Here is a 57437-nt window from a genome sequence, read left to right as displayed (position 1 = left end):
GTCGGACAAGATGTCCGCCTACTTCAAACACTAGTCGCTGCATAGCCGGACACGTATACCCATATTTATGCTCCGCGGAATGCCGGGATAACCGGCTTCTGCTGTATTGGCCCCGCTGCGAGAGAAATAAAATCAGCCAGAACGGTACTGATAAAAGCCATGATTTCCAGCTTTTACCAGTACCATTCTGGCTGTGTTTTTTATTGCAGCAGAATAGCCAGGAAAACAGAAGCAGGCCGGGGTGGTATCCTGCGTAGCATAAATAGAAGTGCAACGTGTCCGGCTATGTGGCGACTGACGTTTTCGGGAGGCGGACATTTTGTCCGACTATCCGCAAACGGCTGTCAGCCACATCGTCCGAACACGGCACTTCTATTTTGCGCAGCGGGATACCACCCCCGCCTGCTTCGGACCTTTCATGAACATGATTTAAATTTTTATTTCCTGAGTTTCCGAATCTCTTCCCCCAGCTCCTTCGCGCTCTCTATCATTCCATCAAACGCCCCGTACTGGTACAGATTCATCACAAAGATTCCGAGCGGCACCGCGATGATCATGCCGGATATTCCATGAATCTTAAAGCCAAGATACAGAAACACCAGTGTCCACAGCGGCGGCAGACCCATGGAATCTCCTACGATTTTGGGCTGGATGACCTGGCGAATGACCTGGGTCAGGACATAGAGCAAAGCCAGGCCGGCTGCAAGCGGATAATCCGCCGACAAAAGCTTGAACAGTGCCCAGGGAATCAGCACGGTTCCGGTTCCGAACAGTGGCAGGAAATCAAGGATTGCCACCAGTACACCAATCAGAAACGCGTACTTGATTCCAAGCACCAGAAATCCAACCACCAGAATGACCGCTACCACAAACATAATGCGGAACTGAGCCAGAAAATATCCGCCAATCAGCTTTTTAACATCATTTTTCAGATAACGACCATAGCCTTTGACACTCTCCGGCAAATGTTTTTTCCAGAATTCCACGATTTTATCCTGCTCCGCAATAAAGAAATAGGAAGAAAGGATCGTCACAATCACATTGACCAGCGCGTTTGGAATTCCTTTTGCAACATTCCCGGCAACTTCTACAGTCGGAGAGGCGATTTTCTGCACAACCAGACTGGCCGCATGGCTGATGCTTCCAGCCAGCTCCTGCCAGTTTGTCTGCACCTGCTCCGGCAGTCTGGAAAACAGGCTGGCAAACCGGACGGAAATCTCCTGAAGGTCTGCCGACAGCGCATCATACAATACCGGAAGATCTTTTGCCAGCTCCACTGCCTGCAGAATCAGTCTGGAGACGAGAAAATAGCTTAATCCGATAATCAGGGCCAGCACAGCCACCACGATCAGCACGGAACTGTGTTTCCGCACTATTTTTACCCGGCTTTCCAGAAAGCGTACCAGCGGATTGGCAATCATGGCTATGATCCATCCGATCACAAAGGGCATGAAAAATTTCAGAAGCTTTGCTCCAAGCAGGCAGACCAGCAAAATCTCCACTGCCGGAATCACAATATTCAAAATCAAACGGGCATAACGTCTGTCCATACAATCACCTTCTTATTTCAGTCGCGGCTGTGCAACGTTTTCACAGTCACGAACAAAAATCCATTTCCGATTGACACCGTCGATGAACTGGTTGATCGCTTTCATACTTTTCCCCGATATTCCCATTTTCATACCCATATATATGATTTACTGCGCCAGATACTTCTCCAGGAACGCAAACAATGCTTCCATCTCCTCCCGCGTACCAATGCTGATGCGCAGATAATTAGAAAGTCTTGGCTGGTCAAAATACCTCACGTAGATCTGCTGCTTTTTCAGCGCTTCAAACAGCTCCTTTGCCGGTACCCGGTTGTGGGAAGCAAAGATGAAGTTTGACATAGAATCCGGGAAGGTAAAGCCAAGCTCTGTCAGACGGGTCTTGGACCACTCTCTGGTATCGATGATCTTCTGCACAGTCTCCTTAAAATACGCATCATCCTTTACCGTCTCCGTTCCCAGGATCAGAGATGGCATATTCATGGTGTAGGAGTTGTAGGAATATTTTACATCGTTCAACGCCTTGATGAGATCCGGATGACCAATAGCAAAACCAATACGCATGCCTGCCATGGAACGGGATTTGCTGAAGGTCTGCACCACCAGCAGGTTCTCATACTTTTTAATCAGTTCCAGAGCGGATTTGCCGCCAAAATCAATATATGCTTCGTCTACGATCACCACTACATCCTGGTTATGACGGATCATATCCTCCACAGCTTCTAAGGATAACAGAAGACCGGTCGGCGCATTCGGATTTGGAAAGATCACGCCGCCGTTTTCCCGGTAGTAATCCTCCGGGTGAATACAGAAATTCGCATCCAGGGCCGGAGTCTCATATGGAATGGCAAACAGATCTGCCCATACTTTATAAAAAGAATAGCTCACATCCGGGAATAACACCGGTTTTTCCGAGTTAAAGAAGGTCAGAAAGCTCATGGCAATGACATCGTCGGAACCAACCCCCACAAAGACCTGGTCCTCACCCACACCGTAATATTCTGCCAGTGCATGCACCAGATCAGACGCGGTTGGATCCGGATATTTGCGGAAACGGTCAATGTCCATATGTTTCAGTGCCTCAGCCACTCCAGGCGCTGGCGGATATGGATTTTCATTGGTATTTAATTTGATCAGCCGGTCCCCCTTCGGCTGCTCCCCCGGTGTATAAGGAACTACTTTACGAATATTACTCTCCCATGCTCTCATTTTCGTGTCCTCCTGTCTGTCGTTTTGCTGTGAAGCCGGATCATTTCAGCGATTATTTCTTCAGTCCATATTCCTTTGCCACTGCCTCAAAAGCCGGCAGGGAACGCTCGATCTGCTCATAAGATACGCAGTAAGCAATCCGCACATACCCCGGGCATGCAAAAGAGCTTCCCGGTACCAGCAGCAGATTGTGTTTCTGGGCCTGTGCGCAGAATGCTTTGTCATCCGCAATCGGAGCTTTCACGAACAAATAAAAAGCACCCTCCGGTTTGATACATTCAAATCCGAATTCCTTTAAGCTGTTGTATAACAGATTCCGGTTCTTATCGTAAGCACTCAGATTCACAGCAGCACCCTTTTCGATGCAGCGCTTGATCACTCTCTGAATCAGAGACGGCGCATTGACACAGCCAATGACGCGGTTTGCAATGGTTGCAGCCGTAAAAACCTCTTTGCTGTCGGTCAGTTCATCCGGAATTACCAGATAGCCGATACGCTCACCCGGCAGAGACAAGGACTTACTGTAGGAGTAGCACACCACGGTATTTGCGTAATACTTTGTCACATACGGAACCACTGCGCCATCGTATGCCAGTTCCCGGTAAGGCTCATCGGAAATCAGCACGATCTCGGTTCCAAACTCTGCGCTCTTTGCACGGAGAATATCTGTCAGACGGGTCAGAGTCTCATCAGAATAGATGACACCGGTCGGGTTATTCGGAGTATTGATGATGACCGCCTTGGTGCGCGCGGTAATCTTCTCTGCAAACTCCTCCAGATTCGGCTGGAAATCTACGGTATTCGGAGATACCACAACCAGCCTGCCATCGTAATTACGCACATAATTTCCATACTCTACGAAATATGGCGCAAAGGTCATGATCTCATCCTCCGGATCCAGAATGGTCTTTAAAATGATGTTTAAGCCACTGGCTGCGCCTACCGTCATCAGGATGTTCCCCTGACCAAATTTTGTGCCGAAACGGCGGTTCAAATCCTGCGCGATGGTCTCCCGCACATCTTCATAGCCGGAATTGCTCATATATCCGTGAATGAAAGTGGAATCCTCCTCCTTTAAAGTTTCCAGGATGGAATCCTCCACCTCCTGTGGAGCCGGTACATTCGGGTTTCCAAGGCTGAAATCGTAAACATTTTCCGCACCATAAATAGCTGCAAGGCGTTTTCCCTCTTCAAACATTACCCGGATCACAGAATTATTCTGGACCAGCGGATTCATTTTTTTCGAAATCATTTCCATATCCTCCTCATCGCAGTATTTCGTAGTTCATATTCCATTTATTTACCAGCGGCTTGCCCGCAGATGGTAAAACAAAGCCATGATCCCGGTCAGGATCAGATAAAACCAGGTGGTTGTATTGGAAAACCAGGTGGTAAAGAAGGACAGCATCAGATACGCCGCAAACTGCGCATACAGAAGATATCCCAGCGGATTACGCATTTCCCTGAGTTTCACCACCAGAATATAGGCAATAGCTCCCAGAATGCAGGAAAAAAGAAGTACTCCGATCCATCCAAAATCATAATAGGAATCGTAGAACAGCGTCAGGGTCGTCAGCTCGGTCTTGTCCACATAAATCGGAAAATTGATCAGCTGAGGAAAGAAAAACTTCAGCCCCGACAGCGCCCACAGTGGAAACAGCCCCTTAAGGCCAAAGCTGTGCCCCGGAAGCGCGCCTACCAGGAAGTTGAAATTATCGTAGTTATTCGCAATATAGATATATGGCTGGCTGACGAAGATCGGCATAGAGGCGTTCTTCATCTCAAAAATCCCGTTCAGATATTCAATGTTGTGACTCCTTGCCACCGTCAGAATCAGATAAAACGGAATCATTACCACAAAAAGTCCGAAAAGCCAGCCCGGATGGAACAGTTTCTGCAGGGAAATGTAGGTAAATGCTGCCAGCAGCACTGCGAACACCAGCTGGAAACGGGATACGCAGAGAATCGGGATCAGCAGGGAGATGGCTGTCATGACCAACGCCGCAAGGAGAAGTCTCTCGCTTCCCCGTCCATTGCGCATATGAACATAAAGCACCGTCAGAGACGGAACCAGCACACAGGATACCGTGAAATAATGGATTCCCGTGAGATGGAATTCTGAGTATGCATGTGGAACCCCGCGCAAAAACAGCGGTACATAGCCCAGTATAACTGCCTCTGCGACAAAGCATCCAAGAGATAATACGGTAAGGCCGCAGATCATGGCAAAAACCGGCCTGGAGTCCCCGGAAAAGCTTCTCCACCTACCATAGCCGTCGTAACCGGAACCGTACACGCGGACCAGAATTTCGAAAACCAGCCAGAACCCTATGTACGCCAGAAACAGACAAAACCAGGTCATGTTCGACCAGTCGGTCTGTAAGCTGCTAAGCTTCAGACAGGCAAGGCCCTCTCCTCCAACCCAGAACAGAGAGAACAGACCACGCAGATGGATCAGGTTCTTATATTTCCGGTAATCCTCCATATAAAGCCAGCCTGCCGCTGCCAGAAGCAGGAGGCCGGATATCAGGTAATGACCAAACCGGGCCAGTATATAAGATGCCAGATAACAGATAAGATAAACTGCCATGATCGTCTCTCCTCGTGAATGTGTTTTCTTCTTTTTATAAATGGCTGCCGCCTGCAGCGCAGGTGACAGCCAGTATATTTGTTTAAGCCTGACCAGCCATAAATTCCCTCATGTACAACTCTACCTCCGCAGCGGTGGCAAAGCTCATTGCCTTGTCCGCAACCGCCTGAAGCTCCTGGGTGCTGTATCCGGTAATCAGCTTTCTGGAATACAGAATGGCAGATGCGCTCATGCTGAACTCATTTAAGCCAAAGGCCAGAAGCAGTGGAATCATGAGCGGGTCGCTTGCTGCCTCACCGCACATGCCCACCATAATACCGGCCTCACGGCCACAGGTGATAATGCGCTTAATGCTGCGCAGCACCGCCGGGTTAAAGGTGGAATACAGGTAAGAAACCTTGTCATTTCCGCGGTCCACGGACATGGTATACTGGGTCAGGTCGTTGGTTCCAATGCTGAAAAATGCTGCCTCCTTCGCGAACACATCTGCCATCAGGGATGCTGCAGCGGTCTCCACCATGATACCAACTTCAATATCTTTCTTATATGGGATGTTCTGTTCATCCAGTTCTTTCTTGATTTCTTCAATCAGGGCCTTTGCCTCGCGAAGCTCCTCAATGCAGGTTACCATTGGCACCATGATCTTAATGTTGCCGTAGGCACTGGCACGAAGCAGGGCGCGAAGCTGCGGTTTGTATACATCGTCCTTCCGGTCCAGACAGAAACGGATGGCCCGGTAGCCCAGGAACGGATTCTCGTCTTTGGTAAGTCCCATATACGGAATCTCTTTGTCTCCGCCGATATCCAGGGTACGGATGATAACTGGCTTGCCCGTTAAGCCCTCTGCCACCGTCTTGTAAGCCTCAAACTGCTCTTCTTCCGTCGGCATAGCCGTGCGGTCCATGAATAAAAACTCGGTACGAAACAGGCCTACACCCTCGCCGTCATACTGGAGTACCTTTTCCAGATCCTCCGGCTTGCCAATGTTGGCAACCAATTCAATGCGCACACCGTCTTTGGTCACAGTCGGCTTTCCGATGTACTGTTCCAGTTCTTTTTTCTCTTTCAGGAATTTCTCACGCTTTGCGGAGAAATCATCCACCACGTTCTGATCTGGATCTATATAGACAGTTCCCTCACTGCCATCCAGAACAATCACGTGGCCGTTCTCTACCTGATTCATCAGATCCGGTACCGCTACCACGGCCGGAATTTCCAGAGCACGGGCCAGAATCGCGCTGTGGGAAGTCTTACCACCAAGCTCAGTCACAATACCGGCTACATTCTCCGGCTTGATTCCTGCTGTCATGGATGGGGTAAGATCCTTTGCTACCAGAATGGTTCCTGCCGGGAGGGATGCGATATCCACGCTCTCCACGCCAAGCATCTCCCGCTGCATACGAGTCTTGATATCCCGCATGTCAGTTGCTCTCTGCTGCATCAGTTCGTCATCCATAGACGCGAACAAATCCGCGTAGGTGGTGCAGACCTGCTCAATGGCATATTCCGCACAGATGCTCTCCCCGGTAATAGCCGTCTCAATCTCTCCAGTCAGCATCGGATCCATCAGAAGCATCATGTGGCCCTGCATAATCTCTGCTTCCTTCTCCCCTACTCTGGTCGCGAGATCTGCCGCAAGCTCCTCCGTTTTCTTAAGAGTCAGGTCGAGCGCGCCCTTAAAACGCTCCACCTCTGCTGCCGCGTCACGGACAGTCTCCCGTTTGATCACCAGTTCTTTTTCTTCTACGATCACAGCGTTCCCAATGCCGATACCAGAAGAAGCGTTAGTACCCTTTAACATGATACGTCCTCCTTATTAATTATTAATTTGTATATGAAACCGCAAAGTCAGATTTCGCGGATATCATCTCTCTGTGGTCTTTTACTCCCCAAGACCGCTTTCGATCACTCCAATGATCCCGTCCAGAGCTTCCTGCTCATCCGGACCCTCGCAGATGAACTCTACCTCGTCGCCGCATTTGATGCAGGCTCCGAGCACGCTGAGAACACTTTTTGCGTTGGATGTGGCATTGCCAAAATGAAATTTAATGGATGATTTGTACTTGATGGCTTCATTGCAAAGCACCCCGGTTGGGCGAAGATGAAGTCCTGATACGTTTTTGATAACAATTTTTCTGCTAACCATGTTATCCCTCTTTCTGTCAGCCGGCATTTGCGCCGTTTGTCTCTGTGTCCTGCGACTTTGTAATATCACTTTCCGATCCGTTTTCTGTCTCGGCAGTTTCTTCCTCTGCCGCGGTTGTCTGTTCCATCTGTGCGGCAGGACCGCCCGCTGTAACTTCTACCGTAAATGCGGAAACGGAAATCAGATTAAAGTTTTTCCCGAGTCCGCTCATGCTTAAGGTTCCATTATGGGTTCCCAGCTGCATGCCGGACAGGTTGATGACCGCCTTCAGATCGGTGGCCTTTAAGGTATCGAGGTCTTCCTTCAGACCCTGGAGTTTCACCTCGATGCGTGCCGGCGACAGATGATAATGGTAATAATCTGCGCCATTTTCCATGGAAATATCCGACTCACCCAGAGCTATCATTCTGGTAGTGAGCTGTTCTACCTTAAGGCGTATGGTCACGTTTGCGTCGTCCGCATTGGCCAGTGTTACATCCTCCGGCAGATAATCGTTTAAATTCACTGTCACCACCTTGTCCTGTGTTGCTCCCGAAACACTGAGCGCAGAGGACGGAATGGTGATCTTGTTCACAGATGCCAGGCTGTTTTTTAAGCCAAGCACGGAAACATTCTTGATACTGCACTCCACGCCGGTATACTGATAGCCGGAGGCTGCGGTTCCAGTCACTTCAAAGTCAAGCGGAAGTGTCTTCACCTTGCTGATTTCCAGATTGTACTGGATTTCCGACGGACTGACACTCACACGGTCACTGACGGTGATCTCATTGCCGTTGGCATCGTAAAACACCGGTTCTGCCGTCCCCTCCGTGCTGCTTTCCAGTCCATTTACATTCAGTTCGATTCCCACATGATTGATCAGGCCAACCTGAGAAGTCGGGCCCTCCACCGTTACATGATCCGGTGTCAGGACGGCCTTGTTAACCGCATAATCTTCCGCGAGATTTCCATAGGTGTTCATGATCAGAGAGAACTGCTTGCTCTGGAGTTCTTCTGTCTGAATGCGCACTACACCCGGACGGCTTTCCGCATTGGAAATCAGCTCCTTGTTATTCAGTACCTCGATTTTTACCTGTACGGATCCGGTTACATCATACAGCTCAGCCAGATCCACATAAGCGCGGAAATCTGAGGAACGGATCTTGTAGGCATCTTTTGTCCGCACATCAAAATATACCGTTACTGTGTCTTTTCCGCCAAGTTCATAGGTTCTTCCTGCCTTGGTCAGTACCTGTTCGTTTACGATCTCCAGTGGAACTTCTTTGCTTCCGGTCACTTCCGGATTGGAGACATTCACAACGACCAGCCACACAAAAAATGCCAGAAAACAGGAAAGAATCTTAAGTCCAAGATTATTTATCAGTTTTTCTTTCATTTCTGCGTTTTCCCTTCCAGATCTTTAACAGTGTGCCATTGCTCTCTTCCTGGTCTTCTGCTACCGCCAGTACCTTGCGCAAATCTTCTGCCGTGGAAATTCTTCTGAGTTTTCCATTCTCCACAACAGAAACTCTTCCGGTCTCCTCGGACACGACCACGGTGAGACTGTCTGTGACTTCACTGATGCCGACCGCAGCGCGGTGTCTGGTTCCCAGATCCTTGCTGATGGTCATATTGTCAGACAGCGGCAGATAACAGGTTGCCGCTGTAACGCGGTTGCCGCGAATGACTACCGCACCGTCATGAAGCGGTGTGTTGTGCTCAAAAATATTGATCAGGAGCTGGCTGCTGACCAGTCCGTTGATTTCGATACCAGTACGCTCAATCTCTTTCAGGGAAACTTTCCGCTCAATGACCATGAGGGCACCAGTCTTCACCTTTGCCATCTCGAAGGTTGCCTTGACAATTTCATTGACCGTGCGGTCGGAAAAGCCCTGATTCTCCTGATTGCTTTCAAGAGAAAAAATCTCAGAGATCAGGTTTCTGCTTCCCAGCTGTTCCAGGGCTTTACGCAGTTCCGGCTGGAAGATGATCACCAGTGCCGTTACCGCAATACCACCTGTTCTTCCCAGGATCCAGAGGATCGTGTCCCAGTGAAAGATGGCTGCCGCTACTGCAAATGCCATGATCATGGCAATGCCTCTCAGCAGATACCAGGCTTTGGTACTCTTGATCCATAACAATGCATAATATACCAGGATCGTCAGTATGATGATCTCGGTCAAATTGGAAAATGTAATTCTTGGCAAAAAGGAGATCCAGGAGCGCATGCCCTGAAAAACCATCTCCAAATCCTGGAATATGCCAGTCATACCTGGTCCTCTCTTTCTATTCTATATTAATACAACCTATTCTCGCGCCCTGCGGTCATGCCTGCCGCGGGCCGGGTTGTTGATGCGCTGTACTTTTACATCAGTCCGCGCCACTGCTACCTTCGGCACGGCCTTTACATAGTACACGTAATCATCATCCTCATACTGGACATATTCCGTCCGTGTATAATCTACCGTAAACACAAAGAAATGATACAGCCAAGCCACCGCCAGGGAAATTAGCGCCCCAATCAAAAGCTTCGGCACCGGCATGGATACATGGAAGATGAAATCTCCCACAAACACGGCTGCCAGCTGCGCGATGGTTCCGGTCACAATGGCAATTTCCCAGGCATAATCCAGTGACATATTGTGGAGCAGGTATACACAGAGAATGCCAACCACACATACCATGATCATGACCATCATCTCCTGGCTGGAGAGAAGGCCGCGGATGATCTGGACAAACTTCTGTGTAATGTCTACTGACGCGTCATTGGTCAATACACCCGCATTCTGTTTTACATAGGAAATAATGTAATAAATCACAACACCGCTGCCCACCGGAATCACGGTGAGAAGGCTTCCTGCCAGACCTGCCAGAAGTGGAACCGCAAATGGAATCTTCAGCAGAAATGCCATGGGTGTCAGCACCAGCCAGAAGCTGTCTCCCGGCTGAAACCCGTAATACAGCAGGATCAGGATGATCAGGATAACTGCCGTGATCAGCGCTGTCTCCATGGATACCGCATAGATATGCGCCAGCATGACGGCTCCAAGCAGGCATCCGATTGCTCCATAGGGCAGGAACGCGCTTACAAGAGCCACTGCCAGCAGGGCCACCGGACCCGTAAGTTCCGTGCGATAGCCAATATTTCCGTTTAACAGAGCCATAGCAGCCAGACTGTATAAAAATTTGATGACGCCGTTTACCGGTGTCGCGTATTTTCCGTAAAATGATTTCAGCCGTTCTTTAAGTACGAGAAACATCATCATAGCGGCTGCCCTCCTTTGTCAGTTCTCTGGTACGGCTCTGAACGTCATAACGTTTCTCCAGCCGTTTCAGCTTTGCGATATAAACCCGCATGCCGCGCCTTGCGTATTCATAGCGTTTGCTGCTGACAAGCCAGGTAATGATGAGATACAGCACCAGCCCTGCCGCGTATAATACCGCGCCTGCTTTGGCCGCGCCGACCACCTCATCAAGTTCCATAACATTTAAAAGACGCTCCATGCTGTAAAGCACCCACATGAGCGCGCATAAAATGAAGCATACGGTATAGGCAAAGAAAGAACGCAGGATGCGTCCGCTGATATAGTCACTCCGGAAATAGCGGTTCGCCGGAAAAATATGTTTCCCCTCCCGCTTTTCAAACAGAGCAATTCCTGTCATCAGTTTGATCTTGTCTTCATTGAGCATAAAGTCGTTCTCCATTTTCTTTTTGCGTCCGCTGTTCGTCAGCTCGTTACATTGTACCATAATTATTCTGTCAATGCCACCGTTCAAGACGCATTTTTTCCTATATTTTCAGTTCAGAAAATGCCTACCCATGTACAGTAACAGTATAACATAAAAATACCGCCATGTAAAACACGGCGGTATTTTAGTTCGTTATCTTATCTTGTTTTTAGCGTATTTATTCGTCCACGCTGTAGTTCGGTGCCTCTTTGGTGATGTGGATATCATGCGGATGGCTCTCTTTTAAGGAAGCTGCGGAAATTTTAACAAAACGTCCGGTTTCCTGTAAGGTCGGGATGTCTTTTGCTCCGCAGTAGCCCATACCGGAACGAAGTCCGCCGAGCATCTGGAATACAGTGTCTTCCACCATGCCCTTATATGCCACACGGCCCTCAACACCTTCCGGAACCAGCTTCTTCGCGTCAGACTGGAAGTAACGATCCTTACTTCCGTTCTCCATTGCCGCGATGGAACCCATACCACGATAAACCTTGTACTTTCTGCCCTGATACAGCTCGAAGGTTCCCGGGCTCTCGTCACATCCGGCAAACATGCTTCCCATCATGCAGACATTACCGCCCGCAGCAATGGCCTTGGTGATATCTCCGGAGTACTTGATACCACCATCTGCGATGATCGGGATACCGAACTCTTTTGCGACTGCGTAGCAGTCCATAACAGCGGTGATCTGCGGAACACCGATACCTGCAACCACACGGGTGGTACAGATGGAACCAGGTCCGATACCAACCTTGACTGCGTCAACACCAGCCTCGATGAGTGCTCTGGTTGCCTCGCCGGTTGCCACGTTGCCTGCGATGACCTGAAGATCCGGATAAGCTTCCTTGATCATTCTGACGCAGCGCAGTACGTTCTCAGAATGTCCGTGAGCGGAATCCAGGACAACCACATCTACATGAGCCTTCACCAGTGCGCTTACACGGTCTAAAACATTTGCGGTAATACCAACAGCCGCACCACAGAGCAGGCGTCCCTGTTCGTCCTTTGCGGACAACGGATATTTGATCTGCTTCTCAATGTCCTTGATGGTGATGAGCCCCTTTAAGTTGAAGTCATCATCCACGATCGGAAGCTTCTCCACTCTTGCCTTTGCCAGGATACGTTTTGCCTCCATAAGGGTGATACCCTCTTTGGCGGTAACCAGATGCTCGGAGGTCATGCACTCTTTGATCTTCTTGGAAAAATCCTCCTCAAACTTTAAGTCACGGTTGGTGATGATACCAACCAGCTTGCGGCCCTCTGTAATCGGCACACCAGAGATGCGGAACTTAGCCATAAGCTCGTCTGCGTCCTTTAAGGTATGCTCCGGGGAGAGGAAAAACGGATCTGTGATGACACCATTCTCTGAACGTTTTACCTTATCTACTTCCTCTGCCTGCGCTTCAATTGACATGTTTTTGTGAATGATACCAATACCACCCTGACGCGCCATGGCAATTGCCATACGGTGTTCTGTAACGGTATCCATTCCCGCACTCATAAGCGGAATGTTCAGTTTGATCTTCTTGGTCAGATAAGTGGTTAAATCTACCTGATTCGGAATAACCTGGGAATAAGCCGGCACCAGGAGCACATCGTCAAACGTAATGCCCTCACCAATAATTGTACCCATTATTCGTTTCCTCTCTTTCTTTGGTTTTGTTCATAAAGATTCCATGGCAATCGTGTTTTTATTATTAGTAAAACTAATATTTCAACGTCATTGAATCTATTGGACTTATTAATTGCATATTGTAGCAAAAATCTGTCCGCTTGTCAAATACTATTGAAAGGAAAAAGAGGAACGGCTCCAACAGAACCATTCCTCTTTAAAATATTACTTATTTTTGCGTCTTACATCATTCCGCCCATGCCGGCACCTGCTGGCATTGCCGGAGTCTCTTCTTTGATGTTCGCTACTACGGACTCGGTGGTCAGAAGGGTGGATGCTACGCTGGTCGCGTTCTGCAGTGCGCTTCTGGTTACCTTAGCCGGGTCAAGGATACCAGCCTTGATCATGTCTACATACTCTTCTTTGTACGCATCAAAGCCATAGCCTACCGGAGACTCTTTTACCTTGTTGATGATAACAGAGCCTTCCAGACCTGCGTTTGCGGAGATGTGGAACAGCGGAGCCTCCAGAGCTTTCAGAATGATCTTGCCGCCGGTCTTCTCATCGCCCTCAAGAGCGTCTACTACAGACTTGATCTCCTGAGTTACATGTACATATGCGGAACCGCCTCCTGCAATGATACCTTCCTCTACTGCTGCTCTTGCTGCAGACAGAGCATCCTCCATACGGAGTTTTGCTTCTTTCATCTCAGTCTCGGTTGCAGCGCCGACACGGATAACAGCTACACCACCTGCCAGCTTTGCAAGACGCTCCTGCAGTTTTTCTTTATCGAACTCAGAAGTGGTCTCTGCGATCTGAGCACGGATCTGCGCAACTCTTGCTGCAATCTCATCCTTGTTGCCGCAGCCGTCAACGATGATGGTGTTCTCCTTCTGTACTTTAACGGATTTCGCACGGCCAAGCTGCTCCATAGTGGTATCCTTCAGTTCCAGGCCAAGCTCCTCGGAAATTACGGTACCGCCGGTCAGGATAGCCAGATCCTTTAACATTTCTTTTCTTCTATCGCCGTAGCCAGGTGCCTTAACACCAACAACGGTGAAGGTTCCTCTTAACTTGTTAACGATCAGGGTGGTCAGAGCCTCGCCCTCGATATCCTCTGCTACGATCAGCAGCTTGGAACCGGACTGTACAATCTGCTCCAGAACCGGAAGGATCTCCTGGATATTGGAAATCTTCTTATCGGTAATGAGGATGTACGGATCATCCAGATTTGCTTCCATCTTATCCATATCGGTGCACATGTAAGCGGATACATAGCCACGGTCGAACTGCATACCTTCTACCAGGTCAAGCTCAGTCTTCATGGTCTTGGACTCCTCGATGGTGATAACGCCGTCTTTGGAAACCTTCTCCATAGCGTCTGCTACCATCTCGCCGACCTCATCGTCTGCTGCGGAAATGGATGCGACACGCGCGATGCTCTCACGGCCGGAAATCGGCTGGCTCATCTTTGCGATAGCCTCAACAGCAGCCTCAGTTGCCTTCTTCATACCCTTTCTTAATACGATCGGGTTAGCGCCTGCTGCCAGGTTCTTCATGCCTTCGTTGATCATAGCCTGTGCCAGAACCGTTGCGGTGGTGGTACCATCACCAGCTACATCGTTGGTCTTGGTTGCTACTTCTTTTACCAGCTGTGCGCCCATGTTCTCAAACGGATCCTCCAGCTCGATCTCTTTCGCGATGGTCACACCATCGTTGGTGATGAGCGGAGCTCCGAAGGACTTATCAAGAACAACGTTTCTTCCTTTCGGTCCAAGGGTTACACGAACAGTGTCTGCTAACTGATTTACGCCTGCTTCCAGGGCTTTTCTGGCTTCTACGCCATATTTAATCTGCTTTGCCATGATTCAAATTCCTCCAGTTTCTATGATATATACGATGTATTACTCGATTACTGCCAGAATGTCATTCTGTTTTACGACTACATATTTCTCGTCCTCAACCTCTACTTCGGTTCCGGAGTACTTGGAGTAGATAACCTTATCACCCGGTTTTACCTGCATGGTGATCTCTTTGCCGTCAACTACACCGCCAGGACCTACTGCTACTACCTCTGCCTGCTGCGGTTTCTCTTTTGCCTGGCCCGGAAGCACGATACCAGATTTGGTAGTCTCCTCTGCTACAAGCTGTTTTAATACAACCCGATCAAATAACGGTACTAATTTCATGGATAACTCCTCCTTACATCGAATCTTTTTTCTTTCATGGGGCCTCTGAATTATCCCCTTTCTGATGTACATTACCATTTATAGCACGAGTTGTTAGCACTGTCAAGTGTTGAGTGCTAATTTTATCTAATTTTTATAACTTCCCACTTTCTTTTTTACTCTCTTCGTATTAGAATTACTTTTATAAAGAATATTCGTAACGGCTTGAAAATGAACCTGCAACGCATATTCAAAGAAAGGAGTACAGGGGTATGGCAAAAAAAGCTTTTGGAAAACTGGCAGCCCTCTTAACCATCGCAGGTGCTGCTGCAGCCGGCATTTCTTACCTGACGAAATACCGGTCTTTTAATAAGGAGCTGGATGAAGACTTCCACGATTTTGAAGATGAGGACGACACCGAGGTGCCGGACAGCACCATGAGCCGCAACTATGTTTCCCTTCATGCAGATAAGGACGAGTTCCTGGTAGCTGCAGGCGACATGATGAACGCCGCAAAGGATGCAGCCAGCGCTGCGAAGAATATGGTAAAGGATGCCGCTGCCATTGTGGCAGACAACACCCGCGAGGCAGTCAGTGTCGCAAAAGACAGTGCCCAGAAAGCCACCGTTGTCGCGGAAGATACTGTAGAAAAAGCAGAGAGCGCTGTAGAGGACGCTGTGATCAAAACAGAGGACGCCATCGAAAACGCAGCAGAAACCGTATCTGACGCTATGGAAGAGACCGCCGAAAAGCTGGCGGACGCTTCCACTACCACCGTCAGTGAAGATACGGAAGCGTAAACAATAACTTATCAAGGAAAAGAAGCAGAGCACAGAGTTTTCGCAAACTCCGGGTTCTGCTTCTTTTCCTTTTATGCGCCCCAGCATTCCATAAGAAGGCGTATTCCTTCCACAATCTGTTCTTCACTCAGGCTTGCATATCCCAGCACCACCGTAGCCGGACGGTGATTGTGCTGTGGATGTATGAAGTAACTGCTCAGACCATACACCTTCACACCAGCTTCTTCCGCTTTCTGAATCAGCTGCTCCTCTGACTCTCCTTGTCTGGAAGTCAGCAAAATGTGAATACCTGCGTGTTCCCCACGGATTTCAAACCGTTCCCGCAAAGGCTCGATCTGTTCCAGTAAAAGATCATGTTTCGTCTTGTAAACCGCACGCATCCGGTTTAAATGCCGCTCAAAATACCCGCCCGCCAGAAACTGATACAGAATATTCTGATCAATGCGGGATACGGTGGAGGCATAGAAGGAAGTCTGGCTGCGGTAGCGCAGCAATAAATGTGTGGGCAGAACCAGATAACTGACACGAATGGCCGGCGCAATGCACTTGGAAAACGTTCCAAGATAAATGACCCGTCCGCTCCGGTCCATGCCCTGCAGGGCCGGAATTGGTTTTCCGCGATACCGGAATTCACTGTCGTAATCGTCTTCTATAATGTAACGGTCCGGCGCTTCCACGGCCCACTTTAACAATTCCTGGCGCCGTCCCACAGGCATGACAACTCCCGTTGGGAACTGGTGGGAAGGCATCACATAAGCCACATTCGCCCCACTCCGGGTCAGAAGCTCCGGCTCCATGCCATTTGCGTCCATCTCCACCGGACAAACCTCATAGTCCAGACTCCGGAAGACCCGGTATGCCTGCTTGTAGGTAGGATTCTCCATGGCTATGACATGCTTCCCTTCTAAAATCTGGGACAGCAGCATCAGCAGATACTCACTTCCTGCTCCCACAATGATCTGCTCCGGACTGCAGTTTACCCCACGGGCCGAATGCAGGTAGCTGCGGATTGCTTCCCGAAGTCCGGGTTCCCCCTGATGATTTCCGGAATGAAACATTTCTTTATTATCATCGACAAGGGTGTTACGGCTCAGCTTCCGCCACACATGATACGGAAAGCTGTCCAGATCAATACCACGCGGAGAGAAATCCACACGCCACCCCGCATCCGGCTCCGCGGTTGTCTCCATCTCCTCGGCACCGGACGGCCCGGTCTCCACTAACTCATCCAGATGACTGACAAAATAACCGCGGCACGGCCGGGATTCCATATATCCCTCGGCCAGCAGCTGGTCATAGGCCATCTGCGTTGTGCTGCGGCTAACTTTCAAATGCTCCGCCAGTACCCGCGTGGAGGGAAGACGGTCACCCGCTTTTAAGGCACCGCTTCGGATCTCCGCGCAGATATGGGAGTATATCTGTTCATACAGTGGTTTTTTCGACCGGGAATCAAGCGGAATCAAAAGTTCCATCAGCTCATCCCCTAATCTGATCGTTATTTCTGAATCTTAAAGGAGCTCTTTAAGGAAACGATCCGGTTAAATACCGGCTCGCCCGGCTTGCTGTCCTTGCAGTCCGCGCAGAAGAAACCGTTGCGCACAAACTGGAAGCTGTCGTAAGCCTCAGCCTCTGCAAGAGCAGGCTCTACATAGCAGTTCTTTAAGATGGTAAGGGAATTCGGGTTTAAGTTGAGGCTTCCGTCCTCGTTTAACTTGCCCTTCTCCTCGTCTACAATGTTCTCATACAGGCGGACCTCAACCTGCTTTGCGGTCTCGGCCGCAACCCAGTGGATGGTGCCCTTTACCTTGCGCTCACAGAAACCGGAACCGCTCTTGGTAGCCGGGTCGTAGGTAGCGTGTACTACGGTCACATTGCCGTTCTCGTCCTTTTCAAAACCGGTGCAGGTTACAAAGTAAGCGCTCATAAGACGAACCTCGTTGCCCGGGAACAGACGGAAGTATTTGCGCGGCGGCTCCTCCATGAAATCCTCGCGCTCAATGTAAAGCTCTCTGCCAAACGGAACCATACGGGATCCAAGCTCTGGATTCTCCAGGTTGTTCGGAACCTCCAGCAGCTCGGTCTGGCCTTCCGGATAGTTGTCGATGACCAGCTTCACCGGATCCAGGATTGCCATCATGCGGGCTTTCTTTAACTTTAAGTCCTCACGGATGCAGTACTCCAGCATCGCATAGTCAACAGAACTGTTTGCCTTGGATACGCCAACCAGATCTACAAACTTGCGAATAGCCTCCGGGGTATAGCCACGTCTGCGCAGCGCAGCAATGGAAACCAGACGCGGATCATCCCAGCCGTCTACGATGCCGTCTTCTACCAGCTTCTTGATGTAACGCTTACCGGTGATGACGTTGGTCAGGTACAGCTTTGCAAACTCAATCTGGCGCGGCGGATTCTCAAACTCACACTCGCGTACCACCCAGTCGTACAGCGGACGGTGATCCTCAAACTCCAGGGTACAGATGGAATGGGTAATATGCTCAATCGCGTCCTCGATCGGATGCGCGAAGTCATACATCGGATAAATGCACCATGCGTCACCGGTGTTGTGATGAGTCATGCGTGCCACACGGTAGATAACCGGGTCTCTCATGTTGATGTTCGGGGAAGCCATGTCAATCTTGGCACGAAGCACCTTCTCACCATCCTGATACTTGCCCTCTTTCATCTCCTCGAAGAGCTTTAAGTTCTCCTCGATGCTGCGGTTGCGGTACGGGCTTTCCTTGCCCGGTGTGGTGAAATCACCGCGATATTCCCGGATCTGATCCGCAGTCAGGTCACAAACGAAAGCTTTTCCCTTCTTTATAAGAAGAACCGCGCACTCGTACATCTGCTGGAAGTAGTTGGAAGCAAAGAACAGTCTGTCCTCAAAATCTGCACCCAGCCACTTTACATCGGCCATAATAGACTCAACGAACTCCGTCTTCTCTTTCGTCGGGTTGGTATCATCAAATCTTAAGTTGAACTTGCCGCCGTATTTCTGGGCAAGACCGTAGTTTAATAAAATGGACTTAGCATGTCCGATATGCAGGTAACCGTTCGGCTCCGGCGGGAAACGGGTCTGAACGTGATCGTAAACACCCTCAGCCAGATCTTTATCGATCTCCTGCTCAATAAAGTTCTTGGAAACAACTTCTTTCTCTTCCGCTGTCTCTAAAACTTCTTTTTCTTTTTCCATCGTGAAGTCCTCCATACTGTTTGCGGCTGCCTTCTGCACGCCGCATGATAATAACTTATGATAACACATTTCCTTTAAATGGGAAAGGGGGTAAATGGCTTCCAAATTTTTTTAAACTTTTTTTAAAAATAGTGTTGACATTTGTAGAACCCCATGCTATATTATACGAGGTTCGCTGCTGTGGCTCAGTCGGTAGAGCGTCGCATTGGTAGTGCGGAGGTCACGGGTCCGATTCCCGTCAGCAGCTTTCATAAAGCCGAAGATCTTTGAAGTCAAAGATTTTCGGCTTTTTTGTTTCTAAAAAAGGCTCTTATGCTGATTTTTATAAAATCTTTTTGCATAAGAGCCTTTTTCTCTTCCCTATTCCAGAATCTCATCCATCGTGAGAATCTCCATATCTGATTTTCCCTTCAGCTTAATACTGGTTCCCAGTGATGTTACACGGATGCGTCCTTCCAGGCAGTCTGCTACCTCGCGGGATATGAAAATCGTGCGGGCCGGGGCATTGGCCTCCAGACGTGCCGAGGTATTGACCGTATCTCCGATGGCCGTGTAATCCATGCGCTGCGGAGAACCGATATTTCCGACCACCGCGTCTCCTACATGCACGCCAATGCCGAAGGATACGGTTCTTCCGTATTTTTCCATGAGAACTTTGGAGAGTTCATCGGAGCCCTGGCGCATATCTTCTGCTGCCCGGACGGCTTTCATCACATAATCCTCCTGCGGGAGCGGCGCTCCCCAGAAGGCCATAGCCGCGTCACCAATGAATTTATCCAGCGTACCGCCATTTCGCATGATGCAGTCCGCGATCAGGGTCAGATACTGGTTTAAGATTTCCACCACCTCGGAAGGTGACAGTTTCTCGGACATGGTAGTAAATCCGCGGATATCCACGAACAGCACTGCAATGTTCACCACTCTTCCGCCTACCATCAGCGCTTCCGGATTTCCACTGTCCAGAATCTCCTGCACGATCTGCGGTGCCACATACTTTTTAAAGGTACTGGTCACCCGGCGTTTTTCCAGTGCCGCGGTAATATAATTGAAGGCAATGCCTGCCACATAAACGATGGTTGTTCCCAGTGGTATCCAGAGCAGCCGCAGAACCAGGCCATGCCCGTAGGCCAGTCTGGCAAGAAGCATCCAGCCTCCGCCTACCACCAGCCAGCCAAGAGTAGCCGGAACCATTTTCCGCTTCCACATCCACAGGCCAAATGCTCCTGTAACCAGGAACAGTGCCAGATACTGCCAGCTGTCTGCTGCTTCCTTTTTATAATTTTCCTGCAGCAATGTTTCGATGACATTGGCCTGATATTCCACGCCATACATGGGCTGCGCATGGTCGATCGCAGTCGGATAGCTGTCCTGAAGACCAGCCGCATAGGGTCCGATCAGCACAATGCGGTCCGCGAAATAATCTGCCGGAACAGCTCCGGACAGGATATCTGACACCGAGATGGATTCACTGTAATCTCCGGGAAGTCCAGTAAAGGGCAGATACCAGAAGCCACGGGCATCTGTGGGAGGCTCCATCAGATAACGTTTCACCATATCCAGATCTGCCGTCTGCTCTTCTGTTCCACTCTGGTATGCCAGATACTTTGCCGCCGTTACTGCCGCCAGGGAAGGCACCTCGGTATTGTCAGGCGGCGTCACCGACCAGAGACTGTGACGCAGAATTCCGTCTGCATCCAGCATGGCATTGATATGTCCCTGCGCGGTTCCTTCCTTCAGTTCCGGGTACGGCTCATCAAAGGCTGTCACCGCAAAATCATTCCAGGAGGTCTTTCCATTTTCCTGGATGTGAAATTCTGATCCAAACTCTGCCGCGCAGGCTGTCACGACATTGCGGTACTTTCCCGCCGCATCTGCCAGCCAGGCATCCTTTTCCGGATCGGTTTCTCCCGCATACAGTACATCAACCGCGATCACTGCCGGATGACAGTCCTCAGACTCATTCAGTGCCTCGATCACCATGGCCATGGTGTCGCGTCCCCAGTTCTGGAACGGGCCAATATCCTCCAGTGCCTTCTGGTCAATCCCGACCAGTACAATATTTCCTTCAGAAGCCGATGGTTTCTGATACCAGGCATCTGCCGCCGTCTGGTCCGCACGGTTTAACACACCAGACACAGCGGCTGCGGTCAGCAAAGCCGCCGCAGCCACCGCGCACAGAACCTGTTTTCGTTCTGCTTTTCTTATTTTCATTTGTATCTACCAATCCTGTTTTTGATCATCTGTATTCCCGATCATACTCTGAGTCCCCAGATCCGCTTACCTTGGGTAAGTCAGAACCGCTCTGGAAAAGTTATCGCAGACATAAAGCCGGTCTCCCTTTACCATAAGTCCCACCGGTGCTACCGGGCTCGGATCCATGGCATTCTGGTCACACACCGCGATCGTGGAGACCACACCATTCTGGATCTTTCTCACTGCATTGTTTCCGGTATCCGATACATAAATGATGCCGTCATCCGCCACTGTGACACCCTGCGGATTATGAAACTGCGCCTGCTCCGCACTGCCATCTGCCAGTGCTTCACCCCCGCTTCCGGCAACGACTGTCACAGAACCATTCTCCGCCCGGAGAATACGGTTTGCGCCGGACTCGCAGATATACAGGCTTCCGTTCTTCCAGCAAAGACCGGTCGGCTCATTTAAATTTTCCAGATACGTCGTAATGGTTCCGATATTGGTCAGTTTACGGATGCGGTTGTTTCCGGTGTCTGCAATATACAGGTTTCCTGCCTCATCCGTTGCAAGACCAGTCGGACGATTGAAGGTTGCCTCGATTCCATAACCGTTCATGGAGCCCTTGGCACGCTGGCCGGTTGCCGTCTGAACCTTGTTTTTATCGTGAGCGATGAAACGCACCACATTGTTGGCAGCATCGGATACGGCATAGCCATCCAGGAATGGTGCTACCGCCCACGGTTCCTTGAAATAGCTGTCATTCAAGGCACTGTCGTTATAGCCGCCGATGGGCTGACCGTAAAGGTCCCCCACCGTTGCCACACCACCGTACACGGTACTGGTGCGGCCCTCCACACGCCAGACCACCTTATTGTAGGTGTCTGTCACCAGGAAGGAGCCATCCGGCATGGAAGTGATCCCGGACGGTGCGCAGAGGGTGTCCATGGCACTCTCCGCTGCCGCACAGGGAAGGGCCATGGACAGCGCCAGCATAGCTGCTGCCGCAAAGGTTAAGATTCGTTTCTGTAATTTCATGACTCTTCCTCCTCTCTCTGGTCCGGTACATTGGAAGGCTCTGTGTGGAGCAGATTCGCCTTTTCTTTCTCCGATTCCGGTTCTTCTTCCGGGCCTGAATCCCGATCACCATTCTGATTTTCTTCCTGTTCCGGATTGTTTGCGTCTGTGTTCTCGTCTTTCTTCGGATCTGGGTCTTCTTCCGACGTGACAGTATCTTCCGGTAAAGTAGATGGAATAGCCGGGGTTACTGATTTTACAGGGATGTTCCGGGGCTCATCGTCATCTTCATCATCATCTGAATCCTGGTAGGGTTCATCTTCGTCAACAATCTCATCATTGCTCCAAGTCGCATTGTTTGGAGTTGCCTTCAGATTCTCCTCATCCTCTTCTTCCTCATAACCAAAGTCTTCATCTATGATGTCCGCATCATTCTTAGTGGCAAGAAGAGAGGAATCTACGATTTCATCAACAACAGGACGAAGAGGAATATCCAACTGCTGAGGTAGAGGGGTTACATTGGGAGGAAGAGGAGTCATATTTTCATCTGGAAGCAAATAGTACCACCCATCCTTTTCTTGGAAATTACTATTTGCTCCTCCTTCAAAGTATTCTCCAAATCCATGTTCGTATTTCTGGCGTATCACCGTTCCTTCACCCTTAATGTTAGTTGCATTCTCTGGATATATGTTTAAAAAGTTTGAATTGTAGATTGCTTCCCTTATAGAAATAGCGCCACATGTGGAACTGTTTGAACTCAAATAATTTGTTTTCTCATAATTAATTTCGCAGTTCCCATTAAAATTTTTTATCTCTATAACTGAGTTCTTTGTTGATTCCAGCTCGCAATTGTTTAATGTCAAATTAAATCCGTCTTCCGCAGATATTAAATTGGCATTTTTACTGAACTCAATCCCCTCCATTGTTAAGTTTGCGCCCTTTAACAGCTTCGCTAACACTCCACTTTCATCGTCTTGCTTTACAGGAAGCGAAAAATGAGTCTTTTCTGCCTTTATAAATGCAGAATCACTCGGTATCACTTGAAATGCATAATTTTTCTCGTTAACATTGCCAGCACTCGTTGAAAAAGCAATGGTAGAATTTTTTAGTTCGACATTTCCACCCAACCGTATAGGTCGCAGATTGCTGGCTCTTACTCCAGACATTTTTAATGTACCATTTTCTTCAACATTAAATTGACCATAATCAATTTCACAGCTACTTCCATTATTGGTTGTATACTGCATAGTAAGTGAAGCGCCATCTGGAATATTGATAGTCTTATCTTGCTGCTTAACTGCTAATGTAACCTTCGTTCCATTTAATTCGACTGTTTTTTCTCCATGAACTGTAATCTCTTTTGTGTTTTCCGGCCACGCATAATTACTACTCATTAGTGTCAAAATCTCCGGAACCTGTTCTTCCGTTTCCAAGTACTCTTCCAAACTCAGCCCAGCTCCAGCAAGAGAAAACATATTACCCTCGGATTTACTATATACATTTCCATCGCAAAAAATCGGCTCAGCATCCGGTTCACTTTTCAACCATACTTGTGACTTTTCCAAATGATCTATAAACCGCCCTGGACGTTTTGATATAATCTTTGTATTCACATAATCAACATATGCGACACTTTCCCCTTCCATTTCTATTGAAACCTCTGAAGTTCCAGCTTCAACCTGTCCACTGGATAATTGTATTTCTGCTGTATTGCTTTGTTTAATTCCGTTTAAGACATAACCTCCATTCAATTGATATTGACCATTCGTCATTTCAACTTGTGAAATCTTTCCAGCCGAGTGTACAACTATTGAAGCACCAGACATGCTAAGTTTACCACCTTCACCACCTTGCATTTCAAGTACTCCGCCAGTAAGGGTAATATCTCCTACTTTTCCATCTTTTAATACAATTTCCCCCGCATCTTCTTCAACATTACCTACAGTACCGCCATTCATGTTAAAAATTCCTACATTCTTTACTGCGTTGCTGTTTTCTATAATATTGCCATTTATTAGCTCGCCACTATTTGAAAATGTCCCCTTTATAATCAGCCGCCCGGTACTATTATCCAATGTACCATCATTGTTTAAATCTCCGCCAATCTGCAGCGTATTCGCACTGGTATTATTCACAGTACCCGCGTTAGTCAGGTTTCCTTCCATCTCCATGTGACCGTTTACCTGTAACGTCTGTCCATTCTGTACATCAGCAGAAATGCCATTTCCTGCTGTCAGAGATTTTCCTGACGGCACGGTCAGTCCGGAATCTACTGTCAAAACATTATCGGATGCATTGCTTCCCGGCTGCAAAATGACGCTGACATTTTTATTGTTCAGATAATCATGGACTGTATCATCGGTTACCGGCATAGTCAGGGTGGTCGGGTCAGCTATACTTTCTTCCGGCGTTGTTGCAGAACCACCAGATGCCCCCCCGTCGGACCCGGAATCGTCTTTGCTTGTATTATTCGAAAATACCGGATCTACATCCACTTTATGGGCCAGGCCGGCAAGCTGCTTCTTGATTTCTTCCAGCTTTCTTGCCACCTCTTCCTGATCCTGCTTCAGACGTTCTTCGGCCTTTGCGATCGTGGAAACCAGATCAAATCCGGCACCTGTGCCGCCACCGTCACTGCCTCCTGCTCCGGAGCCGCCACCACGAATGCGATCCTGAAGCTGCGGATCCTTTTTCAGTTCTACAGCTACAAAGCCATCAATTTCCTCTTCGCCATACTGTCTTACAATGATATCGCATTTGTCGCCTTCTTTGTTTTTATCATAGATCCAGAATTCTGCCCGCTGGCCGCCGCGCAGGGTGATGGATTTTCGCTGGTCGCTGACCGGATCGGTCACGCTGGCCTCCACACTTCCATCCAGCATGTACAGGATGGTGTGATACTGGTCAATAACCTTTACCCAGCCGGATGTTCCGCGAATGCCGACTACCATGGATGAGGTGCGGATGTTCAGCACTTCATCATCCTGCAAGTGCTCTGTCACATTGAAAAACAGGTTGCCCGAATTCAGAAGAAGCTCCGACTGTTTTCCCTTCTTGCGGACCTCCAGATTGCTGACCGCGTCCATCTTAAACAGCTTGGTGCTGTCGGCCTCAAACCAGGCGTAGCTCTTCTGCTCCGTGCTGACCTGATAGCCGTTGAACAGCTTCATATCCTGCATGGCTGTCATTTCTTTTCCGTTCTGATTCTGCACCGTCACCGTCCCCTCGGTCTGATACAGGCGAAACGATGCTGCAACGGCTTCTTCCGCAAATGCCGGCACTGCCATATTGCAGACGCATAGGGCCGTAATGAGTACAGATGCCAGGATCCGCCGTGCTTTGTTTACAAGGCTTTTATCCATTCCTTTTCCCCCCATGTACGCAGAAAACTCATAGTCGGCAAAGGATTGTCAACTACAAGTTTTCTTATTTTTTGCGTCCGGCATCATCCGCCTTCCGCTCCTGCATTTATTTTACTACATAATAACGGCAAATTCAAATTACAGTTTCTTTTTTTGCGTAACGCCATTTTATATTTCCCATTGAATTTTACGGTTTTTATGCTTCCGGAGAGGATTTTTTCTGATTTTGCACCTTTTCCCAGCACCGGCTCTCCACAAAAAGCCGGGTCAGCTCTGGATCAAGCTTTCCTTCCTTATTGGCCATGCTATCCAGAATATTCAGTGCTTTCTCCACCGGCATTCCCGGTTTATACGGCCTGTCATCTGCCACCAGGGCATCAAATATATCCAGAATGGTGATAATACGCACCTCCATGGGGATCTGGTCTGCCGTCAGATGCTTCGGGTAACCGCTTCCGTTCAGGAGTTCATGATGACTGGCTGCCCATTCACGCACATGGGACAGTTCTTTGGAAAACCGGATTTCAGAAAGCAGTTTATCCGTAATTACTACATGGCTTTCCATAACGGCCCGTTCTTCTTCTGACAAGGTTCCCCTGCGGATCATGAGCATCTGGAACTCTTCTTCCTCCAGCCATGGCTTCTCGCTGCCATCTTCTTCCATATAGGTCTTTTCATGAATCCGGCAGACTTCTTCCCGAAGATCATCCGGACAAAAGCCTGCTGTATTGGCGCGAAGAATGGTTTCCTGAGCTTTCTGCAGCTCCTCCTCGCGTTCCTGCATGGTTTCCACAGAAATTTCTCCCTTCAGGCTAGCAATCTGGATCAGCAGGCGGATTTTCTCAAAACGGTGCAGGATTGCGGTTTTCTGCTCTGGCAGAAGCCGCGCATCCTTGTTCATAACCTCCAGCGGGATGACCAGCTTTCCAATATCATGCAGCCATACGCTCATCAGAAGTTCGTGTTTATGGGCTGTGTTGAACAACAGCGGCTGCCCGGCCTCCTTTGCCTTTCCATTGAGATAATCAATAAAATGACGTCCGTATTCCACCATGTGGCGTGTATGGCTGGCATTGTAAGGGGTTCTTTCATCAACCGCGGAGGACATGACACGTACGAAGGACTCGAACAGTTCCTTGATATTCTCAATATAAAGAACATTCTGAATGGTAATGGCTGCCTGGGAGGCTACGGATTCCACCGCCGGGATGATATCGGCCGGAAATGCGCAGACATCCCCCGCTGCATCCATAGCGTTGATGAGCTGGATCACGCCTAGGCGCTCTCCCTGCCGGTTGTGCATGGGAACTACCAGCATGGACTGGGTGTGATATCCGGTCATGGCATCATAACGGACCGGACCGGAGAAATCGTACTCCGTGGAAGTCCGCACATTTTCAATGCAGACCGTCCTGTTTTCCAGATAACTCATGGCACAGACATTTTCCCTGCTCAGCTTAACCGGAGGAAGATTTGGTTCCTTTCCATCTCCTCCCTCATAGGTGTGCATGGTATTGTTGCGCATGATTTTGAAGCGCAGCACATCCCCGTCTGCCAGATAAAGCGTTCCGGCATCAGCATGGGGCAGTTCCATGATCCGGTTTAAGATCATCTCCAGCAGTCGGTTATAATCCTTTTCCGAAGAAATGGCTGTGCCGATCTCCAGAATACTTTGCATTTCCTTTTGTGTCATAGGTAGCTCCTCCCGATTTTCAGTTCAGGCTTTCTCCAAACCGTATTTTCGTCTTTCTATTATCTGCCGTCATTGTCCATGTACTTTGAGAGCCATGCCTTCCCGCGCAAACAGACAGGCTGGGTCCTGCGCCAGTGACATTTTCTCCTGCTCTCGCAGAAACGCGTCCTGATAGCTCCGTTCATAATGCATGAAAAGTGCCTGCTGCGCTCCGCTCGCCTGACGCAGCTTCCGACACCGTTCGATGGAACCGTGTCCCCATCCCTGCCTGAACATAAGCTCCTCCTCCGTATAACAGGCATCACAGATCAGCAGGCCACAGGCTCCGGCAAACTCTTTCAGCTTCGGAAGCATCGCATCGGTCAGCTCGCAGTCAAGCCCGTACACGACGCTGGCTGGCTCAGACTCCTGCGTTGCCTCCTCCAGCCGGTATAAGATGCTTCCGCCCGGATGTACGCCGCGTAGTGTCTGCACCCGGATCTGATCCTCAAGCAAAAATACATCTCCCGGCTGAATTTCATGAAACCGGACCAGAGCCGGAAGCTGATCTAACGGAAGCGGCCAGTAAGGCGGTCCAAACATCTGGCAGAGGCATTCCTTCAGACCTTTCTCTCCAAAACGTTCCCCATAAATATGGACTTCCATCTGCGGATCAAAAAGGAAGGAACAGCCATACAGCCCCATCAGATGATCCATATGGAAATGACTGAGCAGAAGATCCAGACGTCCGCGCTTTCCATCCATCTGCCGCTTAAAGCTCCGGTCAAAATTTCCGATCCCGGTTCCTGCATCCAGGATCACCGTTTTGTCTTTTGTATGGACTGTCACGCAGGAGGTATTTCCCCCATATTCCTGATATTCCGGACCACATTCCGGCCCGGACCCGCGAACTCCCCAGACTCTCACCTGAAGTCCCATATCCATTCTCCCTTCTGCCTTCCATACCGGCTTTCCATCCATATTCTTTCATTATAATCCATGATCCGTCCCAATGGAAGCCCGAAAACTTTATATTTTCCGGCACCGTGGGGCCTGCCGTTTCATACAGTACAGTAAAAAGCAATGAGGCGCAATATGGCTGAAAATGATACACATTACAACGGAACTTCTGATATAAGTGACAACGATGCAGCGGCTCCGCTTCCGGAGCTAGAAGAGGAAAAGGCAGTCTATCCAGACGATGCGGCAAATATCCCTGTGGCTCCGCTGCCGGATCCCGGTGAGGGCGGACCGGTCTATCCGGGAAACAGCACCACCGGAGCCATCGGCGGAAACTGGGACTGGGGCAGCAACGGCAATAACCACTGGGGACATCCTGGAAACAGCTGGGGCAACAGCTTCCTGCCTCTTACTCCCACTAACCCCGCAATTTCCCCGCGTTATTACGGCCAGGTGCGGTTCTTAAATGCCTCCACCAACAACTTTGCCGTCAACATCACCATTGATGGTACTGCGTATGCCATCAATTCCCGCTTCGGCACCATCTCGAACTATGACTGGATCTCGGATGGTTTCCATACGGTTATCGTTCGCCGTGCCTCCGGCATGCGTTCCGTGCTTCTTCGGCAGAACTTTCCGTTTACCGCTGGCAAAAAGGTAACTATGGTTCTGGTAGATTCTGCCTCCGGCGGTCTGGAAATGGTCCAGATTTCTGACACTGGCTGTAATACCCGTGCCTACAATACCGGCTGCTACCGCTTTGCCAACATGACCTACAGTGGCTCCCGGTATGATCTGCTGCTTTACGGCGGCGAAACCATATTCCGGAACGTGGCCTTCCAGACCGTCACCCCATACAAGCAGGCTATGGCCGGTACCTACCAGTTCTACGTAACAAGTTCAGGCAATTACTCCCTCCTGCGCGAGATTCCGATCATCGTGATTGGTCTGAACAGCTCCGGCACCATTACCGGAAACAATCAGGCAGAAGCACTGCTCTCCGCACAGATTGAAATTGCAGCCGGCCAGAATTATACCTCTTATCTGATCGGGAACACCTGGTCCGATACCGGTCTGCGGCTGCTGACCGTAGAGGATTCCTGATTTTTGAATAATTACATTTATTCGTTGCAAAAAATGTGACTATTTACATTTATTCGTTGCATTTTTTGTCTGTATTCTGATATACCGGAAATTGCCATACGGATGAGAATCAAAGGGGCACCGCCCGGCCAGTAACTGACCGGGCGGTGCCCTCTGATTCTCTATTTCTTTTTACAGTCTTGCCAGCTTCTTCTCCATCAGCTCTCCATTGCTGCTGTAGATGATGGCATTTTCCTTACTGATCTTTCCTTCCCGGAACAACTTAATGATGCTGTTGTCCATGGTGATCATGCCTTCCTCCTGGGAGGTGGCAATGATGTTGTCGATCTGGTGGATCTTGGACTCACGGATCAGGTTGCGGATCGCGTTGTTGAAAAACATGACCTCGAATGCCGGGGCCACACCGCCCTCCACCTTCGGAATCAGCTGCTGGGAAACCACGGCCTGCATGACCATGGAAAGCTGTGCCCGCACCTGTTCCTGCTGTGCCGGCGGGAAGCTGTCGATGATACGGTCAATGGTATTGGCGGCACCCACCGTATGCAGGGTGGAGATGACCAGATGTCCGGTCTCTGCTGCCGTCAGTGCTGTCTTGATGGTTTCCTCATCACGCATCTCACCAACTAAAATGACATCCGGTGCCTGACGCAGTGCCGCGCGCAGGCCTGTCACATAACTCTCGGTATCCAGCCCGATTTCTCGCTGGGTAACAACACTCTGATTGTGCCGGTGCAGGTACTCGATCGGATCCTCCAGCGTGATCACATGCGCGTTGCGTGTCTTATTGATCTGGTCAATGATACAGGCCAGCGTGGTACTTTTACCGCTTCCCGCAGGTCCCGTTACCAGAACAAAGCCCTTCGTCATACGGGAAATATCGATCACCACCTGAGGGATGTTCAGATTGCGGAAATCCGGCAGGTCGAATGTGATCACACGGATAATAGCTGCCAGTGAACCTCTCTGGCGGAATACATTGACACGGAAACGGGAAACGCCCGGAAGTGCCATTGCAAAGTCGTCATCACCGCATTCCACGACATGATCCATGCTGCGGTTATTTGCCAGTGCGTAGATTTCACACACCATCTCTTCAATTTCTTTCGGAAATATCTTTTCGTCACTCTGATAAATAATCTTTCCGCCCACCTTCCAGGAAAGCGGCATGCCTGGGATCAGGAATATATCTGCCGCGCCCTGTTCTACTGCATTGCGCAGTACATCTTCTGTAAACATAGGCACTCCCTCCTGCTTTAATTGCCACTCCATACCGGAATGGACTGATCGATCTCATAGTCTTCCTGGTGATATACCTTCCAGGAAAGCACCTGATACGTTTTCTGTTCCCAGTCCAGCGCCAGCTCTACCCGGAGCGCCTGACCTGCATTCATGGGCACATCGGTACAATAGGTACCGGAAGCACTCTGCAGATATGGCATAAGACTGTCTTTGTCGCCCTTCAAGAGCGCCTGGTCTGCCAGCTGCAAAAATGCCTCTCCCGCCGCATCCGCGCGGTAGTATTCCTGCACCGAATCTGCGCTTCTGCGGGAAAGTGCATCCTCCCGCTTTGCGTTGCCAAGGGACAATACACTGAATGTCACCAGGCAAAGCACAATAAAGATCAGGATCAGACTGGAGCTTCCGATATTCGCTTTTCTTCTGATTTCCTGTTTTGCCATCTGTCTCATCCTCCGGATGTTTCCTGTGATCCTCCGCCTGCTGTCTGGCCCGGTTCCTGTTTTTTCTCATTTGACAGGATCCGTCCGCCGGGCTATGGTCTCACATATTTCGCTGTTTCCAGCACAAACAGTTCTTCTCCGCGTTCTCCGGCTTCCCGGATCACGATCTGAAGATTTTGCATGCCGGTATCCTGCACGGACTCTGTCAGGACACCCGTATAGACCGCCGCAGCAGGGTCTTCTGTCTCTTCCCAGTCTGCATTCCAGTAGCGGTCCTGTTTTCCATCCGCGCACTCATCTGAAAGCTTCCAGAGCTCTGCCTCCGACTGTGCCGCACTGACAGCATGGTCACGCTCCCAGGCAAGACGGCTCATCCGGTCTGATTTCGCAAATGCAAGAATGCAGGTAGATGCGCAGAGCATAAAGAAAAATACGACTACCATCATTTCCATCAGGAAAATGCCGGAGCCGGAACCACTTCGTCTGTTCATTGCCCTGTCACCGTCCTTCCACTGCGCAGCGACAGCGTCAGGCTTCCGCCCCCTGTCCCAAGCGTTGTCACATGAAGTAGCTGGCCTTCCTGCGTGATCGTAAGGCCATCGCACTCGAGGATCTCAAGTCCGTCCGCCAGTCCAAGCCCGTTGTCTTCATAGGTAAATAGTTCCCGGATACTGCCTTCATAATAGTAGATCCAGGTAATGTAATCACCGCCCTCTATGCTTTCACGGATTTCAAGAACCGGCTGTCCGTCTTCCGTCCTTACAGCCACTGCCTTATCCGCATCCCCCTGGCGTACTTTGTTGGCCACATACTGGAGTGCCACACTGCCTGTGTAGGTCTGATCCATGCGGCTGCTGATATTTTCGTATACCTTGCTGCCTGCAAGCACCGTAAACAGCGCACACATAATGAAGACCAGAAACAGCAGCATGGTAAAAAGCACACTCATGGTCTGCCCGTCATTCCGATTACGGCTGCCATTCACTGTCTTCACCTCCTTTAGCAGGGATCACGGTGATATCCGGCATGATATTGGAAGCAAAACCGCTGTAGAACACGTTGTAGCGCTCCCGGTCGATCTGGATTCCATAATGCTCCTCCAGATATTCCACGCTCGGCGGATAACGTCCTTCAATCGTGTAACACTGTACAGAAGCCTGACGGATCGCCTTGATCAGGGTATCAGAGCCCTCCGATTTTGCCCGGCCCAGAAAGGAAAATACGCCATTCACAAACAGGCCCATGACCGCGCCGAAGACAATCACAGAGGCAAAACATCCGGCCAGGAACCGCTTATCCCATTTCTTTTTCATGTTAATCCCTCCGTCAGTCTCAGCCTACCCCTGCCAGGATTCCTGCCAGCGGAAGCATAACGGAAAGAAGGATCAGCCCGACTGCCACTGCCAGAACTGCCACCAGGGTAGGTTCCAGTCTTGCCACCATAGCGTCAATGGAAGCATCTGCCTGCTGTTCATAGTCATCTGAAATTTCCTGCAGCACTTCGTCCATCTTACCGCTTCGCACACCAACCTTGATGAGCTGGATATGAAAACTGCTGAACAGTCCGGATTCCTTCATAGCCTCATAATAGCCCTCGCCCAGCTGCAGCTTTTCGCTGCAGACATCGATTTTCTCCGCCACCGTGCCATTGTCTACCAGCTCTCTTGCCAGCTCCATACCTTTATCCAGCTCCATACCGCTGCGAATGGTCAGTGCAAGCACTGCGGTGAAACGGCGGCCGGCAGCTGCCAGTGCTGTCTTGCTGTTTCGTTTCAGCCGCTCCATAAGCTTGTGGGCAATCGTCAGTTCTTTTCCCACGCCAGCCGCGATTGCCGCGATCAGGACTGCCACTGCCAGAAGCGCAAACACCACCAGGGCCGCGCCGCTTAAGATTCCGCCAAGTCTGGAGGCCGCCTGGGAAAGCGGGGACATCTGTACGCCAAGCTGTGCGTATACCTGCTCAAACACCGGCATTACGCGGGTGAACAGAACAAACAGTACAATCAGAAGCATACCGACCATCATCACCGGATAGGTAATGGCATTGCGGATATTTTTCATCATGTAATATTCTTTTTCATAATAGTCTGCCAGGGACTCCATCATCTGGTCCAGGGTACCACTCTGCTGTCCCAGCTTTGCCATGCGCACTACATAGGGCGGAAATGCGCCGGTTCGCTCCAGGGATTCAAAGAACGGATCCCCCAGCTCCACATCCTCTCCCATTGTATGAAGAAGCTTCTTTTCCTCTTCCGTCGGGGCATCCTCTGCCATCAGATAGAGCCCCTCATCTAACGGAACCGCGGCCTTCAGCAGAATGGATATCTGAAGACAGAATGCCGACAGTTCCCGTCCGGAATAAACTTTTGCTGCCATTGTTCACTCCCCCTCTGTGTAGCTTAATAGGTATATTTTGCCTGATAGTTTGCTCCGTTTCCAATGTACTGCTTGATAGACTCACTCTGCCCGCCGGAGGAAGCAAAGGTCGGGTCCATCAGCGACCAGTCATGTCCGTCGAAGTAAATGAAGTTATCAATCCAGCCTACATTATCGATGTAGACATTCACCCACGCGTGATACAGCCCGCCGCTGTAGCCGATAACCAGCTTGGTCGGTATATCCTGAGAACGCAGCATTGCCGTCATCAGAGCTGCATAATCAAAGCAAATACCGGTTCTCTGAGCCAGCACCTGGTCTACGTTTGGAAGGTAACCGCTCTGTACCGAAGTGGCCTTGGCCGTGTCGTAGGTAATGTTCTTGATCACATAATTGTATACATTGGTAACCACGCCGATCGCGTCTGCCGCAGATGCCGCCAGCTCCGCGCCCTTATTTACCGCAGCGCTTCCGCTTGAAAAGTTTACATACTGGTTCGGAGTTAAGAACGGCGCGAATTTATCCGCCAGACTGACCGATATATCCTGACTCATGACCTGGGCATACTGGTTTCCTCTGACATTCTCAAAAATCTTGATGCTGTAGGTTCCGTTTCCCTCAGTGAACGGAAATACCTCGTAGGCATCGCGGGCATTCAGGTCATAGGTATACGTGGTGGACTTGGCAATCTGGATCTTGATGCGGCTCTGTCCGCCGGTGTACTTGATCATGACATAACCATTGGAGGTATTGGAGGCATCAATCGTGGCACGGCCATTGCCATATGTCACACTGCCGCTTGCCACCGGGGTACGCACATCGCTGCCGGCCGGCTTCTGATAAAGCGGAACTGCCTCGTCCTCAATGACAGCCAGTGTCTCTGCCGCATCCTCCGCTCCCAGAGTTTCTGCTGCCTCCGAAGCGGAAGTCTCCTGCGCCTCCGCAGAATGCTCTGTTCCTGCCGGTATACTGTTTCCTGCGCACCCGTAAAGCACTGCCGCCGTCAGAAGCACAGCCGTGCCGGTTCCGATGCTTTTTTTCTTCATCATAAACACCTTCCTTTCCGGACTCCGGTTCTCAGCTCAGGCGCTGTCTCACGATCTCGTAAGCCAGCACACCGGCTGCCACCGAAGCATTTAAGGAGTCGATATCACCCTTCATCGGAATGGACGCGATCATGTCGCATTTTTCCCGGATCAGCTTGCCGACTCCGTTTCCTTCGTTTCCAATGACCAGACCAATCGGTCCCTTCAGATTCAGGCGGTACATCACCTCGCCGCCCATATCCGCGCAGACAAACCAGAGGCCGCGTTTCTTTAAGTCTTCAATCGTCTGAGCCAGGTTTGTGACCTTGGCCACAGGTGTGTAATTCAAGGCACCTGCAGAGGTCTTTGCTACTGTAGCGGTCAGGCCTGCTGCCCGGTGCTTCGGAATGATGACACCATGTGCGCCTGCCAGGTTCGCCGTACGGATGATCGCCCCAAGGTTGTGCGGATCCTCAATGCCATCCAGCAGGAAGATGAACGGCGGTTCGCCCTTCTCCTCTGCTGCCTTTAAGATATCCTCCACCTCAGCGTACTCATAAGCTGCCGCATGAGCAATGACGCCCTGGTGCTTTCCAGTCTCGGACATCTGATCCAGACGTTCTCTCGGCACAAAGCTGATGATAGTGTCTGATTTTCTTGCTTCGCGGACAATGCTCTGGATGGGGCCATCCTTGCAGCCGTCCTGCACGAACAGCTTGTCGATGGTCTTTCCGGAACGGAATGCCTCCAGTACGGCATTTCTTCCTTCTATAGTCAGTTCTTCGTATCTCATGAAAGTTCTCCAATCTTTTCCAGTCCGTCCCGGATCAGTTCCAGAAGACGGTCATGCTGTGCCTGCAGGTACAGATAACCCACAAGGGCCTCAAAACCGGTCGCCATGCGGTAATCCATCATGGTGGCATGCTTGGCTGTGGTAGCAGATTTGGCATTGCGGCCCCGCTTGTATATAGCCAGCTCTTCCTCCGTCAGATCATCCTGAATGGCCTTGATGATGTTGGCCTGGGTCTCTGCCTTGACCAGGCTGGCACTCTTTTTATGCATCTTGTTGACCTGCATGCTGCCATGGTTGATGACCTTCGTGCGGATCAGCAGTTCGTAAACCGCGTCTCCGATGTAGGCAAGTACTAACGGCGAGTAGGTCCGCGGATCCACCGCTTCCAGCTTCAGCGCCTTTGCGATGGCCTCCTCGATTTTTATGCTCTCTTCCATTTTACACCCTCTCTGGTATCTTCCAGCACGATGCCCATATCCAGAAGTTTCTGGCGGATCTCGTCGGCCAGGGCAAAATTCTTTTCTTTTCTCGCCCGCTGTCTTGCAGCGATCAGCTCCTCAACCTCGCTGTCAAGCACCTCCGCCTTGCGCTCGGTGATGATACCAAGAACATCGGAAAGTTTTTCGATGGTTCCTGCAAGCAGTTCTGCGTATGCTCTGGTGCTCTCCTCATTTGCTGTGCTGTTGGCCAGCTTTACCAGCTCAAAGATTGCAGAAACAGCATCTGCGGTATTGAAGTCATCGTCCATAGCTGTCTCGAATTTTGCGACCAGCTCGTCCACGTTCTTCTTATTCTCCTGCTCTGCCTCAGTCAGCGCGTCGCCGGACACCTTGTTAAGAAGGTCTTTTAAGCGTTCTGCACAGGTGATGATGCGCTCCAGTCCGTTTTTGGAAGCCTCCATAAGCTCTGCGCTGAAGTTGATCGGGCTGCGGTAATGTGCACTCAGCATGAAGAAGCGCAGCACCTGCAGATCATATTTCTCACCGATTTCACGGACGGTAAAGAAATTTCCGAGGGATTTGGACATCTTCTTGTTGTCGATATTTAAGAAGCCGTTGTGCATCCAGTAATTTGCGAAGGTCTTGTCGTTGGCTGCCTCAGACTGGGCGATCTCATTCTCGTGATGCGGGAAGATCAGGTCCTCACCGCCTGCATGGATATCGATCTGCTCGCCTAAGTATTTCTTGGACATGACGGAGCACTCAATGTGCCAGCCCGGACGGCCCTGGCACCACGGAGACTCCCAGTACGGCTCGCCATCCTTTTTCGGCTTCCAGAGGACGAAATCGGACGGATCCTCCTTGTTCTCCTCGCCGGTTACTTTGAGCTCACGGAAGCCAGACATCATCTCATCCAGGTTTTTATGGGACAGCTTTCCGTAGCCCTTGAAGGACTTGGTGCGGAAGTAAACGGTACCGTCTGCTGCCACGTAAGCATGGCCCTTGTCGATAAGGGTCTGGATCATCTCCAGCATACCCTGAATCTCCTGGGTTGCCTGTGGATGGGTGGTAGCCGGTTTCACGTTCATGTCGGCCATGTCCTTCTTGCACTCGGCAATGTAGCGTTTGGAAATGGTCTCTGCGTCTACGCCTTCCTCGATGGCCTTCTTGATGATCTTGTCATCTACGTCGGTGAAATTGGAAACGTAGTTGACATCGTAGCCTTTGTATTCAAAGTAGCGGCGCACGGTATCGAAAATGATCATCGGGCGCGCGTTTCCGATATGGATGAAGTTGTACACAGTCGGGCCGCATACATACATCTTTACCTTTCCCGGCTCTAACGGCACAAACTCTTCTTTTCTTCTGGTCAATGTATTAAAAATCTTCATGTTATTCCTCCTTGTATTCCCACGTTCAGGGCTGTTTTCTTTCCTTTATGATTCTGCGTTTTTGCTGCCGCAACACCCAGGGCAGCCGCCGCAGCCGCCGCTGTAGGCGTCATCCCGGTACACCATGCGGTCATCTGCCGCAAAGTCACGCATATGGGAAAGCAGCGTGATGGCCTGGGAAGAAATGCCCTCACCACTTCCGGTGAATCCAAGTCCTTCCTCTGTGGTTGCCTTCACACTCACCTGGTTTAATTCCAGATGCAGCGCGTCGGCAATGTTTTCTGCCATCTGCGGGCGGTATGCCGCCAGCTTCGGCCGCTGGGCAATGATGGTCGCATCAATATTCTCGATGACATAGCCCTCTGCTTCCAGAAGTGCCCCGACTTCCTTTAACAGGGCAATGCTGGATATTCCTTTATATTTTGGATCGGTATCCGGAAAATGCTGGCCGATATCTCCCAACGCGGCTGCTCCCAGAAGGGCGTCCATAACTGCATGAACTAATACATCCGCATCGGAATGCCCCAGAAGGCCCTTCTCATAAGGGACGGTAACTCCGCCCAGGATCAGATCACGTCCTTCTACCAGCTTATGGACATCGTATCCCTGTCCGATTCGCATAGTTGTTCTCTCCTTTATTTCTATAAGATCATGCGGAGCTTTTTCTTCACGCACCGCACCCGCATCTCATCCTGGCAGAAACAGTTTTCACCGTCTGCATGGACCGGAAGCGGCCTGTCCACATGGATCACAGCCTCCCGGCAGCGGTAAAAATGAACGCCTCGGCGTCTGCCCAGGTGCCCCCGGTATGCGTCGAACAACACCGGAAACAGCCGCAGCTTGGAAGCGGTATGTGCCACACAAAGCTCCAGTTCTCCGTCATCACACACAGCCTTCGGTGCAAACAGAAAGCCGCCGCCCTCACTGCCATGGTTATGCACGGAAACAAAATAAATATGGTTAAATTCCACCCGCCTTACACCATCTAAAATCAGGTGTCCGCGGGAAGCTTTCGCGGTCAGAAGCTGTTTAAGGCCAGCCAGGATATAACGGCCTCTTCCCAGAATCTGGCGAAGTCCGCCGGTTCCGCTTTTATCTAACAGCCGGTGGCAGACCGCAGCATCAAACCCGATGCCGCTGCTGACCATAAAGCGCCGGTAGACCGGTTCTTCATCTTCATAGGATAGGATGCCATAATCCACGCGGCAGATCTCCGATGGATTTAAGATCCGTTTCAGGCACTTTCTCGGACTTCCGGACAGGTTTAACCCCCGGGCCAGGTCGTTTCCGGAACCCGTTGGAATATAACCGACTGTCAGAAGATCACTGATTGCCAGGCCATTTAAGACTTCATTGACCGTGCCGTCTCCCCCCACCGCTACAATGGTGGCCGGTTCCTGCATGTTAGCCGTCAGCTCTGCCGCCATGCGTCTGGCATCTCCCGGCGCTTCCGTCTGGAATGCCTCATAATGAATCCCGGATTTGTGAATCTGGCGTTCCAGCTTTCTCCATATTTTTTTCCCACGTCCGCCGTGGGCGTTGGGATTTACGATAAAATAGTACATGGGCACCTCCCGCATTTGTAACTGCAAAGCAGTTACCCACACATTATTATCTATAAGTATACCATAAATCCGCAAAATCTCCTAAAGAATTTTGTATAAAAAATAGATTCAATTCTGACAATCGAAAAAGCCGTTGCGAAACAGGGCCCAAACGCTCCATCCTGTTTCGCAACAGCTCTTTTTATTGTACGTTTCATTCTAACCGGTAACCTTCTGTCTTGCCGTTCTGCGGCTGAACACATAAACGTTTCCGTATACAAACTGATACATAACGTAAGCCAGTGCCAGCGCGCCCGTGACATCTGCCACGGAATGCTGTTTTAAAAATACGGTAGACAGGCAGATCGCAACCATGATCACAAATGAGATCCGGCGGACCCATCTGCGGTTCTTCAGTCGTCCGCTGTTCATGACGCTGATGTGCACACCCAGAGAATTGTATACATGAATGCTCGGAAATACATTGGCTGGTGTATCACTGTCATGGATTTTCTGTACCAGATAGCAGAAAATGTTTTTGTGCGGATCTACCTCCACCCGCAGATCTGTGCCATTCGGATAAAACGTGCAGATCATCATGCTGATGGTCATGCCGATAAATAAGAAGGCACACAGCCGGTAATAGTCCTGCTTATCCGTAAAGAAGAAATACAGAACCGCGCCGGAAACATAAAAAAACCAGATAATGTAAGGAATGATAAAGTACTCACTAAACGGGATCATATCATCTAAGGCCACATGCATGATCTTGTAATTGTCCGTAATCACACTCTCCAGCCAGAAGAAATATGGCAGGTACAAAAGGATGTAGCCGCAGACCCAGATATGTCCATATTTTTTTAACAGGTTCTTCACTTGACTTTTCCTTTCAAAACGTTTCATTCAGCTTTTTCGGATTATAACACACCCATTTTCAGGTTACAAGGGATTTTAGAAAAAATTTAGGTTGTAAAACAAAAGAAGTTCTGGTATTCCAGAACTTCAGGTAAGTAGCGGAAGGGAGATTTGAACTCTCGACACCACGGGTATGAACCGTGTGCTCTAGCCAACTGAGCTATTCCGCCATATTCGGTATATATGGGGCCTATAGGGCTCGAACCTATGACCCTCTGCTTGTAAGGCAGATGCTCTCCCAGCTGAGCTAAGACCCCATATCAGAATCACAAGATGTCTCACTTGCGACTGCTCCGATAGTTTACCGTGTTTTCCCAGATATGTCAAGCATTATTTTTCATTTCTTTGAATTTTTTCTGTTTATACCATGGCACGGTACTCGCTTTTCCAGGTTTCTACCAGTTCCCGGGCTGCTTTTTCTCCATCTTCTGCTCCATCGCCAAACCAGGTTTCCACCTGTTTTACCAGATCAGACTGCGCGGCCTTCTCCCGGGCTGCTGAAAGCTGCGCGTCCCAGGCCTCCTGCTCCTCCTGCGTGATTGCCGCATGGAAGCGCTCTCCCAGCGTTACGCGGCTGTCGAGCTTTTCAATCCAGTAAAGGCTTCGCAGGCAGTCCCGGCTGCCACTCCGGTTGTAGGCTTTCTCAAAGGCCTCCGCCGCCTTATCAAACAGGAACATACGGCCATAGCAGGCCCCCAGGTTATTCCAGACCTGCGCTGTGAGCTGTTCTTCTGCCGCCTCCTCCGGCGGATTATCCAGAATTTCCTGATACAGCTTAACCGCCTTTCCATACTGGCGCATGCCAAATAAGGCATCCCCGCGGAGCTTTTTGATCTGCGCAGCAGGCTGTTTCCGGTAACTGCTTAAGGTCTGGCGGTATTCCGAAATCTCATTTGCAGAATAATAGTCGCTCTCCTGAAGCAGAAACATCAGCATTTCATCCAGATCTTCCCCACTTTTTCTCCAGTTTTCCAGTTTCAGTGCCAGAAAACCAAGGTTCAGCTCCTCCCGCAGAAAATCAAGTAGCCGGTCATCTACCAGATGATCCATTACCAGGAGCGGGTAATGGTAAATCACATACGCCAGTTCCTGGGAAGAATACAGGTGCACCCCAAGAAAACTCACATAATACGGATTTTTCACCTTTTCCGATCTGCATAATCTCAAACTCATAGCATAACCTCTTGTACAATCCTGGTATCCGTGGCTGGGAACAGTTCCCCGAAGCCCCGGTCTGTGAGAACCACTTTCATTGTCTTTTCATCTAAAAAGGATACTTCCACTCTCACTCTGGTTGTCCTTTCCGGACGACTCGGGAATCCTTCCAGCATCAGTGTAACTGCCTTTTTCTTTTTGGAATCGAATGGCATAATTTCTAATTCTATGGCGTTCTGCTTTTCCGGGATCACCTCCAGCATAGATCCGCTGTCTCTCCAGCCATCGCCGGCTGCCGCCAGTGTCACAGTCATTTCCTGTCCCTTATGCAAAACCTCCATAGCGACGGAAGATTTCAGACGCCCTTCACAGATCATGGCATAAGGATAGGATGTCTGTGGACGGAGATGATCCTGCGCACAGTATGCGGCGCCTTTAGCAAACATTGCTGTTTCCATGTAGACTCTCCGTTTTGTGCAGAGCAGCTTCATAAAATCCTCTGCCCACTCCCGCTTTTCAAAACCCTTTCCCATCAGAAATACCGCGGAATACAGTTTTCTCTGCATCAGCCGGTCTGCGCAGGTGCACAGGATCTTATCTCCCAGCTTCGCGCCGGACGGTGTTTCCAGGATATCAAGGCTAAAGGATTCCTCCATCGTCTCATACTCTGCCAAAACCGCGTTTTTCTTTAATCCGCGCTGGACCTTCATCTCGTAATAGCGAAGTTCCTGTTCGGATAAGTCAAACATGCCAACTGTTCCGCTCCAGATTTCCTTTTTCTGGCTTAACATATAGTAAATCATACTTTCCGAATGTCCGATGACGCGAATCTGTTTCTTTTCCAAACCAAGCTTTTCTCCGCAGGAATACAGCGTTTCCACCAGGCGTTCATCCAGACTGCGTACAGTAAAGACCAGTCCCTGAAATGCGTCTTCCGTTTCCAGATCCTTTTTTACCGTACAGAGTACCCGCTCCAGAAACAGCTCCAGAAGTTCTTTCGCCGTATAGCGGACTCCGTCCAATGTAGCGGTCCCGTCTTTTAAAACCAGCTTCACCAGCTTGTCTGTCAGGCTTCCCTCGCCTCTTAAAGTCTGCGCATAGGCATCCTCCCCTACCGACCAGGTACCCGCCGCTCTGTGGCGGAAGATCACCGTTGGGAATGTCCATGCCTTTTCTTCATCTCCACAGCTGACCTGCGTATATTCATCACACAGGTCAATGCCTGCTATCAGTTCATTCATATCGTTCCTCTGATCCGGCAGGCCGGCCGCCGGTTTTGTTTTTCGTCTTTACATTAAGGAAAACAAAGACTCCATGGCTGCATGGTCTGTCAGATATTTCTCCATTTTTTCTTTCAGCTTCTGCCCGTCCTTTTGTGCCAGGCATCGGCTCATATCGTTGAGGGCAGCAAAACGGCTCACCCGTGTGTCTGTCTGGGAAGCGTCGTAGGAAAGCCGTCCTTCTTCCGTCTTTTTTCTTCCGTCCGCCCCATTTTCATAGACCTCATACTCCAGCACTTCTCCCTCAAACAGTACATGCTGATGGATGTAAATGCCCGGATATACTTTCACAAACTCCGCGTTATGGATCGTCTCCTCATTTGGAAGTACCCGGATCTTCAGCTCCGGTCTTGCTTCTCTGCTGCCACGGTACTCGATGGTAATCTGGTCCATAATGGAATCCGGAAGCGGGATATGGCGTCCCAGCTGATGGAAGTACGCAAAGATCCGTCCTTCCTCCAGAAGCTCCTCCGTCATGCCGGATGCCAGTTCCTTCTGGTCATCTGACAAACTATACTTTCGGCTGTACCACAATGTCAGCGCCAGAAGATAAATCGTCGGAACCCGTTTTTTGTCTGCTGTCTCCCGGACCACGTCCTCGAGATGCGTGAACACGGAATCCTCCGTTGCGCGGTTTTTCAGGAAATAATCGCAGGATTTCATGGTGAAATAAGCCCTTGAAACCAGATCACTGACCTGTTTTCCACTTCTGTAGCAGTCAAATACCGGATCCATATGCTCGGTTTCACCACTGAACATCATCTGTGCCAGAAGCCGCTCCGGAAGATCATAAAGCTCCACATGCTCTTTTTCACTCTGTGTAAGCAGCTGATACATCTGCTCTGAGGTTCCATTAAAGTGTTCGCACAGATAATCCAGCACCGCCCCGTCCCACTGGTTCTTTGTGAAAAGCTCCCAGGACAGCTTTAACAGCGTGTCATCTGACTCTGGCATCTGTTTTAAGATCATCTGGCTGCACAGATCCAGAAGTTCCCTTTCCTCTGTACCGCTCCAGCCAAATTCCCGCACAACGAAAAATGCCTCCTGGCTGTTCCCGGCAAGAATCAGCATGCGGATCAGCTTCCCGCGGTTTTCCCTGGACAGTTTTTGCGGTTTCAGCTGATTCCAGTAGTCCAGAACACCAGCCGCTCCTTCCTCTTCGCTCCGGCAGCGGCTGTCATAGCCAAGCAGGCTTTCCAGAAGCTTTTCCCGGAATAAGGGATGCAGCTTTAACTCTGCCAGGGCCCGTTTCAGAACGCGGCGGTCTGTTGTCCCCTTCATGCCATCCTTTACAATGGCGCTGCAGCGCTCTAACAGAAGCATAGGCTGCTCCGGAGAAATATCGTAACAGCGTTCCTCCAGCTCTTTGCGGTTTTCCAACATAGCCTGCTGTTTCCGGTAAGAAACATCCGTATAACGGTTTCCGTACTCATCCTGGAACAAAAGAACCGGATGACTTGAAAAAAGCGGTACATAAGCCACGCCATCCTTAACCGCGGCCACATCCTCCCGCTCCAGCTCCTCGTAGCATACGACAACGGAGCGGATCTTTTTGTTAGACACCGTGATGCGGTAAGATCTTAAGAGAGCCGGAAGCACCCGGGCCACCTGTTCATCAATCATTTCTTTGTATAAGACATGCTGGTACAGCGTTACCAGCCGGCTGTTCACACGGGAGCGCAGAAGCTGCTCCATGGTAAACTGCTCAATATCACGTTCATACTGCCGGTACAGCGTAGATTCCGGATTCATGAACCGGGCAATGTTGTTGTATAACACTTCCCGGTTGGCCGTATCCATGTATTTCTCATAGGAGAAATACAAAAGGACTTCTTTCGGAAGCAGGTACGGATAATCATCCGGAAGCGCGTACAAGTAATATTCGTAAAGCCGTGTCAGGCTGATACCATCCTCCAGCGCTTTTTTATACCATTTAAAGTATTTTTTATCCCGGCAGTCTGCCTTGATCAGAATGCTGCAGACCGCGTTTAAGATTTCGATTTCCGGATACTGCTGATACAGCATCATGAAAAAGCGCAGAAGCAGCTTTCCTCCATGCTTTCTGGAAGGCGCAAGTTTCGCGGCCCTGCACGCGAAGGCTTCATCCATCAGCTTCCTCTTTGCGGCAAACATCAGAACCTGCAGTTCAAAATCAGAAAGTCCTGTAAGGAGCTGCGGATCTTTCTGATAAAGCTCCCACACCCGCACATACAGGTACGGGCTCCGGCTGCCGCTCTCAAACTCTTTTCTGAGTCCGGCCAGACTTTCTTCCTCTGTTTCCTGCTCCGCGGCTTCGCCTTCGTCCAGCTGGCGCATCAGATACCGTTGGAGCTGTTCATACTCCGGCCGGTATTTCCGCACGGCTGCCGCCTCTTCCCGGCAGCTTTCCAGAAGTTCTTTCGCCCCTTCTGTGTCTCCCTCCAGGATCAGCAGATCTGCCTGGTACAGATTCACCGCAAGGCTCTCACCATACTGACTGCGGATAGCTTCCAGCTGCTGTTTTAACTGATTTCGCATCAGAGCTTCCCCGTAAAGACCAAGCTCATATTCCAGGCGCAGCTCCAGGTACTTTCCAAAGGCTTCACGCCTGCCATATCCCGGGCGGTCCTTTAATTCCTCGCCTGCCAGAACCTCCACCGGAACACAAATGCTCTGGCGCAGGGATGTGATACAGACTGCGCCAAGATTCTTTCCATGGTGAAGATGTGCCTGATCGATCTGATACGGAATCTCACATACGCCATTCTTAAAATCTTCTTCCGTGAATACAGCTTTCGGCAGAACGATAAATTTCCCGTCTGCGTACACCTCGAACCGCACATACCCCCAGGTACTGCTCTCCACACGGATCACATCCTGCATTCCTGCCTGCGTCTTTTCAAAGCTTCGCACCGTGGTGTCTGCTTTTAATTCCACCGGTTTCTTTACATTCAGGCCCACCAGAAATTCTTCCAGTTCACTCTGACGGTTCGGACGGCCTTTTAAGCCGTCATACAACGCACGGACATGAAGATCCTGTAAAAAAGGCGCTTCCGTAAAATCACGGTATTCAAACAGACGCTTTGCGAACTCCCCGTCAGCCTGCACCAGCTTTGCAAAATCTTCCGGCTGTTTTAACCCGGCCAGAATTTTTCCTACCGGATCCGGTTCCACAACAAAAGAATATGGCAGCTTTTTCTCGCCGCCATTGGTCACCAGATCAAATACTCCCTCGATTTTGTCTCCGTCTGACAGGGTACGGCAGTCAACCTCATAAAAAATACGGTTCCGGTTTCCTCCAAAGGAAGAGCCCAGCACCCGCACACACGGATGGGACGAATACACCAGGCCTTTCACAAAACAGCCATAACGGTCCGCCACATAAAGTTCTTTTCTGCATACCTGTCCGGCTGTCACCATGCCGCCGCAGGTTTCCGGAAGAACAAAAACCTCCGGGATTTCTGCATCCACGATGCCTTTTGCCAGTCGGTTAATTCTTTCTCTCATAGTATCCTCTGTCACACCTTTTTCCATACATGGCATTAGTTTAGCATAATTTCACTTGATTTAAAAGGTTTAAATTGGTATGATTAATAAAAACTTTGTTGAATGAAAGAGGCACCCTCCCATGTTGTCAGAACCGATGACGCTGTACAAACTCATGAATTTATATATGCTCAAAAAAGTAAATTTTCCGCTGACCAACGCGCAGCTGACGGACTTTTTCCTGCAGCATGAATACGCCAGCTATTTTACGCTCCAGCAGGCCCTTGGCGAATTAAAGGACTCCGGCCTCATCCACGCCGAGTCTACCCACAGCACCACTCGCTACGAGATTACCAAAGAGGGAGAAGAGACCTTAAACTTTTTTGAGAACAACATCTCCCCTGCCATCATCGAGGACATGGACACCTACTTAAAGGAGAACCGCCTGCGCCTGCGCAATGAGGTCAGCCTGCTTTCCGACTACTACAAATCCACCAGCCAGGACTACATCGTCCACTGCGAGGTACGGGAAGGCCGTTCCCCCCTCATTGAGCTGAGCTTGTCGGTTCCGGACCGTGACCAGGCAGCTGCCATGAGTGCCCGGTGGGAACACAAAAGCAAAGAAATCTATTCCTTCATTATGAAGTCCTTAATGAGCGAAGAGGAGGCCTGACCGGTCTCCTCTTCTTTCTTTTTGTTTCTGTTTAGTTTTCGTCGTATCCGTTCGGATTGTTCTTCTGCCATCTCCAGGAATCCTCGCACATCTCCCGGATGCCGTATTTTGCTTTCCAGCCCAGCTCCCGCTCTGCCTTGGAGGAATCTGCGTAGCACTGCGGTACATCACCCGCGCGGCGCTCCTTAAATACATAATTGATTTTTAAGTGGTTCGCCTCCTCAAATGCATTGATGACATCAAGAACACTGTAGCCGACACCGGTTCCCAGATTATAGATCCAGACACCGCCCTGCTCTTTGGCCAGCTTGTCCAGTGCCTTTACATGGCCGTCTGCCAGGTCTACCACGTGAATGTAATCACGGACACAGGTTCCGTCCGGAGTGTCATAGTCATTGCCGAATACGCCCAGGCATACCAGCTTGCCAACTGCCACCTGTGTAATGTAAGGAAGCAGGTTGTTCGGGATACCCTTCGGATTCTCACCGATACGGCCGGACTTATGAGCTCCGATCGGGTTAAAGTAGCGAAGCAGCATTACCTTCCATTCCGGATCCGCAGTGTGAAGGTCGGTTAAGATCTGCTCCAGCATGCCTTTGGTGCGTCCGTAGGGATTGGTAATCTCGCCCTTCGGGCACTCCTCAGTGATCGGTACGAAGGCCGGATTGCCATATACCGTTGCGGAAGAACTGAACACAATGCTCTTGCAGCCATGACGGCGCATGACATCGCACAGGATCAGAGTTCCGGTAATGTTATTGTGATAATATTCCAGAGGTTTGTATACAGACTCTCCCACTGCCTTTAAACCGGCAAAATGAATCACTGCGTCAATGTTCTCGTTCTGGAATACAGCGTCCAGAGCCGGCTCATCCAAAAGATCCACCTCGTAAAAGGTCAGCTTCTTTCCTGTAATCTCCTCCACACGTTTCAAGGATTCCCGGCAGGAATTGCACAGGTTGTCCACGACAACCACATCATAACCGGCATTCAAAAGCTCCACACAGGTATGGCTTCCAATATAACCGGCACCGCCTGTCACTAAGATTGTAGACATAATAACACCCTCCTTAAGCTGATGATTCTTCTCCTGAAATCAGTGAACGCGCCCCTGGCGCCTTCCCGATATGCACAGCAATAAAAATGCTTTCCCATACATTATATATGGGAAAGCATCTGAAAACAATGCAATTTTCTTATGATTTATGTGATTATTTTTTCATTCTGCCTTTAAATGCTCTCCCAGTTTTTTTATGGCGCGCTTTTCAATCCGCGACACATAGGAGCGGGAAATGCCAAGCTGCTTCGCAATCTCACGCTGCGTGCGGGGCTTCATTCCAAACAGTCCGTAACGCAGCTTTACCACGGACTGCTCCTGGGGTTTTAAGCAGCAGGAAAATGCCTCGTAAAGCTCCCGGATATCCTGATCCAGAATCAGATCCTCTAAGACCTCTTTGCTCTCCAGTTCGATCACATCTACCAGGCTGACCGATTCTCCGTCCTTATCCACGCCGATAGGTTCAAACAAAGATACCTCCCGGCTGTATTTCTTTCCGGCCCGGAACATCATGAGAATTTCATTTTCAATACATTTGGCCGCATAGGTTGCCAGGCGGCTTCCACGCTCAGGGTGAAAGGTATTCACCGCTTTGATCAGGCCAATCGTACCAACAGATAACAGATCCTCCGTCTCATAATCGGTGCCCTGATATTTTTTCGCCACATGGGCGACCAGTCTTAAATTTCGTTCGATCAGGATATCGCGTGCCTCCCGGTCGCCCTCCTGTAAGCGTTCCAGGCAGGCCCGTTCCTCTCCAGGTGTCAAAGGCTTTGGAAATGTCTGCAAAGAAAAAGCCACCCTGAAGCTTTCTTATGATAGTTTATGCTTCGGTGGCTTTTCCAGTGCGCGTCATGCGCGTCCGAGTTTCTATTCTGTTTTAGTTCTGAGAGAAGTACAGGCCGCTGGTGCCGGACTCATCCGGAACTGCTACTAAAACAAGGGTATCGTTCATCTCAGTGAAGAGGCAGGTGTAAGGAAGCTCAGCTCCCTGATTGTCAAAGACTACAGAAACACCGTCATCCAGATACTCATAGGTACCTTCCATGGTGCCGCCGCCCTGAACCATCTGGGCCTGTCCGTCTTCGCCAAAGTTGAAATCAAGCTGTCCGCCGTACTGCTCTAAGGTCTGGTCCAGATCCTCCTGGGTCATCTCCTCGCCTTCAATGTAGCCACCGGAAAGTCCCCAGCTTGTGTTGGTCAGATCCGGAGTCTCTACACGCAGAATATCCCAGATGGTAGCGCCCTCTACGTCTACCAGATCCGGCAGCTCTTCGGTTTCTGCCTCGGTCTCTGCCTCGGTCTCTGCTTCGGTCTCCACGGTAACCTCTGCTTCGGTCTCCTGAGCTGCTGTTGTATCAGCTGAAGAATCAGAGCCACCGCAGGCTGACATGGATAACACCATCATAGTGCTTAAAGATACTGCTAAAAGTTTTTTCATCATACGTTTCTCCCTCTGTATACGTTCTTGTATAACAGTTTTTATTATACAACCGATTTTCCAATCATTGGAGAAACTGTCATGAATCGACTCTAAAACGTCTTTAAGCTTCCATTATAACCGTAATCTGAGAAAAAACTGATCATTTTTCCGTTCAAAGGAACACATTCCCTGATATTTCTCCGTAATCGCAAGGATACTCTGCACGCCAAACCCATGTCCCTGCTGCTTCGTTACTGGAATTCCATTTGCGAAACGCACACTGTCATCACAGGAATTCACGATCTGCAAAAATAATTTTTCATCCTGGCAATATGCGGATATCTCAATACGCGCAGGTCTTCCATCTTTCTTTTGCCGTACACATGACTGCAGGGCATTTTCCAGGGCATTAGAGAGCAAAACACAGAGATCGTTCTCGGACAGTATGATAGCCTGCGGAATGTCTGCCTGAACCTCCATGGTGATTCCCGCCTGAAGCGCCCGCTCCGCGAATGCCGAAAAAATCAGATTCACCGTTTCATTTTTGCAGTAAACCATCACCTTTCCAGTCTCTAACTCGGCATCAAGCTGGCGGATATGCTCCGCGGCCTGGGTAAGCTTTCCGTTTTCGATGCAGGACAGCAGATATTGTAAATGATGGCGCATATCATGCCGGTAGATCCGCATGGTCTCTCCCGCTCTGCGCATTGTATCAATCTCACACACGGCCTGCTCCATCTGCACACTTAAGATATTCTGCTTCTGCTCCATCCAAAGGCGTTTGCGCTCCTCTGCCGAAACCCGGAGCACAAAAACCAGATATAAAACACTGCACAGAAACGGCATAAATTCCATTGCCACAGCAGAACCACTGGCAAACAGATCCGTATAGATCCTGGTCACATAATCAAAGCCATAGCCAGCTGCGGGTATGATGGCAAACAGGCATTGGGAAAGCCTGGTGTGCTCAGAAAGAGAGCGGATGGACGGTGCCGCCAGCCGAAGAATGAGAAGCAAGAGCGGAATGGTTACCACAATTTCTGCCACCCTCTGATAATCCGCATTCCGCCCGCCAAGGCACAAAAAAACAAGCGCCAGCGCCAGCCATCTGCGCAGCTGACAGCACAGATACGCAATCAGGACGGAAGCCAGCGACCATACAAAATTCACGCCGGACAGATGCAGGAACAGCACAAATGGCAGGTGTGTAATGAACGGATAACAATAAATCAGCCACTGCCTTCCTGCTGTCACAACAAACAGGGTCTGGCCAAGCAGAATGAGAGCCATCATGCAGACAATCCGGCTCCGCTTCTGCCCGTTTTCGCAAACCCCGGAAAAGGCCGATGACAAAATCATGCCAAAGCTTCCCACCGCGATCATATTGAAAAACCGGATTTCCATCATAAAATAACCTTTTTTCTTTCAAATGCGTATGCGAGATACCGGTTCCGGATTTCTGTAAATTTTCCGTGCGGAACCGGTATTTCTGTTCCATTTTTCATAACAACAGAGCGGTAAGAAATGTTGCAGATACATTCCATATTTACCAGAAACGAACGATGAATCCGAATAAAGTTTCCATATTCCGCAAGCTGTTCTTCCAGCCGTTCCATCCGCCCGTTCCCCTCCAGCACCGTTCCATTACCCAGATAATATAAAAGATTGCGGCCGCGCACTTCGCAATACTGCAGATCATCAAAACTGATCTGGGTGATCCCGTTTCTGGTGCGCACCACCAGGCTCTTTTTCTGCTCTTTCTCACAGACAGCACGGAGCGAATCCAGCAGACCGGAATATATCTCCTTCTTCAATGGTTTCATCTGGTAAAAGTATGCACCGACCGAGTAGGAATCCACTGCATACTCCGAAGACGTTGTCAAAAAAACGATCTTAATATTCTGGTCTGTCTGGCGAAGCTCCCTGGCCGTACTGATTCCGTTCTCCCCGGGCATGAGCACATCCAGAAAGACCGCGTCAAAATATGTTCCCTTTTCCATGGCCGCCAGAAGCTCCAGCGGACTGTGAAATGCCTGATATTCCATTCGGCACCCACGGTCCGCGCAGTACTGTTCCGTTAAGGACTCCAGTTCTTCCAGAATTTCTGTTTCATCATCACAAAATGCAATTCTTAACATGTTTCCTGCTCCCGCTTTTACAAACACAAAGCACCTAAAAAATATCCAGATCCAGCCCATTCACTACTGCGCCATCATACCCGGCATCCTTGATTTCCTGCAGGATGGCTTCATTGCGTCGGGCTATCTCGGCTTCCACATCCACAGTATTATCCTGAATTTCCATATGATAGATCCGGTGGTAGGTGACCAGAAGCTTCGGCCGCGCTTTCTGCGCAATCTTCGCCAGATCCACGCTTAAGGTATGAACCTCCTGATGGTACTTCTGCCACTTCGGCTCTCTTGCGGAAAGCCCGGCGGTATACTCTACCTCGTGCAGCAGGATATCACAGTCCTTCGCCTTCTCTGCCACAATTTCCAATGGCGCGGTGTCTCCGCTGATGACAATGACCTTGTCCGGCGTGGTAAACTTAAAACCATAGCTTTCCAGTGTGCCATGACTGACCGGAAATGCTTCCACCGTCACACGGTCATCCTGATAAATGATACCTGGCTGAATCTCTTTTGCTTCTACCTTATAGCCTTCTTCATTGGCCTTCTCAAAACCGTTGATGCGGAAATCAATGTCCACCGCGTAGGCTTTCTCAATATAATCTGTCATCTCGCAGATTCCCTTCGGTCCAAAGACCTTCAGCGGCTCTTTGCGCTCCAGCACCCACGGAGTAAAAATCAGGTCCGAATAGCCTGCAGTGTGATCGGTATGCAGATGAGTACAGAATGCTACCGTCAGGCAGTCCGGCCGCAGCGCGTCGATGCCTTTCTGATAAGCTTTTGCCGCCTGGCGCACCACGCCTGGTCCGAAATCCACAAGGTAAGAGCGGTCTCCCACTATCACAGCGGTAGACGGGCCGCTGGCATTCGGGCACGCATTCGGGGTGCCCGTGCCGAGAAGTACAAGTTTTGTTTCCATATTCAAAAACTCCAGTTCTGATATTTTTAATTTTCCTCCACATGTTTGATGGAAATTCCGCTGAATCCATAGAAGATACTAAACAGCGGGGTCAGATACAGCAGGAACAGATACGGGAAGAACACCGACCAGGCCACGCCCAGGGTGCCTGCCATGTATACGCAGTAGCCGTGCCACGGGATCATCGGTCCGGACAGAGTTCCTGCGTCCTCCAGCGTTCTGGATAAAATCTCCGGAGCAACCCTTCTTGCCTTGAACAGCGGCTTCATCATGTTTCCGGTCAGCACATGGGACATTGGCTGGGAACAGCTGATGAGGCTGGTCACATAGCCAACTAAAAGGCTTGCCAGAATCAGGCTTCCGTCACTGTTGATGCGTCCGGTGATGGCATTTAAGATATTGCCCAGAACGCCGAGACGGTCCAGCATGCCGCCCATGCCGACTGCAAAACAGATGATGGCTACATACTGCAGCATGCTGCTCATGCCGCCGCGGTTTAAAATGGTCTTTAAAATAGCTTCCTCAATCTGGGTGCTGTAGCCGTTGTATGCCACGCGGATAATGCTCTGCAATGTGGCACCCTGATAGAAGAAAGATACCGCTCCTGCGCAGACTGCAGAAAGTCCCAGGGAAACGATGGCATTCACCTTGCACAGCAGCAGTACAATGATGACAACAGCCGGAAGCAGAGTCACAAATCCCAGCTTAAACTCACCCTGAAGCGCGTCAATGTAGACCAACAGGTTGCCCTCCTCATAACCACCAGAGGTCTGGCTGATTCCCAGGATGGTAAACAGCACCAGGCTGATGGCGAAAGTCGGAAGGGTAGTCCACAGCATGGAGCGGACATGATCGTTTAATTTTGATCCGGCTACTGCCGGTGCCAGGTTGGTGGTATCAGAAAGGGGGCTTAATTTATCACCAAACATGGCACCGCAGATGACTGCGCCGGCCACCATGCCCGGATGAATGCCCATGGCATTGCCGATGGCCATCATGGCCACACCGGCACTTCCCACAGAACCGTAAGAGGTTCCGGTCACCAGGCTTAAAACAGCACAGAAGACCAAAGTCAGCGGCAGCAGCCAGGTCGGATTGATCATCTTTAAGCCGCCTACAATGATGGATGCGATGGTACCGCTCTGCAGCCAGGTTCCGATCATGACACCAATGGACATCAGCAGGCAAAGTGTTGGCACGACAACGCGGATGGCATCATACGCGCCGCCCACAATCTGATCATAATTGATTTTCAATACTTTGCAGAATAAATAAATGATGATCCAGCTCAGAAACAGGCCGATCATCGGGCCTCCTGTTTTCAGCCGGATGCAGACTGCGACTGATCCAATGATCAGAAGCAGCAGCAAAAGCGACTGCGGCATATTCAATTTCTTTTCTTCATTCATAGTAGTATAATCCCCTCTCTCATGGCCCACAGGCTGTTCCTTTCGGCGTTTTTTCCTGTTTGCCATTTCTTTTCATCGGTTTAACGCGTTAAACCGTAAAACATTATTTCATTATACTTAACTTTTTCGAAAAATGCAAGCATTCCGACAAATCATTTTGTAACATTTGTCAAAAAATATCCTTTCCTGTTTTAGTGGAAATCTGATGCGTTCTGTGGTATCCTGTTTTTAATGAGAATCATTTAGCATCCCGACATTAAGGGGAGGTATCTCCTGCGTGAAAGGTTCGTCTGGTTCACTGCCATTTTATAGCCGCAGTCTGTTCAGCCGTACCTTTTTGGGTACGGCTTTTTTTCTCTCACTACATAATACAGGAGAATTTATGGAAACACGCGTTGCTGTTATGAGTATCATCGTGGAAAACCCGGATTCCGTTGAAAAGTTAAACGCCATGCTGCATGAATATGGCCCCTATATCATCGGACGAATGGGAATTCCGTACCGCCCAAAGCACATCAGCATCGTATCCATCGCCATGGACGCACCGCAGGATACGATCTCCGCTCTGGCCGGAAAGCTTGGAAATCTGGACGGAGTCAGCGTCAAGACCGCCTACTCCAATGTGATCGGATGACGGACTTATTTTCCCTCGTTGACCTTCTGGCGGAGCGTCACGCCCTATCGCACGAAGCATACCGTGCGCTGGTGGAAGGTCAGTCACCGGAGCTGGCGGCCTATGCCGCCAAAAAGGCCGATGCGATGCGCCGGGAAATCTACGGCACCGATGTCTATGTCCGCGGTCTCATTGAAATTGGAAACTACTGCCGCAATGACTGCATCTACTGCGGCATCCGAAAATCCAACAAAAACTGCGACCGCTACCAGCTTACCAGAAAACAGATTCTGGAGTGCTGTGAAGAGGGATGGAATCTTGGATTTCGTACCTTTGTACTGCAGGGCGGAGAAGGCATTGTTCCGATTGTTCAGGTCTGTGAGCTGGTTCGCGGGATCAAGTCCCGTTACCCGGACTGTGCCGTTACCTTATCCTTAGGAGAGTACTCCCGGGCAGATTACCAGGCTATGTTTGATGCCGGGGCTGACCGCTACCTGCTCCGCCACGAAACCGCCGACAAAGCCCATTACGAGAAGCTGCATCCCGCTTCCATGTCCTTTGACAACCGGATGCGCTGTCTGCGGGACTTAAAAGAAATCGGCTATCAGGTGGGCTGCGGTTTTATGGTGGGATCCCCTTACCAGACACCGGACTGCCTGGCCACGGATCTAAAATTCATTGAGACCTTCCAGCCGGAGATGTGCGGCATTGGCCCCTTCATCCCGCAGAAGGACACTCCCTTTGGAGACCAGCCGGCGGGGACCGCGGACCAGACCATCTATCTGCTCTCCCTCATCCGGCTCATCAAACCCAATGTCCTGCTTCCTGCCACCACGGCTCTTGGCACCATTGATCCGCTCGGCCGGGAAAAGGGCATCCAGGCAGGCGCAAATGTCGTCATGCCGAACCTCTCCCCAGTATCGGAACGCAGGAAATACGCGCTCTACGACAACAAGATCTGTACTGGAGATGAATCGGCCCAGTGCCGCTCCTGCTTAAACCGCCGCATGGAATCCATCGGCTACTCCATCGTCACCGCACGGGGAGATATCATAAAATAAGAATATTTACAATCTGACGGAAGGTTGCAAAGTCTGCTTCCGACCGCAAAGAAAGGAAAACAATACTATGGCTATCTACAATCCAAAATCCTTAAAGGCAGAGGAATTTATCAACCACGAAGAAATTCTCGACACCATCCGCTACGCGGAGGAAAACAAACACAACCTGGCACTGATCGATGAAATTCTTGCAAAGGCAAGACCTGTCAAAAGCGCCGACGGCACCCAGACCCACTGTGCCGGACTCTCTCACCGGGAGGCATCAGTTCTTCTGGCCTGCGACATTCCGGAAAAGGTTGCGGAAATGTACGAGCTGGCCGAGGAGATCAAACAGGCCTTCTATGGCAACCGCATCGTCATGTTTGCCCCGCTCTACCTCTCCAATTACTGTGTCAATGGCTGCGTGTACTGTCCGTATCATATGAAGAACAAACACATTGCCCGCATCAAGCTGACTCAGGAAGAAATCAAACGCGAGGTGATTGCCCTGCAGGATATGGGACACAAGCGGCTGGCCATTGAAGCCGGGGAGGACCCGGTCAACAATCCGATCGAGTACATTCTGGAATCCATCAAAACAATCTATTCCATTCATCATAAAAACGGTGACATCCGCCGCGTGAATGTCAACATTGCCGCGACCACCGTGGAAAACTACCGCAAATTAAAGGAAGCCGGCATCGGCACCTACATCCTGTTCCAGGAGACCTACAATAAAAAGAGCTATCTGGAACTGCATCCCACCGGCCCGAAGCATGACTACGACTACCACACCGAAGCCATGGACCGCGCTATGGAGGGCGGCATCGATGATGTGGGTCTGGGCGTTTTATTCGGTCTGGAGGGTTACCAGTATGAGTTTGCCGGACTGATGATGCATGCCGAGCATCTGGAAGCGGTTCACGGCGTCGGTCCCCACACCATCAGTGTTCCCCGCGTAAAGCATGCCGACGATATTGACCCGGATGCTTTTGACAATAGCCTGGCTGACGATATTTTTGAGAAAATCGCGGCCTGCATCCGCATTGCCGTTCCGTATACCGGCATGATCATCTCCACCCGGGAGAGCCAGGAGGTCCGCGAAAAAATGCTGCAGCTAGGTGTCTCCCAGATCAGCGGCGCTTCCAGAACCTCTGTGGGCGGTTACTGCGAGGAAGAACGCCCCCATGACTCCGAGCAGTTCGATGTATCCGACCAGCGCTCCTTAGACGAGGTAGTGGACTGGCTGATGCAGCTTGGCTTTATTCCGTCGTTCTGTACGGCATGTTACCGCGAAGGCCGCACCGGCGACCGCTTCATGAGCCTGTGCAAGAACGGACAGATTCTAAACTGCTGCCATCCAAACGCCCTGATGACCCTGACCGAGTATCTGGTGGATTACGCCAGCGAAGAGACAAAGAAGCATGGATTTGAACTGATTGAAAAAGAACTGGAGAAGATTCCGAAGGAAAAGGTTCGCGAGATCGCGCGGAAGAATATTGAAGATATCAAGGCATCCAACCGCCGGGATTTCCGGTTCTAACTTAAGGAAAGAGGACACAATTATGGGACTGAATGATAAAGTATCTGCCGAGCGGGTTCACATCGGCTTCTTCGGCCTGCGAAACGCCGGAAAGTCCAGCGTGGTAAATGCTGTGACCGGCCAGAGCCTATCCCTTGTCTCCGAGACCAAGGGAACCACCACCGACCCGGTACAGAAGGCCATGGAACTTCTGCCCATCGGCCCGGTAGTCATCATCGACACCCCGGGAATCGACGATGTGGGAACCCTGGGCGAAATGCGTGTAAAGCGTGCCCTGCAGGTTCTGGACAAAACCGACATTGCCATTCTGGTGGTGGATGCCGAAAAGGGACTGCAGCCGGCAGATCAGGAGCTGTTAAAACTCTTTGAGGAAAAGAAAATTCCGCATATTACCGTATACAACAAATCCGACCTGCTCTCCGCTCCACCTGTCCTGCAGGAACATGAAATCTGCGTCAGCGCAAAGGACGGCATTCAGATCTATGAGCTCAAGGAGCGGATTGGCGCACTGGTCAAGGCCGCGTCCGCCGAAGCGGATGAAAAGCGCATTGTGGCCGACCTGATCCAGCCGGAAGATGTGGTGGTGCTGGTGGTTCCGATTGATTCCGCTGCACCAAAGAGACGCCTGATCCTGCCCCAGCAGCAGACCATCCGTGATGTGCTGGAATCCGGCGCTATCTCTGTGGTCACCAGAGAAACAGAACTGCCGCAAACCCTGCTGGCTCTGGGAAAGAAACCAGCCCTGGTCATCACCGATTCCCAGGCCTTCAAAAAAGTAAATGCCGACACTCCGGCGGATGTTCCACTGACCTCCTTCTCCATCCTCTTCGCCCGCTACAAAGGGGATTTAAAGGAGGCCGTTCACGGAGCTGCCCAGCTGGATAAGCTGCAGGACGGCGACACCGTCCTGATCTCCGAGGGCTGCACCCATCACCGCCAATGCGGCGACATCGGAACCGTGAAGCTGCCGAACTGGATTCGGAAGTATACCGGAAAAGAGTTAAACTTCGCGTTCACCTCCGGCGGGGAATTTCCAGAATATCTGTCACCTTACGCACTGGTGGTACACTGCGGCGGGTGTATGTTAAATGAACGGGAAATGAAAGCGCGGATTGCCCGGGCTGTCTCACAGAATGTGCCGATTACCAATTATGGAATCTGCATCGCGCAGGTACATGGAATATTAAAACGGTCCGTGGAACTGTTCCCTGAAGTTATATCCGAATTACAATAAAAATTTAAGAGTGTACAGCACTACAGGTCCGAAGCCGGTAATCCCGGCATACC

General features: G+C 50.2%; 50 protein-coding genes and 3 tRNA genes. 8 read left to right on the top strand and 45 right to left on the bottom strand.

The features are described from left to right. Positions 1–437 precede the first annotated feature (437 nt). From ytvI to DWY84_RS00205, 13 genes are all read right to left on the bottom strand, one after another. Positions 438–1550, bottom strand: a complete 1113-nt coding sequence (gene ytvI / locus DWY84_RS00265; protein WP_118529848.1) for a sporulation integral membrane protein YtvI — start codon at positions 1548–1550, stop codon at positions 438–440. 147 nt (positions 1551–1697) lie between these two features. Continuing rightward, positions 1698–2756 carry a histidinol-phosphate transaminase gene (gene hisC / locus DWY84_RS00260; protein WP_118529846.1) on the bottom strand — a complete coding sequence of 353 codons (1059 nt, stop codon included), beginning with the start codon at positions 2754–2756 and terminating at the stop codon, positions 1698–1700. Positions 2757–2808: 52 nt separating this feature from the next. After that, a complete protein-coding gene (locus tag DWY84_RS00255) occupies positions 2809–4008 on the bottom strand; it encodes a pyridoxal phosphate-dependent aminotransferase (protein WP_118529844.1) in 1200 nt (399 codons plus the stop codon). Positions 4009–4056: 48 nt separating this feature from the next. Then, positions 4057–5346, bottom strand: a complete 1290-nt coding sequence (locus DWY84_RS00250; RefSeq protein ID WP_118529842.1) for an O-antigen polymerase — start codon at positions 5344–5346, stop codon at positions 4057–4059. Positions 5347–5428: 82 nt separating this feature from the next. Further along, entirely contained in the window at positions 5429–7147 is a 1719-nt protein-coding gene (gene ptsP, locus DWY84_RS00245; RefSeq protein WP_118529840.1) for a phosphoenolpyruvate--protein phosphotransferase, read from the bottom strand. Between the two features lie 81 nt (positions 7148–7228). Continuing rightward, positions 7229–7492, bottom strand: a complete 264-nt coding sequence (locus tag DWY84_RS00240; RefSeq protein WP_118529838.1) for an HPr family phosphocarrier protein — start codon at positions 7490–7492, stop codon at positions 7229–7231. A gap of 16 nt (positions 7493–7508) precedes the next feature. Further along, positions 7509–8867, bottom strand: a complete 1359-nt coding sequence (locus tag DWY84_RS00235) for a CdaR family protein (RefSeq protein ID WP_118529836.1) — start codon at positions 8865–8867, stop codon at positions 7509–7511. Further along, a complete protein-coding gene (cdaA, locus tag DWY84_RS00230; RefSeq protein ID WP_243024687.1) occupies positions 8845–9741 on the bottom strand; it encodes a diadenylate cyclase CdaA in 897 nt (298 codons plus the stop codon). The genes DWY84_RS00235 and cdaA overlap by 23 nt, the downstream gene beginning before the upstream one ends. 36 nt (positions 9742–9777) lie before the next feature. Beyond that, entirely contained in the window at positions 9778–10737 is a 960-nt protein-coding gene (locus tag DWY84_RS00225; protein ID WP_118529834.1) for an ABC transporter permease, read from the bottom strand. Next, the gene (locus DWY84_RS00220; protein WP_243024686.1) at positions 10715–11248 is read right to left on the bottom strand and encodes a hypothetical protein; all 534 of its coding nucleotides are present in this window, start codon (positions 11246–11248) and stop codon (positions 10715–10717) included. The genes DWY84_RS00225 and DWY84_RS00220 overlap by 23 nt, the downstream gene beginning before the upstream one ends. Before the next feature lie 130 nt (positions 11249–11378). Beyond that, positions 11379–12833: an IMP dehydrogenase gene (gene guaB / locus DWY84_RS00215; protein WP_118529832.1), complete on the bottom strand. Its 1455-nt coding sequence runs from the start codon at positions 12831–12833 to the stop codon at positions 11379–11381. Between the two features lie 221 nt (positions 12834–13054). Beyond that, complete coding sequence (groL, locus tag DWY84_RS00210) at positions 13055–14677, bottom strand: chaperonin GroEL (protein ID WP_118529830.1); 1623 nt, start codon at positions 14675–14677, stop codon at positions 13055–13057. 39 nt (positions 14678–14716) lie between these two features. Continuing rightward, positions 14717–15001 (bottom strand): co-chaperone GroES, encoded by a 285-nt coding sequence (locus DWY84_RS00205; protein WP_118529828.1) that lies wholly within the window; start codon positions 14999–15001, stop codon positions 14717–14719. A gap of 251 nt (positions 15002–15252) precedes the next feature. Here DWY84_RS00205 and DWY84_RS00200 point away from each other — a divergent pair, with 251 nt between their 5' ends. Further along, positions 15253–15780 carry a hypothetical protein gene (locus DWY84_RS00200; RefSeq protein WP_118529826.1) on the top strand — a complete coding sequence of 176 codons (528 nt, stop codon included), beginning with the start codon at positions 15253–15255 and terminating at the stop codon, positions 15778–15780. 71 nt (positions 15781–15851) lie between these two features. Here DWY84_RS00200 and DWY84_RS00195 read toward each other — a convergent pair whose 3' ends face one another. Together DWY84_RS00195 and DWY84_RS00190 are read right to left on the bottom strand one after the other, a co-directional pair. Then, a complete protein-coding gene (locus DWY84_RS00195; RefSeq protein ID WP_118529824.1) occupies positions 15852–17252 on the bottom strand; it encodes a PLP-dependent aminotransferase family protein in 1401 nt (466 codons plus the stop codon). A 23-nt stretch (positions 17253–17275) separates the two neighbouring features. Continuing rightward, on the bottom strand, positions 17276–18973 hold the full coding sequence (locus DWY84_RS00190) for a glutamine--tRNA ligase/YqeY domain fusion protein (protein ID WP_118529822.1): 1698 nt from the start codon (positions 18971–18973) through the stop codon (positions 17276–17278). 174 nt (positions 18974–19147) lie between these two features. On the opposite strand from DWY84_RS00190, the gene DWY84_RS00185 reads away from it, so the two are divergent. After that, positions 19148–19220 (top strand) — tRNA-Thr (locus tag DWY84_RS00185). 113 nt (positions 19221–19333) lie between these two features. On the opposite strand, the gene DWY84_RS00180 is transcribed toward DWY84_RS00185, so the two are convergent. The 5 genes from DWY84_RS00180 to DWY84_RS00160 all read right to left on the bottom strand — a co-directional run bounded on the left by DWY84_RS00180 (position 19334) and on the right by DWY84_RS00160 (position 28156). Next, a complete protein-coding gene (locus DWY84_RS00180) occupies positions 19334–21184 on the bottom strand; it encodes an adenylate/guanylate cyclase domain-containing protein (RefSeq protein ID WP_118529820.1) in 1851 nt (616 codons plus the stop codon). Between the two features lie 66 nt (positions 21185–21250). Then, complete coding sequence (locus DWY84_RS00175; protein WP_118529818.1) at positions 21251–22204, bottom strand: hypothetical protein; 954 nt, start codon at positions 22202–22204, stop codon at positions 21251–21253. Then, positions 22201–25545 carry a FecR domain-containing protein gene (locus DWY84_RS00170; protein WP_178716429.1) on the bottom strand — a complete coding sequence of 1115 codons (3345 nt, stop codon included), beginning with the start codon at positions 25543–25545 and terminating at the stop codon, positions 22201–22203. The genes DWY84_RS00175 and DWY84_RS00170 overlap by 4 nt, the downstream gene beginning before the upstream one ends. 196 nt (positions 25546–25741) lie before the next feature. Next, complete coding sequence (locus DWY84_RS00165) at positions 25742–27238, bottom strand: HD domain-containing phosphohydrolase (protein WP_118529814.1); 1497 nt, start codon at positions 27236–27238, stop codon at positions 25742–25744. A gap of 69 nt (positions 27239–27307) precedes the next feature. Next, a complete protein-coding gene (locus tag DWY84_RS00160) occupies positions 27308–28156 on the bottom strand; it encodes an MBL fold metallo-hydrolase (RefSeq protein ID WP_178716428.1) in 849 nt (282 codons plus the stop codon). Positions 28157–28312: 156 nt separating this feature from the next. Between DWY84_RS00160 and DWY84_RS00155 the strand changes: the two genes are divergently transcribed. Further along, on the top strand, positions 28313–29281 hold the full coding sequence (locus DWY84_RS00155; protein ID WP_178716427.1) for a DUF4397 domain-containing protein: 969 nt from the start codon (positions 28313–28315) through the stop codon (positions 29279–29281). Between the two features lie 171 nt (positions 29282–29452). Here the strand turns inward: DWY84_RS00155 and DWY84_RS00150 are convergent, their stop codons facing one another. From DWY84_RS00150 to DWY84_RS00065, 18 genes are all read right to left on the bottom strand, one after another. After that, on the bottom strand, positions 29453–30517 hold the full coding sequence (locus tag DWY84_RS00150) for a PilT/PilU family type 4a pilus ATPase (protein ID WP_118529808.1): 1065 nt from the start codon (positions 30515–30517) through the stop codon (positions 29453–29455). A 17-nt stretch (positions 30518–30534) separates the two neighbouring features. After that, positions 30535–30960, bottom strand: a complete 426-nt coding sequence (locus DWY84_RS00145; protein WP_178716426.1) for a hypothetical protein — start codon at positions 30958–30960, stop codon at positions 30535–30537. Between the two features lie 92 nt (positions 30961–31052). Then, on the bottom strand, positions 31053–31451 hold the full coding sequence (locus DWY84_RS00140; RefSeq protein ID WP_118529806.1) for a hypothetical protein: 399 nt from the start codon (positions 31449–31451) through the stop codon (positions 31053–31055). Then, complete coding sequence (locus DWY84_RS00135; RefSeq protein ID WP_347560732.1) at positions 31448–31945, bottom strand: DUF4860 domain-containing protein; 498 nt, start codon at positions 31943–31945, stop codon at positions 31448–31450. The genes DWY84_RS00140 and DWY84_RS00135 overlap by 4 nt, the downstream gene beginning before the upstream one ends. Next, the gene (locus DWY84_RS00130; RefSeq protein ID WP_118529804.1) at positions 31929–32273 is read right to left on the bottom strand and encodes a hypothetical protein; all 345 of its coding nucleotides are present in this window, start codon (positions 32271–32273) and stop codon (positions 31929–31931) included. The genes DWY84_RS00135 and DWY84_RS00130 overlap by 17 nt, the downstream gene beginning before the upstream one ends. 19 nt (positions 32274–32292) lie before the next feature. Beyond that, positions 32293–33336, bottom strand: coding sequence for a type II secretion system F family protein (locus tag DWY84_RS00125; RefSeq protein ID WP_118529802.1), 1044 nt, complete (start codon positions 33334–33336; stop codon positions 32293–32295). Between the two features lie 23 nt (positions 33337–33359). Further along, positions 33360–34385 (bottom strand): transglutaminase-like domain-containing protein, encoded by a 1026-nt coding sequence (locus tag DWY84_RS00120; RefSeq protein WP_347560731.1) that lies wholly within the window; start codon positions 34383–34385, stop codon positions 33360–33362. A 28-nt stretch (positions 34386–34413) separates the two neighbouring features. Beyond that, complete coding sequence (gene rlmB / locus DWY84_RS00115) at positions 34414–35154, bottom strand: 23S rRNA (guanosine(2251)-2'-O)-methyltransferase RlmB (protein ID WP_118529800.1); 741 nt, start codon at positions 35152–35154, stop codon at positions 34414–34416. Then, entirely contained in the window at positions 35151–35591 is a 441-nt protein-coding gene (locus DWY84_RS00110; RefSeq protein WP_118529798.1) for a ribonuclease III domain-containing protein, read from the bottom strand. The genes rlmB and DWY84_RS00110 overlap by 4 nt, the downstream gene beginning before the upstream one ends. After that, a complete protein-coding gene (gene cysS, locus DWY84_RS00105) occupies positions 35576–36985 on the bottom strand; it encodes a cysteine--tRNA ligase (protein WP_118529796.1) in 1410 nt (469 codons plus the stop codon). Before cysS ends, DWY84_RS00110 begins: the two co-directional genes overlap by 16 nt. 45 nt (positions 36986–37030) lie before the next feature. Next, complete coding sequence (gene ispF, locus DWY84_RS00100) at positions 37031–37606, bottom strand: 2-C-methyl-D-erythritol 2,4-cyclodiphosphate synthase (RefSeq protein ID WP_118529794.1); 576 nt, start codon at positions 37604–37606, stop codon at positions 37031–37033. A gap of 20 nt (positions 37607–37626) precedes the next feature. Then, positions 37627–38550, bottom strand: coding sequence for a diacylglycerol kinase family protein (locus DWY84_RS00095; protein WP_118529792.1), 924 nt, complete (start codon positions 38548–38550; stop codon positions 37627–37629). A 198-nt stretch (positions 38551–38748) separates the two neighbouring features. After that, positions 38749–39405 carry a phosphoesterase gene (locus DWY84_RS00090; RefSeq protein ID WP_118529790.1) on the bottom strand — a complete coding sequence of 219 codons (657 nt, stop codon included), beginning with the start codon at positions 39403–39405 and terminating at the stop codon, positions 38749–38751. A 135-nt stretch (positions 39406–39540) separates the two neighbouring features. Next, positions 39541–39614, bottom strand: a tRNA-Met gene (locus tag DWY84_RS00085). A 14-nt stretch (positions 39615–39628) separates the two neighbouring features. After that, positions 39629–39701, bottom strand: a tRNA-Val gene (locus DWY84_RS00080). Between the two features lie 103 nt (positions 39702–39804). After that, positions 39805–40617 carry a tetratricopeptide repeat protein gene (locus DWY84_RS00075; protein ID WP_118529788.1) on the bottom strand — a complete coding sequence of 271 codons (813 nt, stop codon included), beginning with the start codon at positions 40615–40617 and terminating at the stop codon, positions 39805–39807. Next, positions 40614–41840 (bottom strand): DUF5716 family protein, encoded by a 1227-nt coding sequence (locus DWY84_RS00070; protein WP_118529786.1) that lies wholly within the window; start codon positions 41838–41840, stop codon positions 40614–40616. Before DWY84_RS00070 ends, DWY84_RS00075 begins: the two co-directional genes overlap by 4 nt. A gap of 48 nt (positions 41841–41888) precedes the next feature. Continuing rightward, positions 41889–45365 carry a DUF5717 family protein gene (locus DWY84_RS00065; protein WP_118529784.1) on the bottom strand — a complete coding sequence of 1159 codons (3477 nt, stop codon included), beginning with the start codon at positions 45363–45365 and terminating at the stop codon, positions 41889–41891. A gap of 121 nt (positions 45366–45486) precedes the next feature. Between DWY84_RS00065 and DWY84_RS00060 the strand changes: the two genes are divergently transcribed. After that, the gene (locus tag DWY84_RS00060; protein ID WP_118529782.1) at positions 45487–46017 is read left to right on the top strand and encodes a DUF4364 family protein; all 531 of its coding nucleotides are present in this window, start codon (positions 45487–45489) and stop codon (positions 46015–46017) included. Between the two features lie 31 nt (positions 46018–46048). On the opposite strand, the gene galE is transcribed toward DWY84_RS00060, so the two are convergent. The 7 genes from galE to nhaC form a co-directional block, all read right to left on the bottom strand. Beyond that, on the bottom strand, positions 46049–47074 hold the full coding sequence (galE, locus tag DWY84_RS00055) for a UDP-glucose 4-epimerase GalE (RefSeq protein WP_118529780.1): 1026 nt from the start codon (positions 47072–47074) through the stop codon (positions 46049–46051). Positions 47075–47236: 162 nt separating this feature from the next. Next, positions 47237–47863, bottom strand: a complete 627-nt coding sequence (sigK, locus tag DWY84_RS00050) for an RNA polymerase sporulation sigma factor SigK (protein WP_118530251.1) — start codon at positions 47861–47863, stop codon at positions 47237–47239. 91 nt (positions 47864–47954) lie between these two features. Beyond that, positions 47955–48518 (bottom strand): isomerase, encoded by a 564-nt coding sequence (locus DWY84_RS00045; protein ID WP_147354254.1) that lies wholly within the window; start codon positions 48516–48518, stop codon positions 47955–47957. Between the two features lie 111 nt (positions 48519–48629). Beyond that, complete coding sequence (locus DWY84_RS00040) at positions 48630–49904, bottom strand: GHKL domain-containing protein (RefSeq protein WP_118529776.1); 1275 nt, start codon at positions 49902–49904, stop codon at positions 48630–48632. Beyond that, positions 49901–50635 (bottom strand): LytTR family DNA-binding domain-containing protein, encoded by a 735-nt coding sequence (locus DWY84_RS00035; RefSeq protein WP_118530249.1) that lies wholly within the window; start codon positions 50633–50635, stop codon positions 49901–49903. Before DWY84_RS00035 ends, DWY84_RS00040 begins: the two co-directional genes overlap by 4 nt. Before the next feature lie 34 nt (positions 50636–50669). Further along, a complete protein-coding gene (locus DWY84_RS00030) occupies positions 50670–51545 on the bottom strand; it encodes an MBL fold metallo-hydrolase (protein WP_118529774.1) in 876 nt (291 codons plus the stop codon). Between the two features lie 26 nt (positions 51546–51571). Then, positions 51572–52954 carry a Na+/H+ antiporter NhaC gene (gene nhaC / locus DWY84_RS00025; RefSeq protein WP_118529772.1) on the bottom strand — a complete coding sequence of 461 codons (1383 nt, stop codon included), beginning with the start codon at positions 52952–52954 and terminating at the stop codon, positions 51572–51574. Between the two features lie 382 nt (positions 52955–53336). Between nhaC and DWY84_RS00020 the strand changes: the two genes are divergently transcribed. The 4 genes from DWY84_RS00020 (at position 53337) to hydF (ending at position 57384) form a co-directional block, all read left to right on the top strand. Further along, positions 53337–53588: a TM1266 family iron-only hydrogenase system putative regulator gene (locus DWY84_RS00020; RefSeq protein WP_118529770.1), complete on the top strand. Its 252-nt coding sequence runs from the start codon at positions 53337–53339 to the stop codon at positions 53586–53588. Continuing rightward, positions 53585–54628 (top strand): [FeFe] hydrogenase H-cluster radical SAM maturase HydE, encoded by a 1044-nt coding sequence (gene hydE, locus DWY84_RS00015; RefSeq protein WP_118529768.1) that lies wholly within the window; start codon positions 53585–53587, stop codon positions 54626–54628. Before DWY84_RS00020 ends, hydE begins: the two co-directional genes overlap by 4 nt. Before the next feature lie 67 nt (positions 54629–54695). Then, complete coding sequence (gene hydG / locus DWY84_RS00010; protein WP_118529766.1) at positions 54696–56150, top strand: [FeFe] hydrogenase H-cluster radical SAM maturase HydG; 1455 nt, start codon at positions 54696–54698, stop codon at positions 56148–56150. A 22-nt stretch (positions 56151–56172) separates the two neighbouring features. Beyond that, positions 56173–57384: a [FeFe] hydrogenase H-cluster maturation GTPase HydF gene (gene hydF / locus DWY84_RS00005; protein ID WP_118529764.1), complete on the top strand. Its 1212-nt coding sequence runs from the start codon at positions 56173–56175 to the stop codon at positions 57382–57384. Positions 57385–57437 lie beyond the last annotated feature (53 nt).

Source organism: Clostridium sp. AF27-2AA (assembly GCF_003478505.1).
In the GTDB taxonomy this organism is placed as follows: domain Bacteria; phylum Bacillota; class Clostridia; order Lachnospirales; family Lachnospiraceae; genus Brotaphodocola.
The sequence above is the reverse complement of the archived record's forward strand: the minus strand, read 5'-3'. Positions and strand labels throughout refer to the sequence as shown.

Bases quoted from the DNA above. Each gene is read 5' to 3' on its own strand.
- ytvI (WP_118529848.1), bottom strand. From the start codon at position 1,550: ATGGACAGACGTTATGCCCGTTTGATTTTGAATATTGTGATTCCGGCA.
- DWY84_RS00205 (WP_118529828.1), bottom strand. From the start codon at position 15,001: ATGAAATTAGTACCGTTATTTGATCGGGTTGTATTAAAACAGCTTGTA.
- DWY84_RS00075 (WP_118529788.1), bottom strand. From the start codon at position 40,617: ATGAGTTTGAGATTATGCAGATCGGAAAAGGTGAAAAATCCGTATTAT.
- DWY84_RS00125 (WP_118529802.1), bottom strand. From the start codon at position 33,336: ATGGCAGCAAAAGTTTATTCCGGACGGGAACTGTCGGCATTCTGTCTT.
- DWY84_RS00225 (WP_118529834.1), bottom strand. From the start codon at position 10,737: ATGATGATGTTTCTCGTACTTAAAGAACGGCTGAAATCATTTTACGGA.
- DWY84_RS00190 (WP_118529822.1), bottom strand. From the start codon at position 18,973: ATGGAAAAAGAAAAAGAAGTTTTAGAGACAGCGGAAGAGAAAGAAGTT.
- DWY84_RS00110 (WP_118529798.1), bottom strand. From the start codon at position 35,591: ATGGAAGAGAGCATAAAAATCGAGGAGGCCATCGCAAAGGCGCTGAAG.
- DWY84_RS00150 (WP_118529808.1), bottom strand. From the start codon at position 30,517: ATGTTTACAGAAGATGTACTGCGCAATGCAGTAGAACAGGGCGCGGCA.
- hydG (WP_118529766.1), top strand. From the start codon at position 54,696: ATGGCTATCTACAATCCAAAATCCTTAAAGGCAGAGGAATTTATCAAC.
- DWY84_RS00140 (WP_118529806.1), bottom strand. From the start codon at position 31,451: ATGAACAGACGAAGTGGTTCCGGCTCCGGCATTTTCCTGATGGAAATG.
- DWY84_RS00040 (WP_118529776.1), bottom strand. From the start codon at position 49,904: ATGATGGAAATCCGGTTTTTCAATATGATCGCGGTGGGAAGCTTTGGC.
- DWY84_RS00255 (WP_118529844.1), bottom strand. From the start codon at position 4,008: ATGATTTCGAAAAAAATGAATCCGCTGGTCCAGAATAATTCTGTGATC.
- DWY84_RS00020 (WP_118529770.1), top strand. From the start codon at position 53,337: ATGGAAACACGCGTTGCTGTTATGAGTATCATCGTGGAAAACCCGGAT.
- ptsP (WP_118529840.1), bottom strand. From the start codon at position 7,147: ATGTTAAAGGGTACTAACGCTTCTTCTGGTATCGGCATTGGGAACGCT.
- DWY84_RS00180 (WP_118529820.1), bottom strand. From the start codon at position 21,184: ATGAAAATAAGAAAAGCAGAACGAAAACAGGTTCTGTGCGCGGTGGCT.
- rlmB (WP_118529800.1), bottom strand. From the start codon at position 35,154: ATGAGATACGAAGAACTGACTATAGAAGGAAGAAATGCCGTACTGGAG.
- galE (WP_118529780.1), bottom strand. From the start codon at position 47,074: ATGTCTACAATCTTAGTGACAGGCGGTGCCGGTTATATTGGAAGCCAT.
- DWY84_RS00160 (WP_178716428.1), bottom strand. From the start codon at position 28,156: ATGGGACTTCAGGTGAGAGTCTGGGGAGTTCGCGGGTCCGGGCCGGAA.
- DWY84_RS00045 (WP_147354254.1), bottom strand. From the start codon at position 48,518: ATGATGAAAAAACTTTTAGCAGTATCTTTAAGCACTATGATGGTGTTA.
- DWY84_RS00130 (WP_118529804.1), bottom strand. From the start codon at position 32,273: ATGAAAAAGAAATGGGATAAGCGGTTCCTGGCCGGATGTTTTGCCTCT.
- guaB (WP_118529832.1), bottom strand. From the start codon at position 12,833: ATGGGTACAATTATTGGTGAGGGCATTACGTTTGACGATGTGCTCCTG.
- hydE (WP_118529768.1), top strand. From the start codon at position 53,585: ATGACGGACTTATTTTCCCTCGTTGACCTTCTGGCGGAGCGTCACGCC.
- DWY84_RS00145 (WP_178716426.1), bottom strand. From the start codon at position 30,960: ATGGCAAAACAGGAAATCAGAAGAAAAGCGAATATCGGAAGCTCCAGT.
- DWY84_RS00120 (WP_347560731.1), bottom strand. From the start codon at position 34,385: ATGATGAAGAAAAAAAGCATCGGAACCGGCACGGCTGTGCTTCTGACG.
- DWY84_RS00070 (WP_118529786.1), bottom strand. From the start codon at position 41,840: ATGAATGAACTGATAGCAGGCATTGACCTGTGTGATGAATATACGCAG.
- DWY84_RS00250 (WP_118529842.1), bottom strand. From the start codon at position 5,346: ATGGCAGTTTATCTTATCTGTTATCTGGCATCTTATATACTGGCCCGG.
- DWY84_RS00200 (WP_118529826.1), top strand. From the start codon at position 15,253: ATGGCAAAAAAAGCTTTTGGAAAACTGGCAGCCCTCTTAACCATCGCA.
- DWY84_RS00060 (WP_118529782.1), top strand. From the start codon at position 45,487: ATGTTGTCAGAACCGATGACGCTGTACAAACTCATGAATTTATATATG.
- ispF (WP_118529794.1), bottom strand. From the start codon at position 37,606: ATGCGAATCGGACAGGGATACGATGTCCATAAGCTGGTAGAAGGACGT.
- DWY84_RS00065 (WP_118529784.1), bottom strand. From the start codon at position 45,365: ATGAGAGAAAGAATTAACCGACTGGCAAAAGGCATCGTGGATGCAGAA.
- DWY84_RS00195 (WP_118529824.1), bottom strand. From the start codon at position 17,252: ATGGAACTTTTGATTCCGCTTGATTCCCGGTCGAAAAAACCACTGTAT.
- DWY84_RS00035 (WP_118530249.1), bottom strand. From the start codon at position 50,635: ATGTTAAGAATTGCATTTTGTGATGATGAAACAGAAATTCTGGAAGAA.
- cysS (WP_118529796.1), bottom strand. From the start codon at position 36,985: ATGAAGATTTTTAATACATTGACCAGAAGAAAAGAAGAGTTTGTGCCG.
- DWY84_RS00095 (WP_118529792.1), bottom strand. From the start codon at position 38,550: ATGTACTATTTTATCGTAAATCCCAACGCCCACGGCGGACGTGGGAAA.
- cdaA (WP_243024687.1), bottom strand. From the start codon at position 9,741: ATGACTGGCATATTCCAGGATTTGGAGATGGTTTTTCAGGGCATGCGC.
- DWY84_RS00030 (WP_118529774.1), bottom strand. From the start codon at position 51,545: ATGGAAACAAAACTTGTACTTCTCGGCACGGGCACCCCGAATGCGTGC.
- hisC (WP_118529846.1), bottom strand. From the start codon at position 2,756: ATGAGAGCATGGGAGAGTAATATTCGTAAAGTAGTTCCTTATACACCG.
- DWY84_RS00155 (WP_178716427.1), top strand. From the start codon at position 28,313: ATGGCTGAAAATGATACACATTACAACGGAACTTCTGATATAAGTGAC.
- groL (WP_118529830.1), bottom strand. From the start codon at position 14,677: ATGGCAAAGCAGATTAAATATGGCGTAGAAGCCAGAAAAGCCCTGGAA.
- DWY84_RS00170 (WP_178716429.1), bottom strand. From the start codon at position 25,545: ATGGATAAAAGCCTTGTAAACAAAGCACGGCGGATCCTGGCATCTGTA.
- DWY84_RS00165 (WP_118529814.1), bottom strand. From the start codon at position 27,238: ATGACACAAAAGGAAATGCAAAGTATTCTGGAGATCGGCACAGCCATT.
- nhaC (WP_118529772.1), bottom strand. From the start codon at position 52,954: ATGAATGAAGAAAAGAAATTGAATATGCCGCAGTCGCTTTTGCTGCTG.
- DWY84_RS00235 (WP_118529836.1), bottom strand. From the start codon at position 8,867: ATGAAAGAAAAACTGATAAATAATCTTGGACTTAAGATTCTTTCCTGT.
- hydF (WP_118529764.1), top strand. From the start codon at position 56,173: ATGGGACTGAATGATAAAGTATCTGCCGAGCGGGTTCACATCGGCTTC.
- DWY84_RS00240 (WP_118529838.1), bottom strand. From the start codon at position 7,492: ATGGTTAGCAGAAAAATTGTTATCAAAAACGTATCAGGACTTCATCTT.
- DWY84_RS00175 (WP_118529818.1), bottom strand. From the start codon at position 22,204: ATGAAATTACAGAAACGAATCTTAACCTTTGCGGCAGCAGCTATGCTG.